This window comes from Faecalibacillus faecis (assembly GCF_003024675.1).
GTDB classification, from domain to species: domain Bacteria; phylum Bacillota_I; class Bacilli_A; order Erysipelotrichales; family Coprobacillaceae; genus Faecalibacillus; species Faecalibacillus faecis.
On record NZ_PYLP01000012.1, the window covers coordinates 1 to 57,671 of the forward strand.

Annotated in this window: 57 protein-coding genes and 2 riboswitches (1 of these 59 running past the window's edge); of the genes, 40 read left to right on the plus strand and 17 right to left on the minus strand. The window is 30.6% G+C overall.

The genetic code is table 11. From position 1 onward, the window contains the following. The 8 genes from C7U55_RS09085 to C7U55_RS09120 all read left to right on the plus strand — a co-directional run. Nucleotides 1-492 (plus strand): family 4 glycosyl hydrolase (locus C7U55_RS09085; protein ID WP_455550091.1); only part of this gene is annotated, 492 nt, incomplete at its 5' end. Between the two features lie 515 nt (nucleotides 493-1,007). Then, nucleotides 1,008-1,304, plus strand: a complete 297-nt coding sequence (locus C7U55_RS09090; protein WP_106988297.1) for a hypothetical protein — start codon at nucleotides 1,008-1,010, stop codon at nucleotides 1,302-1,304. Nucleotides 1,305-1,306: 2 nt separating this feature from the next. Then, a complete protein-coding gene (locus C7U55_RS09095) occupies nucleotides 1,307-1,789 on the plus strand; it encodes a peptidylprolyl isomerase (RefSeq protein WP_106988298.1) in 483 nt (160 codons plus the stop codon). A 4-nt stretch (nucleotides 1,790-1,793) separates the two neighbouring features. Next, nucleotides 1,794-2,336, plus strand: a complete 543-nt coding sequence (yfcE, locus tag C7U55_RS09100; protein WP_106988299.1) for a phosphodiesterase — start codon at nucleotides 1,794-1,796, stop codon at nucleotides 2,334-2,336. Nucleotides 2,337-2,527: 191 nt separating this feature from the next. Beyond that, nucleotides 2,528-3,241 (plus strand): GntR family transcriptional regulator, encoded by a 714-nt coding sequence (locus C7U55_RS09105; protein WP_048924970.1) that lies wholly within the window; start codon nucleotides 2,528-2,530, stop codon nucleotides 3,239-3,241. Nucleotides 3,242-3,481: 240 nt separating this feature from the next. Continuing rightward, the gene (locus tag C7U55_RS09110) at nucleotides 3,482-4,786 is read left to right on the plus strand and encodes a PTS sugar transporter subunit IIC (protein ID WP_106988300.1); all 1,305 of its coding nucleotides are present in this window, start codon (nucleotides 3,482-3,484) and stop codon (nucleotides 4,784-4,786) included. Between the two features lie 147 nt (nucleotides 4,787-4,933). Beyond that, complete coding sequence (locus C7U55_RS09115; RefSeq protein ID WP_106988301.1) at nucleotides 4,934-5,470, plus strand: hypothetical protein; 537 nt, start codon at nucleotides 4,934-4,936, stop codon at nucleotides 5,468-5,470. A gap of 146 nt (nucleotides 5,471-5,616) precedes the next feature. Next, nucleotides 5,617-7,695: a glutamine synthetase III family protein gene (locus C7U55_RS09120; protein WP_106988302.1), complete on the plus strand. Its 2,079-nt coding sequence runs from the start codon at nucleotides 5,617-5,619 to the stop codon at nucleotides 7,693-7,695. An 18-nt stretch (nucleotides 7,696-7,713) separates the two neighbouring features. Here C7U55_RS09120 and C7U55_RS09125 read toward each other — a convergent pair whose 3' ends face one another. Continuing rightward, complete coding sequence (locus C7U55_RS09125) at nucleotides 7,714-8,133, minus strand: VanZ family protein (protein WP_106988303.1); 420 nt, start codon at nucleotides 8,131-8,133, stop codon at nucleotides 7,714-7,716. 80 nt (nucleotides 8,134-8,213) lie between these two features. Beyond that, a riboswitch (glycine riboswitch) is annotated at nucleotides 8,214-8,288 on the plus strand. Beyond that, nucleotides 8,289-8,375: riboswitch (glycine riboswitch) on the plus strand. Between the two features lie 48 nt (nucleotides 8,376-8,423). Between C7U55_RS09125 and C7U55_RS09130 the strand changes: the two genes are divergently transcribed. Both C7U55_RS09130 and C7U55_RS09135 read left to right on the plus strand, forming a co-directional pair. Continuing rightward, entirely contained in the window at nucleotides 8,424-9,788 is a 1,365-nt protein-coding gene (locus tag C7U55_RS09130; RefSeq protein ID WP_106988304.1) for an alanine/glycine:cation symporter family protein, read from the plus strand. Nucleotides 9,789-9,940: 152 nt separating this feature from the next. Further along, entirely contained in the window at nucleotides 9,941-10,732 is a 792-nt protein-coding gene (locus tag C7U55_RS09135) for a MurR/RpiR family transcriptional regulator (RefSeq protein ID WP_106988305.1), read from the plus strand. Nucleotides 10,733-10,755: 23 nt separating this feature from the next. Here the strand turns inward: C7U55_RS09135 and C7U55_RS09140 are convergent, their stop codons facing one another. The 3 genes from C7U55_RS09140 to C7U55_RS09150 all read right to left on the minus strand — a co-directional run bounded on the left by C7U55_RS09140 (nucleotide 10,756) and on the right by C7U55_RS09150 (nucleotide 13,898). Continuing rightward, nucleotides 10,756-11,538: a Nif3-like dinuclear metal center hexameric protein gene (locus C7U55_RS09140; protein ID WP_106988306.1), complete on the minus strand. Its 783-nt coding sequence runs from the start codon at nucleotides 11,536-11,538 to the stop codon at nucleotides 10,756-10,758. A 37-nt stretch (nucleotides 11,539-11,575) separates the two neighbouring features. Beyond that, the gene (locus C7U55_RS09145) at nucleotides 11,576-12,904 is read right to left on the minus strand and encodes a PTS sugar transporter subunit IIC (protein WP_106988307.1); all 1,329 of its coding nucleotides are present in this window, start codon (nucleotides 12,902-12,904) and stop codon (nucleotides 11,576-11,578) included. A gap of 226 nt (nucleotides 12,905-13,130) precedes the next feature. Next, complete coding sequence (locus tag C7U55_RS09150; protein WP_106988308.1) at nucleotides 13,131-13,898, minus strand: LysR family transcriptional regulator; 768 nt, start codon at nucleotides 13,896-13,898, stop codon at nucleotides 13,131-13,133. Nucleotides 13,899-13,963: 65 nt separating this feature from the next. Here C7U55_RS09150 and C7U55_RS09155 point away from each other — a divergent pair, with 65 nt between their 5' ends. Then, on the plus strand, nucleotides 13,964-14,557 hold the full coding sequence (locus tag C7U55_RS09155) for a YczE/YyaS/YitT family protein (protein ID WP_106988309.1): 594 nt from the start codon (nucleotides 13,964-13,966) through the stop codon (nucleotides 14,555-14,557). Between the two features lie 30 nt (nucleotides 14,558-14,587). Here C7U55_RS09155 and C7U55_RS09160 read toward each other — a convergent pair whose 3' ends face one another. The 3 genes from C7U55_RS09160 to C7U55_RS09170 form a co-directional block, all read right to left on the minus strand. Beyond that, complete coding sequence (locus tag C7U55_RS09160) at nucleotides 14,588-16,006, minus strand: glycoside hydrolase family 1 protein (RefSeq protein WP_106988310.1); 1,419 nt, start codon at nucleotides 16,004-16,006, stop codon at nucleotides 14,588-14,590. Between the two features lie 90 nt (nucleotides 16,007-16,096). Further along, nucleotides 16,097-17,947, minus strand: coding sequence for a ribosomal protection-like ABC-F family protein (gene abc-f, locus C7U55_RS09165; RefSeq protein ID WP_106988311.1), 1,851 nt, complete (start codon nucleotides 17,945-17,947; stop codon nucleotides 16,097-16,099). Nucleotides 17,948-17,987: 40 nt separating this feature from the next. After that, nucleotides 17,988-18,575, minus strand: coding sequence for a TetR/AcrR family transcriptional regulator (locus tag C7U55_RS09170; protein WP_032089609.1), 588 nt, complete (start codon nucleotides 18,573-18,575; stop codon nucleotides 17,988-17,990). 157 nt (nucleotides 18,576-18,732) lie between these two features. On the opposite strand from C7U55_RS09170, the gene C7U55_RS09175 reads away from it, so the two are divergent. Further along, nucleotides 18,733-20,649: an NAD(P)/FAD-dependent oxidoreductase gene (locus tag C7U55_RS09175; protein ID WP_106988312.1), complete on the plus strand. Its 1,917-nt coding sequence runs from the start codon at nucleotides 18,733-18,735 to the stop codon at nucleotides 20,647-20,649. A gap of 12 nt (nucleotides 20,650-20,661) precedes the next feature. Then, a complete protein-coding gene (locus C7U55_RS09180; protein WP_106988313.1) occupies nucleotides 20,662-21,423 on the plus strand; it encodes an SDR family NAD(P)-dependent oxidoreductase in 762 nt (253 codons plus the stop codon). Nucleotides 21,424-21,478: 55 nt separating this feature from the next. On the opposite strand, the gene C7U55_RS09185 is transcribed toward C7U55_RS09180, so the two are convergent. From C7U55_RS09185 to C7U55_RS09195, 3 genes are read right to left on the minus strand one after another with little or no spacing between them, the layout of a single operon-like run. Next, nucleotides 21,479-22,288, minus strand: a complete 810-nt coding sequence (locus C7U55_RS09185; RefSeq protein WP_106988314.1) for an SDR family oxidoreductase — start codon at nucleotides 22,286-22,288, stop codon at nucleotides 21,479-21,481. Nucleotides 22,289-22,292: 4 nt separating this feature from the next. After that, nucleotides 22,293-22,595 (minus strand): hypothetical protein, encoded by a 303-nt coding sequence (locus C7U55_RS09190; protein WP_106988315.1) that lies wholly within the window; start codon nucleotides 22,593-22,595, stop codon nucleotides 22,293-22,295. Continuing rightward, complete coding sequence (locus C7U55_RS09195; RefSeq protein WP_106988316.1) at nucleotides 22,592-23,938, minus strand: MATE family efflux transporter; 1,347 nt, start codon at nucleotides 23,936-23,938, stop codon at nucleotides 22,592-22,594. The genes C7U55_RS09190 and C7U55_RS09195 overlap by 4 nt, the downstream gene beginning before the upstream one ends. Nucleotides 23,939-24,068: 130 nt before the next feature. Here C7U55_RS09195 and C7U55_RS09200 point away from each other — a divergent pair, with 130 nt between their 5' ends. From C7U55_RS09200 to C7U55_RS09260, 13 genes are all read left to right on the plus strand, one after another. Further along, nucleotides 24,069-24,707 (plus strand): TetR/AcrR family transcriptional regulator, encoded by a 639-nt coding sequence (locus C7U55_RS09200; RefSeq protein WP_162297436.1) that lies wholly within the window; start codon nucleotides 24,069-24,071, stop codon nucleotides 24,705-24,707. Between the two features lie 213 nt (nucleotides 24,708-24,920). Beyond that, complete coding sequence (locus tag C7U55_RS09205; protein ID WP_106988318.1) at nucleotides 24,921-26,516, plus strand: ABC transporter substrate-binding protein; 1,596 nt, start codon at nucleotides 24,921-24,923, stop codon at nucleotides 26,514-26,516. Between the two features lie 84 nt (nucleotides 26,517-26,600). Continuing rightward, complete coding sequence (locus C7U55_RS09210; RefSeq protein WP_106988319.1) at nucleotides 26,601-27,533, plus strand: ABC transporter permease; 933 nt, start codon at nucleotides 26,601-26,603, stop codon at nucleotides 27,531-27,533. 1 nt (nucleotide 27,534) lies between these two features. Beyond that, a complete protein-coding gene (locus tag C7U55_RS09215; RefSeq protein ID WP_106988320.1) occupies nucleotides 27,535-28,404 on the plus strand; it encodes an ABC transporter permease in 870 nt (289 codons plus the stop codon). Nucleotides 28,405-28,418: 14 nt separating this feature from the next. Further along, nucleotides 28,419-29,432: an ABC transporter ATP-binding protein gene (locus tag C7U55_RS09220; protein WP_032089614.1), complete on the plus strand. Its 1,014-nt coding sequence runs from the start codon at nucleotides 28,419-28,421 to the stop codon at nucleotides 29,430-29,432. Continuing rightward, on the plus strand, nucleotides 29,422-30,408 hold the full coding sequence (locus C7U55_RS09225) for an ABC transporter ATP-binding protein (protein ID WP_022001687.1): 987 nt from the start codon (nucleotides 29,422-29,424) through the stop codon (nucleotides 30,406-30,408). Before C7U55_RS09220 ends, C7U55_RS09225 begins: the two co-directional genes overlap by 11 nt. A gap of 15 nt (nucleotides 30,409-30,423) precedes the next feature. After that, a complete protein-coding gene (locus C7U55_RS09230; RefSeq protein ID WP_106988321.1) occupies nucleotides 30,424-31,464 on the plus strand; it encodes a M42 family metallopeptidase in 1,041 nt (346 codons plus the stop codon). A gap of 166 nt (nucleotides 31,465-31,630) precedes the next feature. Beyond that, entirely contained in the window at nucleotides 31,631-33,550 is a 1,920-nt protein-coding gene (locus C7U55_RS09235) for an aconitate hydratase (protein WP_106988322.1), read from the plus strand. Further along, nucleotides 33,550-34,542: an isocitrate/isopropylmalate dehydrogenase family protein gene (locus tag C7U55_RS09240; RefSeq protein ID WP_106988323.1), complete on the plus strand. Its 993-nt coding sequence runs from the start codon at nucleotides 33,550-33,552 to the stop codon at nucleotides 34,540-34,542. The genes C7U55_RS09235 and C7U55_RS09240 overlap by 1 nt, the downstream gene beginning before the upstream one ends. Nucleotide 34,543: 1 nt before the next feature. Further along, entirely contained in the window at nucleotides 34,544-35,230 is a 687-nt protein-coding gene (locus C7U55_RS09245) for a GntR family transcriptional regulator (protein WP_106988324.1), read from the plus strand. A gap of 314 nt (nucleotides 35,231-35,544) precedes the next feature. After that, nucleotides 35,545-36,099 carry a hypothetical protein gene (locus C7U55_RS09250; RefSeq protein WP_106988325.1) on the plus strand — a complete coding sequence of 185 codons (555 nt, stop codon included), beginning with the start codon at nucleotides 35,545-35,547 and terminating at the stop codon, nucleotides 36,097-36,099. A gap of 75 nt (nucleotides 36,100-36,174) precedes the next feature. Beyond that, entirely contained in the window at nucleotides 36,175-37,740 is a 1,566-nt protein-coding gene (locus C7U55_RS09255; RefSeq protein ID WP_106988326.1) for a ClC family H(+)/Cl(-) exchange transporter, read from the plus strand. Nucleotides 37,741-37,748: 8 nt separating this feature from the next. Next, nucleotides 37,749-38,246, plus strand: a complete 498-nt coding sequence (locus C7U55_RS09260) for a pyridoxamine 5'-phosphate oxidase family protein (RefSeq protein ID WP_106988327.1) — start codon at nucleotides 37,749-37,751, stop codon at nucleotides 38,244-38,246. Here C7U55_RS09260 and C7U55_RS09265 read toward each other — a convergent pair. The 4 genes from C7U55_RS09265 to C7U55_RS09280 all read right to left on the minus strand — a co-directional run bounded on the left by C7U55_RS09265 (nucleotide 38,243) and on the right by C7U55_RS09280 (nucleotide 41,546). Beyond that, nucleotides 38,243-39,046: a histidinol-phosphatase gene (locus tag C7U55_RS09265; protein WP_106988328.1), complete on the minus strand. Its 804-nt coding sequence runs from the start codon at nucleotides 39,044-39,046 to the stop codon at nucleotides 38,243-38,245. The two genes, C7U55_RS09260 and C7U55_RS09265, sit on opposite strands and share 4 nt — an antisense overlap. 70 nt (nucleotides 39,047-39,116) lie before the next feature. Beyond that, the gene (locus C7U55_RS09270; RefSeq protein WP_106988329.1) at nucleotides 39,117-39,794 is read right to left on the minus strand and encodes a PspA/IM30 family protein; all 678 of its coding nucleotides are present in this window, start codon (nucleotides 39,792-39,794) and stop codon (nucleotides 39,117-39,119) included. Between the two features lie 2 nt (nucleotides 39,795-39,796). Beyond that, on the minus strand, nucleotides 39,797-40,756 hold the full coding sequence (locus tag C7U55_RS09275) for a hypothetical protein (protein ID WP_106988330.1): 960 nt from the start codon (nucleotides 40,754-40,756) through the stop codon (nucleotides 39,797-39,799). A gap of 424 nt (nucleotides 40,757-41,180) precedes the next feature. Next, complete coding sequence (locus C7U55_RS09280; protein ID WP_106988331.1) at nucleotides 41,181-41,546, minus strand: metal-dependent transcriptional regulator; 366 nt, start codon at nucleotides 41,544-41,546, stop codon at nucleotides 41,181-41,183. Between the two features lie 227 nt (nucleotides 41,547-41,773). On the opposite strand from C7U55_RS09280, the gene C7U55_RS09285 reads away from it, so the two are divergent. From C7U55_RS09285 to C7U55_RS09310, 6 genes are all read left to right on the plus strand, one after another. Next, entirely contained in the window at nucleotides 41,774-41,983 is a 210-nt protein-coding gene (locus C7U55_RS09285) for a FeoA family protein (RefSeq protein WP_106988332.1), read from the plus strand. Nucleotides 41,984-41,999: 16 nt separating this feature from the next. Then, a complete protein-coding gene (locus C7U55_RS09290; RefSeq protein WP_022000741.1) occupies nucleotides 42,000-42,218 on the plus strand; it encodes a FeoA family protein in 219 nt (72 codons plus the stop codon). Nucleotides 42,219-42,236: 18 nt separating this feature from the next. Next, on the plus strand, nucleotides 42,237-44,411 hold the full coding sequence (feoB, locus tag C7U55_RS09295) for a ferrous iron transport protein B (RefSeq protein WP_106988333.1): 2,175 nt from the start codon (nucleotides 42,237-42,239) through the stop codon (nucleotides 44,409-44,411). Between the two features lie 49 nt (nucleotides 44,412-44,460). Next, complete coding sequence (locus tag C7U55_RS09300; RefSeq protein ID WP_204638423.1) at nucleotides 44,461-44,649, plus strand: FeoB-associated Cys-rich membrane protein; 189 nt, start codon at nucleotides 44,461-44,463, stop codon at nucleotides 44,647-44,649. 118 nt (nucleotides 44,650-44,767) lie between these two features. Beyond that, nucleotides 44,768-45,121 carry a heavy-metal-associated domain-containing protein gene (locus tag C7U55_RS09305; RefSeq protein WP_106988335.1) on the plus strand — a complete coding sequence of 118 codons (354 nt, stop codon included), beginning with the start codon at nucleotides 44,768-44,770 and terminating at the stop codon, nucleotides 45,119-45,121. Nucleotides 45,122-45,153: 32 nt separating this feature from the next. After that, a complete protein-coding gene (locus C7U55_RS09310) occupies nucleotides 45,154-46,371 on the plus strand; it encodes a collagen-binding domain-containing protein (RefSeq protein ID WP_162297437.1) in 1,218 nt (405 codons plus the stop codon). A gap of 27 nt (nucleotides 46,372-46,398) precedes the next feature. Here C7U55_RS09310 and C7U55_RS09315 read toward each other — a convergent pair whose 3' ends face one another. Then, nucleotides 46,399-46,830 carry a DUF4240 domain-containing protein gene (locus tag C7U55_RS09315; RefSeq protein WP_106988337.1) on the minus strand — a complete coding sequence of 144 codons (432 nt, stop codon included), beginning with the start codon at nucleotides 46,828-46,830 and terminating at the stop codon, nucleotides 46,399-46,401. Between the two features lie 43 nt (nucleotides 46,831-46,873). Beyond that, complete coding sequence (locus tag C7U55_RS09320) at nucleotides 46,874-48,748, minus strand: transglycosylase domain-containing protein (protein WP_106988338.1); 1,875 nt, start codon at nucleotides 48,746-48,748, stop codon at nucleotides 46,874-46,876. Between the two features lie 54 nt (nucleotides 48,749-48,802). On the opposite strand from C7U55_RS09320, the gene C7U55_RS09325 reads away from it, so the two are divergent. From C7U55_RS09325 to C7U55_RS14130, 7 genes are all read left to right on the plus strand, one after another. Next, on the plus strand, nucleotides 48,803-49,201 hold the full coding sequence (locus C7U55_RS09325; RefSeq protein ID WP_227279689.1) for a DUF1934 domain-containing protein: 399 nt from the start codon (nucleotides 48,803-48,805) through the stop codon (nucleotides 49,199-49,201). Further along, nucleotides 49,188-50,693, plus strand: a complete 1,506-nt coding sequence (gene cls / locus C7U55_RS09330) for a cardiolipin synthase (protein WP_106988340.1) — start codon at nucleotides 49,188-49,190, stop codon at nucleotides 50,691-50,693. The genes C7U55_RS09325 and cls overlap by 14 nt, the downstream gene beginning before the upstream one ends. A gap of 75 nt (nucleotides 50,694-50,768) precedes the next feature. Continuing rightward, on the plus strand, nucleotides 50,769-52,430 hold the full coding sequence (argS, locus tag C7U55_RS09335; RefSeq protein ID WP_106988341.1) for an arginine--tRNA ligase: 1,662 nt from the start codon (nucleotides 50,769-50,771) through the stop codon (nucleotides 52,428-52,430). 12 nt (nucleotides 52,431-52,442) lie between these two features. Next, nucleotides 52,443-52,775: a DNA-directed RNA polymerase subunit delta gene (gene rpoE, locus C7U55_RS09340; protein WP_032089633.1), complete on the plus strand. Its 333-nt coding sequence runs from the start codon at nucleotides 52,443-52,445 to the stop codon at nucleotides 52,773-52,775. Between the two features lie 77 nt (nucleotides 52,776-52,852). Beyond that, nucleotides 52,853-53,599: a DeoR/GlpR family DNA-binding transcription regulator gene (locus C7U55_RS09345; protein ID WP_106988342.1), complete on the plus strand. Its 747-nt coding sequence runs from the start codon at nucleotides 52,853-52,855 to the stop codon at nucleotides 53,597-53,599. Nucleotides 53,600-53,699: 100 nt separating this feature from the next. Next, the gene (locus tag C7U55_RS09350; protein ID WP_106988343.1) at nucleotides 53,700-54,362 is read left to right on the plus strand and encodes a DUF5680 domain-containing protein; all 663 of its coding nucleotides are present in this window, start codon (nucleotides 53,700-53,702) and stop codon (nucleotides 54,360-54,362) included. Between the two features lie 103 nt (nucleotides 54,363-54,465). Continuing rightward, the gene (locus C7U55_RS14130) at nucleotides 54,466-54,600 is read left to right on the plus strand and encodes a hypothetical protein (protein WP_256276300.1); all 135 of its coding nucleotides are present in this window, start codon (nucleotides 54,466-54,468) and stop codon (nucleotides 54,598-54,600) included. A gap of 36 nt (nucleotides 54,601-54,636) precedes the next feature. Here C7U55_RS14130 and C7U55_RS09355 read toward each other — a convergent pair whose 3' ends face one another. Next, entirely contained in the window at nucleotides 54,637-55,533 is an 897-nt protein-coding gene (locus C7U55_RS09355) for a glycyl-radical enzyme activating protein (protein WP_106988344.1), read from the minus strand. 163 nt (nucleotides 55,534-55,696) lie between these two features. Between C7U55_RS09355 and C7U55_RS09360 the strand changes: the two genes are divergently transcribed. Beyond that, nucleotides 55,697-57,671, plus strand: partial view of a glycyl radical protein gene (locus C7U55_RS09360; RefSeq protein ID WP_106988345.1) — the 5' portion only. 437 nt of this gene lie beyond the right edge of the window; the window shows 1,975 of its 2,412 coding nt (coding positions 1-1,975); the start codon lies at nucleotides 55,697-55,699; its stop codon lies off the right edge, out of view.

Sequence of the window (57,671 nt, forward strand, 5' to 3'; positions counted from 1 at the left end):
GATCATAAACCAGAACAATTAGCAAAACGTGGAGGAGCACATTATTCAGATGCGGCTTGTGAAACAATTGCTTCTATTTATGGAAATAAATTATCACATATCGTAGTAACAACTAAAAATAATGGATCTGTACCAGATTTACCAGCTGACTGTGCGGTAGAAGTTTCATCTTATATTGGTTCAACAGGGGCAAGAGCAATTGCTTTTGGCTCATTACAACCAGCTCAAAGAGGATGGTTACAATGCATGAAAAACATGGAGTTATGTGTTGAAGAAGCAGCTGTAACTGGTGATTATGGATTATTAATGCAAGCATTCATTTTAAATCCACAAACAGTATCAGGACAAAAAATGGTGAATGTTTTAAATGAATTATTGATTGCTCACGAAAAATACTTACCACAATTTGCAGACAAGATTGCCGAGTTAAAAGCAGCAGGTGTTACAATCAAAGATGATGTGGCACGTGAATTAACTGAAAAAGGTTTATAGGATTTTATGACATATAATATTAAAATAACAGTTTTAAAATATGTTGTGGACGAAAAACTGAAATTAGATAGATAAGATTTTATTGAATTGTTTATAAAATTTAATTATAATAAATATGAAAAAAGAACAACCGATAAACGGTTCGTCTTGGATTTTATGAGTAAAATAACTGCCTCAATGTTCGCCAAAACTTTGTAAGGTAGTTATTTTTTTGCATTATTTTCTATAATATATAGAAGTAATTTAATAACGATACTTATTATTGACATGATTAATGTAAGTATACCTAACATAATCATGATAGCTTCATAAGCTGTCATTTCCATCACCTTCGTTTTTCATATTTCCCTAAGGATATCTATGTAAACGAAGAATACGCCCTTCAATCTAAGCGACCAAGTGGCACCTAACGAATAAATAACTAATAATATACTTTTGGACTAAGTGTTCCATGTTAAATAATATATAACAAAAATGATTCTATTATGATAGAATGATACAAGGAGGTACATAGTATGGAAGTTATGCTTATTGTTGGGTTATTTGCTTCATCTGCACTTTCCTTGAATTTTATTGTTAATCAAAAATATAAATTAGCGGGATCAATGAATATTATTAATTTATGTTTAGTGGTAGCGACAGCTTATCAATTTGATCAAGTAAAGAATATTGTTTGGTTATTTGGAATTGCGGCAGGAGTTGTACTTGTTTATTTTTTGGTAAGATTTCTTTTGAAGAAACAGAAAAAAGAGAAACAGCAATCTATTGAAAATAAGGTTGTTGATGTAGAAGTAGTAGATAAGGAGAAATAAGAATGGAAAAAGTGTTAATTGAAATTGAAATGGAAAATGGAGATGTAATGAAAGGAGAACTTTATCCTGAAGTTGCACCAATTACAGTAGAAAACTTTTTAAAATTAATAGATGAAGATTTCTTTGCAGGGTTAATTTTCCATAGAGTTATCCCTGGATTCATGATTCAAGGTGGAGGATATACAAAAGATTTTAAAGAAAAACATTGTGATTCTATTAAAGGTGAATTTAAAAGTAATGGTGTTAATAATGAATTAAAACATACAGAGGGTGTTTTATCTATGGCTAGAACAATGATCAAAGATTCTGCCTCTTCACAATTCTTTATTATGCATAAACCAGCACCACATTTAGATGGTGAATATGCTGCTTTTGGAAAAATTACTGAAGGTTTAGATATTGTAGATCAAATTGCCAATGTCCCTACAAATTTCCAAGATTGTCCAACAACACCTGTTGTAATTAAAACAATTAGAAGAGTGTAATTTTATGAAAGTAATGTTTATATCAGATATTCATGGTTCTTATTATTGGGCAAATAAGGCTATTGAAAAATATCATGAAGAAAAAGCAGACAAACTCGTTATTTTAGGGGATATTTTATATCATGGGCCACGTAATGATTTACCTAAGGATTATAATTGTAAGAAGGTTATTGCTTTGTTAAATCCTTTAAAAAAGGATATTATTGCGGTAAGAGGGAATTGTGATAGTGAAGTGGATCAAATGGTTTTAGATTTTCCTATGCGTAGTGATTATGCTTTAATGGATGTGGATCAACATCATTTCTTTATGACACATGGACATTTGTTTAATGAAGATCAACTTCCTTTATTAAATGAAAATGATATTTTGATTTATGGACATTTTCATAAACCACTCGCAAAAAAAGAAAACGGTATTTATATCTTAAATCCGTCTTCGATTTCTTTACCTAAAGAAGGTACAAATAGTTATGGTATTTATGAAAATGATTGTTTTACAATTAAAACATTTGATGATGAGATTGTAAAACAAATACAATTAGATTAGTGAATGAATCGTTTGGTGGTAACATCGAACGATTTTTAGTTGTTTAGGATAACAAATAAAAATGATTTATTATAGTTTTAACAATCTTAGGATTGTTTTTTTCTTTTGCATAAAAATAGCTTTCTCATTAAAAAGTCCGTGCAAATTTATGAAAAGTATGGTATTTTTAGATATGGTAGGAGGGATCGTCTATGGTTAAATATATAGATATTGCTGATGATATTAGAAGTAAGATCTTTGATAAAAAGTATACATATGGACAAAAGCTCCCTTATGAATATGTATTATGTGTTGCTTATCATTGTAATAAAGAAACAATGAAAAAAGCCTTAGATATATTAGTAAAAGAAGGATTGATTGTAAGAAGACGAGGGGCAGGAACTTTTGTCAAAGATTATGACGCTTCAACGGAAGATGCCAATCATCTTAAGCAATCTGGTCTTGGTTTAACAAGAAAACTTGAAGGGAAGAGTAATTTAAAAAGTGAAATCATTGAATTTTCAGTTATTCCAAGTGATGAACATATATCGAAAAGATTACAAATAGAGGAAGGGTCGTTTGTCTACCACATTATTAGAAAAAGAATTGTGGATGATAAACCGTACTGTTTGGAAATTACATATATGCCAATCTCTATCATCCCTAATCTAAAATTAGAGCACCTGAAAGGCTCGATATACCAGTATATTGAAAAAGAATTAAAATTAAAGATACAAAGTACGCATAAAACTATACGTGCTCATCTATCGAGTCCGTTAGAACAAGAAAATTTGGGATTGAAGGAATATGAACCATATATTGAAGTTGAACAAACGGCATATTTAAGTAGTGGGATTATCTTTGAATACTCGTTTACAAGGTATCATTATAATAATTTTGAACTTCAAACAGTAACTGTTCAATAGGGTAAAAACACACCAAAAACGCCATCTAAATGATAGCGTTTTCTTTTTTTATAAAAAAAATAAAAAAAATAAACCGCTTTCAAAAATGGTGAAAAACCCTTATTTTATGCGGTTTTTTTTAAATATTATATCTTTTAAAATTAAAAGTATGGTACTTTTAAAACAAAAAAGCATTGACTTTTATTTGCATAATGGATTATACTATTAGTGTCAAAAAAATATTTAAGGGAGGAAAAATTTATGGACAAAATGGCGGATGTCTTAGGTCGCGCTGGTGCATGGTGCGGTCAAAACAAATATTTATCTGCAATTAAAAATGCGTTCCAAAACTTCATGCCTTTAACAATCGCTGGGGCAATTGGGGTTTTATGGTGTAACGTATTAGTTAACGAAGCTACTGGGTTAGGTATGTTCTTCAAACCAATCATGGCTTTAGATTTCTTAAACCCAGCATTCCAAGCTGTTAACTTCTGTACTATCAGCTGTATCACAGTTGGTATCACTCTTGGTATCGCCCAAGAAATCGGTATTTGGAACATGGGAGCTGAAAAAGCTGGTTATATTCCAGGTTTAGTAGGTTTAGCTGCATGGTTATCAGTTACAAACACTTCACACATGGTAGAAGGAGCTAAAGATGCTTTCACTGGTATCGCTGGTAATGAATTAGGAGCTACTGGTTTATTCACTGGTATGATCATTGGTGTATTATCTGTAGAATTATTCTGCTTCTTCGAAAAACAAGATGCATTAAAAATTAAAATGCCAGAACAAGTTCCACCAGGAGTTGCTCGTGCATTCGAAGTTTTAGTACCAGCTACTTTAACTTTAATCATCACTGCTTGTATTGGATCAGCATGTTATAACTTAACAGGTTTATACTTAAATGATGTTATCAAAAGTGGTATCCAAGGTCCTTTAGGGGCTGTAGGTGCTACAATTCCAGGTGTTATGATTATCTATTTAGTAATCATGTTATTCTGGTTAGTAGGTATCCATGGTAACAACATGTTATCTGCAGTAAAAGAAGCATTATTTACACCATTAGCACTTGAAAACGTTGAAGCATTCAACAAAGGTGAAACTCCAAAAAATATCATCAACATGTATGCATTACAAATGTGGGGTGAATTTGGTGGTTCAGGTGTTACTATCGGTTTAGTAATCGCAATCATGATCTTTGGTAAACGTGAAGATAATAAAGCAATCGCTACATTATCATTAGTTCCAGGTTTATTCAACATCAATGAAACAGTTACATTCGGTATTCCAATGGTATTAAACCCAATCTTAGGTATTCCATTCGTAGTTGCTCCATTAGTCACAATCATTATTGGTTATGTATTAACAGTTATCGGATTCTGTCCAGTTGCATGTTTAACAGTACCTTGGACAACTCCACCAATCGTATTTGGTTTCTTAGCATGTGGTGCTAGCATAATGGGTGCAGTAACTCAAGCAATCTTAATTGTTGTATCAACAGTTATCTACACACCATTCTTAATCTCTTACGAAAAATATCAAAACAAACAAGCTGCAGAAGCTTAATATTGATAAATTAAATAAGATAATGAATAAGGGCGGGATTCCCCGTCCCTTATTTTTTAAAAAATATTTAATGAATATGAGTTGACTTTATTAAAGAAAATTGATATTTATTAAATATTGAAAGTATAGAATTAAAGAGGGGTTTTTATGGAATCAAAGAAAGTCGAATCAAATGCGGAATTAACACCATTTGAAAAAGAATTTAAAGTTCAATTAAATTTACCAGCTGTATACTTTAGTGTATTTTATGCAATCTATGTAGTGTATATGATCGTTTCAAGAAACTTTAGTGATTTACCTGCAGTTGTTGCATTAGGTGTCGTTGCTATTGGATATTTATTTGGATATAGACCTTATAAATATGTTGTAAAAAGAAGAACTTTAGAAATTCATAGAAGAATTGGAAAAACAAAAGAAATAAACTTAATGAACTGTGAAACAATTACTGATCCAATCGCTAAAATGACAAAGATCATTACAAATGCACATTCATATGAAATCTATATGGACGATGGAACTCGTCAAACAGTTGCTCCAAAAGATCAAATGGGATTTGTGGATGCTGTTGTTCATTCAAATAAGAGAATTCATTGTCAAGTTGAAGAATATAACCAAACTCATCGAAAATGGGAAAAGAAAAGAAGAAAAGAAGAAAAGAAAGCTAAAAGAACTGCTACTCATTAATAAGCAGCTCTTTTTTTTGTATAAAATAAATAAAAAATTATTAAAATGATAAAAACTTTGTAATAATTGTTGACAACCCTTCTTTTCGTTTGTATAATGACATCATATAAATAATAATTTATATACTAAATAAGGGGGATACAAAGATGGAATTTAACAAGTTAGTTGAAGATTATGGATGCCTAGCTTTTACTGATGATGTTATGAAGGAAAGAATTCCTAAATCAACATATAAAGCATTCCATGAATCGCTTGATAAAGGTGAAGAGTTATCAAAAGAATGTGCAACTGTTATTGCGAATGCAATGAAAATTTGGGCAGTTGAACATGGAGCTACACATTTTACTCACTGGTTTACACCAATGACAGGATTAACTGCAGAAAAGCATGATGCTTTCTTAGAACCAGATGGGTCAAAAGCTGTTTTAGAATTTAGTGGGAAAACATTAAGAAAAGGAGAACCTGATGCTTCTTCATTTCCATCAGGTGGTTTAAGAGCTACTTTCGAAGCAAGAGGATATACAGCATGGGATTGTACATCACCTGCATTCGTTAAAGATGGAACATTATATATTCCAACGTTATTCTGTTCATATACAGGGGAAGCATTAGATAAGAAAACACCCTTACTTAGATCATGTGATGCTTTAAGTAAAGCAGCTTGTCGTTTGTTACCTTTAATCGGGGTTGAAGGGGTAACTAAAGTTTCTGCTTCAGTAGGGGCTGAACAAGAATATTTCTTAGTTGATGATAAATATTATCAAGAACGTATGGATTTAAAATTAACTGGTAGAACTTTATTTGGAGCTATGGCACCAAAAGGACAAGAATTAGAAGATCATTACTTCGGTTCTTTAAAACGTAAAGTTGCAGCTTTCATGAAAGATTTAGATGCTGAATTATGGAAATATGGAATTCCATCTAAAACAAAACATAATGAAGTTGCACCAGCACAACATGAAGTTGCTTGTGTTTATGCTAAAGTAAATATTACGACAGATAACAACCATTTATTAATGCAAATTGCTCAAGATATCGCTAAAAAGCATGGTTTACGTTGTTTATTACATGAAAAACCATTTGCTGGCGTTAACGGTTCTGGTAAACATGATAACTGGTCAGTAATCACAAATACAGGAATCAACTTATTTAATCCAGGAAAAAATCCTGAAGAAAATAAACCATTCTTAGCTGCATTAGCTTGTACAATTAAAGCGGTTGATGAATATGCAGAAATCTTACGTATGTCAATTGCTTCTGCTGGAAACGATCATCGTTTAGGAGCTAACGAAGCACCACCAGCAATCATTTCTATGTTCTTAGGTGAAGAATTAGATAAAGTTGTAGAAGATATTTGTACTGGTAAAAAATCTGATCATGAAGAAATTGGACGTTTTGATACAGGGGTTTCTGTTGTTCCAACATTCTCTAAAGACAATACGGATCGTAACAGAACTTCACCATTTGCCTTTACAGGTAATAAATTTGAATTCCGTGCTGTAGGTTCTGCACAATCTGTAGCTGGTCCAAATACAATCTTAAATGCAATGTTAGCTGAAGAAATGACTCAAATGGCTGAAGCTATTGAAGGTGGAAAATCATTTGAAGAAGTTGTTAAAGAATTTATCTCTGAACATAAGAGAATTATCTTTAATGGCGATGGATATTCAGCTGAATGGGAAGAAGAAGCAAAAAGACGTGGACTTCCTAACCACAAAAATACTGTTGACGCATTAAAATGCTTAAAAGATCCAAAATATATTGATATGTTAGATCGTCAAGGTGTTTATACAAAAGTAGAAATCGCTTCACGTTATGAAATCTTATTAGATAACTATATTAAAACAATTCAAGTTGAAGCTTTAACTGCAGTTAAAATGGTTAAAACACAAATTTATCCAGCTGCTTGTGATTATTTGGCTAAAGTATCTTCAGAAGTTGTTGCTGCAAAAGAAGCAGGTATTCCAGCGGCATTCTTAACTGATGATGCAACAAAACTTGCAAACTTATTACAAGAAGTAAAAGATAAATTAACAACATTAGAAAATAATATTGCTAAAGCGCAAGCAAGTGATGCTGAAATCTTTGAAACTGCAACTATGTGGAAAGATGAAGTATTCGGTATGATGCAATCATTAAGAGAAACAGTGGATACAATTGAAGAATTAGTTGATGATTCTTATTGGCCAATTCCAACTTATGTAGACTTATTATTTGGTATTTAGTATATATAAAAATCGGTTCTATGAACCGATTTTCTTTTCCTTTCTTTTAAGTATAAAATAAATGATTAAAATCATAATAAGGGCACCTGTTGAATCAATACATACATCTCTTATTTGTCCGGCTCTACCGGGAATAAAAAGTTGATGAAATTCATCACTACAGGCATATAGAACAGTGAAAAGGAATGATTTTATTAATGGATTTTGTTTATGTACAAAAGTTTTATAAAGTAAGAATGTAAGAATGGCATATTCTGTCATATGAGCACATTTTCTTACAATAAAGGAAAGTGTATCTCTTGTAATTGGCAGAATGTGAATAATGATATCCACAATAAAATTACTTTGTTTAGAAGAATCGTTTCCTGGAGTTTGTGACATCACAAAGATAAAAAGCATCCAAAGTATTGTAAGTATTAAATATTTATTTTTTTTCATATGTGCATTATAACAAATAATATTTATAAAATAAATGTTTACAATTGTATACAATTTGATATAATGAAAACGTATATCGGATGATAATGGCGAAAGAGATTCTACAAGAACACCGAAGAATTAAAGATTTCAGGTAAAAGGATCGCTATTGGACGAACCATTGGAGAGATTCATTGAATTGAACACCGAAGGAGCAAACCCATTAGGGTGAAACTCTCAGGTAAAAGGACAGTGGCTAAATAGTTTTTTTCATTATTAATTCCGACTAATTTATTAGGAGGAGTTTTTTTATGCAATTACTAACACAAATATTAAAACAAATTAATGACTATGTATGGGGATTACCACTTATTTGTCTATTATTAGGGACAGGTATTTACTTTACCTTCAAATTAAGATTGATCCAGCTTACAAAATTAAAATTAGCTTTTAAATGTATCTTTAAAAAGCATGAAGGAGAAGGGGATGTCAGCAGCTTTCAAGCTTTATGTACTGCACTTTCTTCAACGATAGGGACAGGAAACATTGTCGGTGTTGCTACTGCAATTGCGGCAGGAGGACCCGGTGCTTTATTTTGGATGTGGATTTCAGCCTTTTTTGGGATGGCAACTAAATATGCCGAAGGGTTACTTGCAATTCGTTATCGTCAAAAAGATGAAAATGGTGAGATTGCAGGAGGACCAATGTATTATTTAGAAAAAGGTCTACGTAGTCCTTTGCTTGCGAAGATTTTTGCTTTCTTTGGGGTATCAGTAGCATTACTAGGGATTGGTACATTTACGCAAGTAAAATCAATTTCGGATGCGCTTACTATGTCACTTAGTGTTCCACGTTATGTAACAGCAATTCTTTTAACAATAGCTGTTGCCTTTATTACCATTGGAGGAATCAAAAGAATTGCTTCGGTTGCAGAAAAAGTTATTCCATTTATGTGCGTTTTATACATTGGCGGGGTTATTTTAATACTTGTGTCACATATAACAGTATTACCAAGTACTATTGCTTTAATTATTAAGTCAGCATTTACCCCACAAGCAGTATTTGGTGGAGGAACAGGAATTACTATGGTTATTGCCATGCAAAAAGGAATTAGTCGTGGTATTTTCTCAAATGAGAGTGGTCTTGGAAGCGCACCAATTGCGGCTGCTGCTGCTAAAACAGATTCTTGTGTTGAACAAGGACTTGTTTCAATGACAGGAACATTTATTGATACAGTTGTGATTTGTACAATGACAGGTCTTGCTATCGTGTTGACACAATCTTATACAACAGGATTAGATGGTGCAGCGATGACAACACATGCATTTTCAGTGGGATTATTTATTCCATTAATTGGTAAATATATTGTCAATATTGGTCTTGTATTCTTTGCTTTTACAACAATTATTGGATGGAATTATTATGGGGAAAGATGTATGTATTATCTTAAAGGTTTGAAAGCAGTAAAGATTTATAAAATTGTTTATATTATATTTATTGCAATTGGACCATTTATGTCTTTAGAATTTATCTTTGTCTTAGCGGATATTGTCAATGGGTGTATGGCAATTCCTAACTTAATTGGTTTAATTGGTTTAAGAAAAGAAATTGTTGCAGAAACAGAAAAATATTTTGAGTATGAACAACCTGTAGAATTGGTTACAAATATAGAGTAAATGAAGAGTAGCGTATAGATATTTTATAATTTATATATGCTACTTTTTTTGTTTGATTATCTTGATATATTGAATTATTTTATATATTGATATGTATAATTATTTTATAAATATGATACAATAATTTTAAAAGAAATTAGAGGTAAATAAAAATGAATTTTAAAGAGAAAATATCGATTTTTTATACAGATTTAACAACTACTGAAAAGCGAATATGTGCAAATATATTGAAAAATCCTAAAATTATAACAGAACATTCTATTGTTGAAGCTGGTAATTTGTGTAATACTTCTAAATCGGCAATGTTAAGATTTGCAAAAAAACTAGAATATAGCGGATATAGTGAATTTAAATATGCTATAAATGAATATTATTCTTCACAAAAGGATTATCCAAAAAAAATTAATGATAATACACTTGCTTCACAAATTATACTTAATTTTAAGAAAACAGTGGATCAATTAGCAAATTTAAATTTAGATGATAAATTAAAAGAACTATCAGAATTAATAGATACATATCAGTATGTTAAAGCTTTGGGTATAGGAAATTCATCATTTTGTGCTAATCAGTTAGTTTATTCATTATATTCATATGACAAATTTTTTGATGCAGTTACAGATGATGTCCAATTTTCTTATTTGAAAAATTGCTTAAACGAAAATTATCTTTTAATAATTTTTAGTGTTTCTGGTTCACCAACGACTTATTTGGAATTATTAAAAGAAGCTAAGAAAAAAAATGCATATGTAGTTTTGATTACAATGAATAATGAAACTCAGCTAGCAAAATATTCAAATATGACATTTTATTTACCTTCAACTATATCGTATTTACAGGATAAAAAGATTTTAAAGCAGTTTGATAATAGAACAACGCTACATTTTTTTAGTGAAGTAATTTCTTATTATTATGGATTTTATATAGAAAATAAAAAAGCTTAGCCACAATTTGTGACAGAGCTTTTTTAACTAATATGATAAATACCATAATCATTATTGATATACTCAAATTGAATATCGGTAAAATGTTTTGATAAATAGTTACTTAATTCTTTAATTCCAGGAGCTTCACTTGTAAGATGGTTTATAACAAGTAAAGGAAGATTATGGTCCATTGCCCATTGTACATTTACCCAGTTATTAATACCATCATCACTTACGATACAAGCGTCTACATTATTTTCATACATTTCAAAAATATCAGTACAAGCGCCTGTACCTATTCCTACTTTTTTAATTACTTTATCCTTATTGCCAATGAGTTCTATTCCAAATTGATAATAAGGCTTTATACATTTAATTACATGGTGAGCTAATTGTTCTGTTGTTAAATTGATATTATCTGCATAACATAGAAATTTATTTGATTTTTTCAAATCAAAATCAAATCCTAAAGTTTTAGCCCATTGATCTCTAACGCCATATTTTGGATATAAATCCCATAGATCATGACATCTATAAATTGTTATGTTATTGTCGTTAAGTAATTTCATTTTTTCTTTTTGTGCATGTAAAACGACGGTTGGTAGAGAGGTTGATGCCATATAAAATGGATTTTCATGGCTTATTATAAGATGACAATCATTCTTAACAGCTTTGTTGATTACATCTAAAGTTGCAACCCAACAAACAATTACACTTTTTATTTCTGTTTCGTCAGTTCCTATAAGGATATGATCACGGGTAAAATGTCTATTTACCCAATCACCTTGACTTTCTAAAAATTCAATAATATTTTTTATTTTCATTTTTTCCTCCTAAACTACACAAAGAATAGGAGAAATCCTATTCTGCTTGTGTGATATTTTGTTCTTCTAAATCCATTTGTTTATCATAACTTTTCATGAATGGAACAAAAATAATGACATTAATAATAAATAATATTACCCACACGATAATTGCTTTATAATCCATTGTAGAAATAAAAGCATATAGTGGAGCAGGCAATGTCCATGGAACACTCATGCAAGTTTTTGCCATAAATCCTACTGATGTTGCAAGATAAGCTCCAGTTAGGTCGATTGCAACACAAATTAAACTAGGAATGAATGTTAAAATATTTAGTACAGTAGGTACACCAAATACTAAAGGCTCATTGATGTTAAATAATGATGAAGGAATTGCAAGTTTTCCAAGAGATCTTAATCTTTTGTTTTTACAAACAAAATTTAAATTAAATAGTATTGCTAGATAAACAATAGCTAATCCGAAAATAAAAGTAAAGTTTCCAGCGATAATATTTGGAATTTCTTTTCCTGCATTATAAGCATCCAAATTTGCTACTAAATTTCCAGTAAAAATAGGTGTTGTAATAGCGCTAACCATATTGTCGCCATGGATTCCAAAAAACCAAAATACAACTGTTAACAATACAATAATTAACATAGATGGTAAAGAAGCGGTAGCTGAAATTAAAGGAGAAAAAATTGTAAATACCAAATTAGTTAAACCATTGTTTGTTAAGACAATACATAATTGATTTAATCCAATAAAAACTAGAATATTAACAACCATTGGTAGTAATACTTCAAATGGACCAGCAACCATTGGTGGTACACCAGCAGGCATTTTAATTTTAATATTTTTTTCAATCATAAAATGATTTATTTCAATAGACAATAATGCAATTATAATTGCTGTAAACATAGCACCTGCACCTAAGTTTGAAACATCTATGTAGTTTCCTTGTTTTAAAGCAACTGGAACACCAGCAACACATAAGAATGTAAATAATGAAGTAATCGAATTAGGAAATGCTTCCATTTCATAAGATTGAGATAATCGATAACTTACACCTAAAACAACATAGATAGAAATAATTCCAATTGTTAAATTAAAAGGAATTGTTAAGATATCGGCATAGCAATTTGCCCATTGTTTCCACATGATTAAAAATTGGAAAAATACATTGGTTGGTTTCATTGTTTCCAAATCCACTGGTGGATTGGCAAGCATCAAAGAAATACCCCCAATTACAGTTAATGGAATTAAAATAGTTAATCCATCTCTTAAAGCAGATAAATGCCTTTGTGATGCAATTTTACTTGCAACTGGAACAACCTTGTCTTCCATTGTTTTTTGAAAACGTTCAAAAAATTCTTTTAAATTGTTCATATATTCCTCTTCCCTTTCTTTGTAATCTTTATGTTTGTAAGTGATTACATTTATGATTATAGACTTATTGGGAATAAGTGTCAATATAAATAATAATAACGAGAAATTTCCCCGTACAGTTTATAAAAAAATATGTCCTCTATAATGAACATATTTAAGAGGATAGAATTAGTCAAAATAAAATTGATGAATTCTACATAACTCACATAAATTTCTAACGATATTTTTATTTAATAAGTTGAAGAATATTTTTTAAAATCTTATTGGTAGAATCTTCATGATAGTATAAAGATATTGGAGAGAGAATATCTAAATCTTGATATTGAAGATATTTAGAATATTGATTAGATTCGATAAAATCATGTAAAATGGCATATCCTTCTTTTAAACATACTTTTAAAAGTGTTTGTTCTATTTCGTACTGTTCCATAGCTTCTTGACGAACATCATAAATAAGTTTTAAAGAATCAAGTGAACAAGCTTGATGATAATACTTTCTTAAATGAGATATTTGTAACAAAAGATGTGAATAATCTTTAACCTCTGGGTATTCAAAAGTAATAATGGCATCTAATTGTCTTTCTTTAAATAATGTTAAAAGTTCTTTTCTTGAATACGCTTTATAATGAAGATCAATGTGTGGGAAATGGTCTTTTATTTTTTGTAATAACTTTAAAAGAAGTTCGTCATCTAAAGATTTAATAAAACCAATAAAAATACTTCCTTGATTACCTTTTTGATATTCTTCGATAATTTGATAACTTAAAGCAACATTATCTAAGATTTTTCTGGCATAAGGCAAATAAAGATTGCCTTCGTTTGTTAGTTCTACAGACTTCTTACTTCTTATAAATAAAGGAATTTCTAAATCTTTTTCTAAACATTGGATTTGTTTAGTAATAGCTGTTTGACTAATATAGAAATTTTGCGCAGTTTTAGTGAAATTCAATGTTTGACTTAAATCAACAAAATATTCAAGTTGTTTAATATTCATAGTATCACCTCATAACTTATAGTTATTAACAAATTCAATAAAATAGCTTTGAAAAGAGGAATGCTATGAAAAGATATGTTTATTATTTATTAGGAATGAATATTTTAGTATTGGGAATTACATGTAATACGTTATCAAATTTAGGAGTTGGTGCTTTTAGTACCCTTCCTTTTGCGTTAAGTTCTTTAAGTGCTTTGACCTTTGGACAGGCAAATATTATTTTCTACTTGCTCTTTGTATTTCTTCAAATCATTATTGAAAGAAAAATAAGTGTAAAATTTGTTTTAGAAATACCATTTTCTTTTATCTTTGGTTTTCTGGTTGATTTCTATCAATATTTAATACCATCTATGGATCTAAATATTTATACACAAATTATTGTTTTACTATTTGGAAATACTTGTTGTGCAATAGGCGTTTATTTCATGCTTAAAGGAGATTTAATCATGACACCAGTCGATGGACTTGTTTTAAGTATTTCAGAAGTATCCCATAAACCTTATTCTATCTGTAAGAATTGTTTTGATATTTCAATGATTTTATCAACTGTTGTTGTTTGTCTTGTTTGTCGTAGTCCAATTTATGGTATCGGGGTAGGAACTGTTTTTTCAGCGTTTTATATTGGACGTGTGATTCGTTTTTGTATTAAATACATATAAAAAAATCGAGTCTTGATGACTCGATTTTCATTAATCAGTTAAATCTTCACCGTTAGATGAGATAACTTTTTTATACCAATAGAATGAATCTTTTCTATAACGATCTAATGTTTTTAAATCAAATTCATCTCTATCAACATAAATAAATCCATAACGTTTAACCATACCTTCATGAGTAGAAATTAAGTCAATTGCTGACCATGGACAATATCCCATCATTTCTGCACCATCAGTAATCGCTAATTGAATTTGTTCGATATGTTTTCTTAGATATTCAATTCTGTATTGATCATGAACTTTTCCATCTTCAGTCAAAGTATCATAAGCACCTAAACCATTTTCAGTAACAATCATTGGTAAACGATATCTTGAATACATTTCACGAATTGTTGCTCTAAATCCCATAGGATCGATTTCCCAACCGAATTCAGTAGTTGGTAAGTTAGGATTTTTATATCCTCTATAAACACCAGCTTCACCACGAGCAGTTTGTTGATCTGCACCTGAATCTAATTTTTCAGTTCCATCACTAGCTTCTACAGTAGCAGTATTATAATAGTTGAAACCGATGAAATCAGGATGACCGTTCTTTAATGCTTCTGCGTCACCTTCACCAAATTCAGGACATGCATCATTTTCTTCTAAATAAGCCCATACTAAGTTGTTATAAACACCATAAACAGCCATATCTAAATATAACCAGTTTCTAATAGCGTTATAGTTTTGTGCAGCTAAAACATCTTCTGGTTTACAGCTTGCTGGGTAAACTAATGAGATATTTGGAGCTGGTCCAATTTTAGCACCTGGTAACATTTCATGACATAAAGCCATAGCTTTTGCTTGTGCTACTAACATATGGTGGTTTTGTTGGTAAGTTTCTTTTAAAACATTTGTACATCCTTCAGGAATCATTAATGTTCCAATAACTGGTCCAACTAAAGTTAACATGTTTTGTTCATTGATTGTTAACCAATATTTAATACGATCACCAAAGTTTTCAAACATAACTTTTGCGAAGTTTAAGAACCAATCGATTGAGTCTCTGTTTCCCCATGATCCACGTTCATCTAATGCTGCAGGCATATCGAAATGGAACATTGTTACTAATGGTTCGATTCCATATTTTAAACATTCATCGATCACATTGTTATAGTATTCAATCCCTTTAGGGTTGATAGCTCCTGTTCCTTCAGGAATAATTCTTGACCAAGAAATTGAGAAACGATAAGTTTTGAATCCCATTTCTGCCATTAAAGCGATATCTTCTTTATATCTGTGATATTGATCTGCACAGACTTTTAAATCAGAAGTCCCTTCTGGTACAACTTTAACATCTTGACATGATGGACCTTTTCCATCTTCTAAACTTGCACCTTCTACTTGATAAGCACTTGTACTTGCTCCCCAAAGGAAATCTTTAGGGAATGGTTTTAAACTTTTGTGTAACATATTTTAAATATCCTCCTTAAATTCAAGGCTATTATACATAAATAATATTAAATTATTGATTTTTTTTATATTATGAAAAAAAAGGAACAGTTAAGCTTGTAACTGTTCCCATTTTTCCATGATTTCCATTAATTCCATTTCTTTTTCTTCAATAGAATCCGTAATTTCATTATATTTTTTATAATTATTCATGACTTCTTCACTTGTAAGTTCTTCTTTTAAAGAATTGATTTCTTTTTCTAAAGAATCAATGGTTCTTTCAAGTTTTTTAATTTCATTCTTTGTTTTTTTATCAATGATCTGTCTTTGTTTAGCTTCGGTAACCACTTTTTGTGTTGTTTCAACAACAGGTGTTTTTTGATTTAAATAATCATCATAATTACCATTATAAGAAAGACATTGATCTTTTTGTACTTCAATTACACGAGTCGCAATTTTATTAATAAAATAACGATCATGACTAATAAATAAAATTGTTCCTTCAAAACTTCTTAAAGCTTCTTCTAAAACTTCTTTGGAAGAAATATCTAAGTGGTTGGTTGGTTCATCTAGAATTAAGAAGTTGGCTTGTTTTAATAAAACTTCGGTTAAAACAACACGTCCTCTTTCTCCGCCTGAAAGCATTGCAATATCTTTAAAGACATCATCGCCTCTAAAGTTAAACATAGCAAGAGTACTTCTAATTTCTTGATTGGTCATACGTGGATAACAATCACTGATTTCATCAAAAATCGTTTTATTATAATTTAAAGATTCATGTTCTTGATCGTAGTAGGCCATTTCTACGTGACTACCAAAACGAATTTTACCGTGTTCAATTGGTAATTGACCTACAAGAGCTTTAAATAAAGTAGTCTTACCAACACCATTTTCACCAACAATCGCAACGCGTTCTCCTTTTTTGATATCAAGATTACAGTGTTCAAAAACAATTTGATCATAACGCATTGATAAATCATTGACTTTTAAAACATCATAACCTGATTCAATAGCTGGTGTAAATTGAACAGTGATGGCACTTGGCAAATTTTCTGGTCGATCAATACGTTCAATCTTTGCAAGTTGTTTTTCTTTAGATTCTGCACGTTTAATACTTTTTTCACGATTGAATGATTTTAATGTATCAATGCTTTCTTGTATTTTTTTAATTTCTTTTTGTTGATTGATATAGTGTTTTAAATCAATAGCACGTTGTGTTCTTTTTTGGATAGAATATTCTTCATAGCGACAATTATAACTATGACTTTTTCCATTTTCTATTTCAATGATTTTATTAGAAACAACATCAATAAAATAACGGTCATGACTAACGACAATTAAAGCATTTTTATATCCTTTTAAATAGTTTTCTAAAAAGGAAATTGCTTGACTATCTAAATGGTTGGTTGGTTCATCTAAAACCAAAAGTTTAGGTTCTTCTAATAAAAGCTTGGCAAGACAAAGTCTAGTTTTTTGACCTCCAGATAATTCATGGACATATTTTTGAAAGTCCTCTTCCACAAAACCCATACCTTTTAAAACACCCACAATACGACTAGGATAACTAAAACCATCTTTTTCATTAAATTTTTGAGTCAATGAATCATATTCATTCATGACTTGCTCACTATGATCATAAGACATCATACTTTCTAATTCACGCATACGATTTTCTATTTGAATAAGCGACGCAAAGACTTCTAAAGCACATTCATAAATGGTTTTATTCATATCTAAATCATGATGTTGTTTTAAATAGCCGATATTTAAATCACGGCTTTTAAATAAATCACCGCTATCATAACTTTCTTCACCAATTAAGATATTTAAAATAGTTGTTTTACCAGCTCCATTGACACCAATAATCGCAATTTTATCATGATCATCTACTTTAAAACTAATATCTTTTAATAAATCAATTCCTTGAAATGATTTCTTTATATTTGAACATTCTATAAGCATTTTTCATCACCTCGACTATTCTATCAATAAAATAAGTTGTTTACAAATATTCTTTGTATAAATCTTGATAAGTAGAATCTACTTCTAATAAAGCATTCATGCTTAGATAAAAAGCTTCATCAAAACAAGGTGAATCTTTTTTAATACACCATAAAGCTTCATGTCCTGTAAAGGCATGCGCTAGAGCTTGATATAAAATCTCTGGATTCGATAAATTATGAATTTCTTTTTGTTCTTGGGCTTTTTTTATAATGATGATACAAAGTTTTGTAAGATTATCACGCATATCAAAGCTATGACGATTTTCTTTTAAATTCGCAATAAACATTTGACTAAATAAATCATAACCATATTTTTTAGTATCTTTAATTAGTGTAGAAAAGACAATAAGTAATTGTTGATAGTGACTATCACTATCAACTAGCTTATACGTGTCTTTTACAAGATGATCGATGGTTGAATCATAAAGATCTAAAATAAGCTCTTCTTTATTATTGACGTATTTATATAAAGTTGGTTTGGTGATATGTAATTCGTTACAAATATCTTGAATTGTGACATTGTTATATCCTTTATCTAAAAAAAGCTGAACAGCTGTTTGTGATATTTCTTCTTTTGTTATTTTCATAAAATTCTCCTTAGAAATAATATACCATAGATTTAATGGAAAGAGACTTGTTAAAAAATTCACTTTTATTTTATGAAAGCGTTGACATTTATTTTTACAGTTATATAATTTACTTGAGTTAAATAAACATTTACTATGGTAGAGGAGGAAAAAGAAAATGGCTAAGAGTTTATTTGATAAGACATACATAGGTAAAATGAAATTAAAAAACAGAATTTTCATGTCACCTATGGGAACAACAGGAGAAGCTGATGGAGCTTATTGTAATGAAGGTATTGATTATTTTGAAGAAAGAGCAAAAGGTGGCGCTGGTTTAATTATTACAGGTGCTAACGTTGTTTCGACAAAATATGAACCAAGACCATGTACAGAACTTTCTGATTTCCATCATGTAGAAAGATTAAATATGTTAATTGAAAGATGTCATGCTTATGGAGCAAAAGTCTGTGTACAATTATCACCAGGTTTAGGACGTCAACAATTTACCGATCCTTTTACACCACCTTATAGTGCGGGTAGTGTAGGTGCATTCTGGTTCCCAAATTTAATTTGTAAACCTTTTTCAAAAGAAGATATTCATTATTTAGTAGAAAAAGTAGGGTACAGTGCTTCACTTGCTGTAAATGCTGGTGCAGACTGCGTTGAATTACATGCGTATGGAGGATATTTATTAGATCAATTCCATTCTGTTCAATGGAATAATAGAACAGATGAATATGGTGGATCACTTGAAAATCGTATGCGTTTTACATTGGAATGTATTGAGGCAATTAAAAAGAACGTTCCAGATACAATGCCTGTACTTGTTAAATTTACACCACATCAAAGAGTAGAAGGCTTTAGAACCATTGATGAAGGTATTGAAATGGCTAAAATCTTAGAAAAAGCAGGGGTTGATGCTTTACATGTTGATACAGGATGTTATGAAGAATGGTTCCAAGCGATTACAACTGTTTATAGTAAAGAAGGATATAAACTTGATATACAAAAAGCAATTAAAGATATTGTAAGTGTTCCAGTATTAGGTGATGGTAATTTAAAAGATCCTGAAGTGGCTAAAAAAGCTGTTGAAGATGGTATTTTAGATTATGTAGGACTTGCTCATCAAATGTTAGCTGATCCATATTGGCCTAAAAAAGTCAAAGCACATCATGAAGAAGATATCGCTCCATGTGTTGGATGTAATGAATGTTTACTTGCTGGATTTAGTGGAAAACACTACTATTGTGCAGTGAACCCATTATGTTATGCAGAAAAAGCCTATGCTTTACCACTTCCAAATGGTCAAAAACGTAATGTATTAGTTATTGGGGGAGGCCCAGCTGGTATGATGGCTGCCATTACTGCAAAACGTCGTGGTTTTGATGTTGATTTATATGAAAAAGAGAATAAATTAGGTGGAACTTTATGGCCTGCAGGTGGTCCTGATTTTAAAGCGGATGTTTTAAAATTAATTAAATACTTAGAAACACAATGTCAAAAATTAGGAGTTAATATTCATTTAAATACAGCAATTACAAAAGATAATCTTGAAGGAGATTATGACAAAGTTATTTTAGCTGCTGGTTCAACTCCTGCTATGCCACCAATTCCAGGTATTGATACAACAGTTCTTGCGAGTGATTATTTAACACATCAAGCAACAGTTGGTAAAAAAGTTGTTGTTATTGGTGCTGGTCTTGCTGGAACAGAAGCTGCTTGTGATATTGCTGGAAAAGATGGAGATGTGACATTAGTAGAAATGTGTCCAGACATCTTATTTACAGCGAACCATTGTTTAAATAATGATCAACATTTAAGAAAAATGGTTAAAGATCGTGGTGTTAAAGTTGAAGCAAACGCTAAAGTGACAAATATTACACCAACAAGTGTTACATTTGAAAGAGATGGACAAACAATGACGCTTGAATGTGATACTGTTTTAAATGCTGTTGGATTTAGACCTAATAATCAATTAGAAGATTTATTAGATGAAAAATATGATGAAGTTGCTGTTATTGGAGATGCTGTTGCACCAAGAAAAATTTTAACTGCAATTCATGAGGGATATCATGCAATCCGTGTGATGGAATAGGAGATATTAAAGATGATTAGTTTTGATTTAACAGGGAAAGTAGCGGTTGTTACAGGAGCTTCAAGTGGACTTGGACAACAATTTGCAAGAGCTTTGAGTGAACAAGGATGCGATGTCGCTATCCTTGCACGTAGAAAAGAAAGATTAGAAGAATTTTCTAAAGAATTGAAACAAAATGGACAAGATTGTTTACCTGTTTCATGTGATGTTACAGATGAAGAAAGTATTAAAAATGCGATTAAAGCTGTCGTAGATCATTTTGGAAAAATTGATATTCTTGTCAATAATGCAGGTGTTGTTGAATACTCAAGTGGTCTTCATGATCATACAACGGCACAATGGGATAAAGTTTTAGATACGGATTTAAAAGGTGTTTTCCTCATGGCAAGAGAAGTTTCAACTATTATGATGAAACAAAAATATGGAAGAATTATTAATATTTCATCGGTTGGTGGTATTCAAGCTGGACCTGCTCAAGTAAGTTATTTTGCGGCTAAAGGTGGGGTTGTCAATCTTACAAAAGCTATGGCTGGAGATTTAGCTCCTTATGGTATTCTTGTTAATGCGATTGCACCAGGTGTCTATGATACAGAAATGACACATGATGCTTTAGATGCACCAGGTTCTCTTGTTTTAAAAAACAGAGTAGCTCTTAAGAGATTTGGTCGAGAAGGTGAAATGAACGGAGCACTTATTTACTTTGCAAGTGACGCTTGTACTTATACAACAGGACAATTACTTGTTATTGATGGTGGAATGACAAGTATGCTTTAAGATAAAGTAAAGATAATAGAAAAAAGAGATTTCTGATTGTGAAATCTCTTTTTTACTACTTCATATAATTTTTACATGTTGTTTCATACCATTCATCATCGCTCATTGATTGACGGTGTTTAATAAATTCATCACAGGCAACAGTATAACGCCAATGATGTTTTCCATCTGTTGCAGCTTCATAAATGACTTTAGCAACATCTTCAGGTTTTGAACGGTTTGGTGAAACAGGTTGAGTCATTCTCTCTAAATAAGCTTTTGCTTCTTTTTCATAAACACTATTTTCAATACCTTCACTCATTTGATAAGAACGATTCCAAAAATCAGTTTGAATACCACCAGGTTCAATTATTTTACAATCAATATTGAATGGGGAAAGTTCATAACTTAAAGCTTCCATAAGTCCTTCTACAGCATATTTGGCAGCATGATAAGTTGGTGTTAAAGGAAGTGTTAAAACACCACCGACAGATGAAACAGAGATAATAGTTCCTTGTTTATTTTCTCTTAATAAAGGAATAAATTTTCTTGTTACAAGAGTTAAACCAACAAGTAAGGTGTTGTAAGTATCAATGATTTGTTTTTCACTTGAAAGTTCAAGAGGGCCAAATAAACAATAACCAGCATTGTTTAATAAAACATCTATTTTATGATATTTGTCTTGAATACTTTGATAAGCAAGATCAATACTTTTAGAATCAGTAACATCTAAAGTGATAAGATCAACATTTTCTAAAAGATTAAGTTCCTTTTCTTTTTCGACATTTCTCATTGTCGCAATAACTTGCCATCCTTTTGAGGCAAAGTATTTAGTAGTAGCTTTACCAATACCAGATGATGCTCCCGTAATCACAATTGTTTTCATAAACTTACTCTCCTTTATAATAATTATATTTTGATTTTTTTGTGTTTTCAGACATGTAAGGAAGATAATCGATTTTTCCGTTTTTTACAGGATAGATTTGGAAAAAGAGTTCCCATGTACTTTTATCTTCATACATTTTTATTTTAACTTGTCTGATTGTTTCTAATTTTGATAAATGCATATCGACTTCAAAATAAACATGGGGTGGTTTTATTTGAAGGTTTTTTAATTTCAATGCTTCTTGAATTTCTTTAAGACGGTTTCCGAGTCTTTTATATTGACCGGAAATGAGTACATATTGATTCATGATATTTCCTCTATCACTTTCTTTTTAATTTTTTTATACATCATATATCCAATTGGTAAGCAACATACTTCCGCTAAAATATAAGCAAACCAAATAAGATTAATTTGATTAAATGATTTAAAGAGTGTTAAAAAGATAAATAATAAAATAACTTGTCTTGATAATGTTAAAATCATTGCTTGTAATCCCTTAGAGAATCCCTGAAAAGTAGAAGATAAAGCAAGAGATACAATGCTTATTAAATAAGCAAATCCTAAAATACGCATAGCAGGAACACCCATTTGTAACATATGCTTTGAAGCATCAAACAAATAGAGGATCTTGCTAGGAAATAATTCTAACAGAATAAGTAAAATAATAAAAATACCATATTCATAAATTAACGACCATTTTAAACTATCAAAACTTCTTTTTAACTGATGTGATCCATAATTATAAGCTACTAAAGGAACAAGTCCATTATTTAAGCCCCAAATAGGAACAAGAATTAATGATTGAATCTTTACTAACACACCATTGACAGCAACGGCTGTTGAAGAAAAATCAATAAGGATGCTATTAACATAAATACCCATCATAGAAAGCATAGCTTGAGCAATTCCTGAAGGCACACCAACACTTAAGATATTTTTTACACATTTAAAATTAGGAATTAAAGAAAAATGAATGGGAATTTCTTTGTTGTATTTTTTATTAATGATAATTCCCATAGTAGCCCCGACAAATTGTCCGATAATTGTCGCAATGGCTGCTCCTGCAATTCCCATTTGTGGTAAACCAAAGTAACCAAAAATAAAGATAGGATCTAAAATAATATTCACAATAGCTCCTGAAGATAAAGTAATTAAAAATAAATGTGTCTTTCCACTAGAAATAGTAAAACGATCAAAGACCCATTGTCCCATCACCCCTAAAGAAGAAAGCATACAAATTCTTAAATAAGAAATACCATAATTGGTAATTTCTAAATTATGATTTGATTGAGATAAAAAATAAGGTTTTAAAATAAATAAAGAAAGTGTTACTAGAATAAGCCAAAAAATAAAAGCAAGCCAAATAGCACTGGTTGCCGTTTGTTCAACTTCTTTTTGATCCTTTTTTCCTAAGGCTTTAGAAATAGCTGCATTTAAACCCACCGCATTTGCCATTCCTAAAGCTGACATTAATACTTGAATAGGATTAGCAAGTGAAAGGGCAGTTAAAGCTTTTTCAGAAATATGTGCAACAAAGATACTATCAACAAAGTTATATAGATTGCTGATTAGTAAAGAAATCATTAAAGGAATTCCTGTTGTTAGCACAAGTTTTTTAATAGGCGCCGATGCCATTTTGTTTTCTTCCATAAAGGTCCTCCTTTTTAATACAAATTAATCATAGCTCATAATTTACACTGTGTCAATTAATAAATAACACAACGTAAATTATATTGAAAATATAAAAAAATAAGCTATAATGATATCAAGGAGAAAGATAATGGATTTTCAAAGAGCAAGAACAAAAGAACAAGTAGAAACAAGAGTTGAAGAAATTGTACAAGCATGTAAAAGTATTTACGAAGAACAAGGCTATGATGCAGTGAATATTAAAACTGTTTCAGAAAAAATTTCTTGTACCAGACCAGCAATTTATAAATACTTTAAAACAAAAGAAGAAATTATGATGGAACTTTTAAAAAGAGAATATCTTTCATGGAAAGAAGAATTAGAAATGTTATTTTCTAAAAAAGAAAGATTATCGAAAGAAGAATATTGTTTATATCTTACAAAATCAATGTCACATCGTTTGTTATTGATGGATTTAATGTCGAATCATTTGGATTCTATTGAAAACGGGACGCGTTTAGAAAGGTTGATTGAATTTAAAAAGAATGTAGCCCTCTTTTTTGAAATGTTTAGACAGTATTTAGAATTGTTTTTCCCAAATACTTCTTTAGAAAAAAGAAAAATCTTTGAAAAAAGCTTTATTGTCTTTTTACATGGGCTTTACCCTTCAATTAAACATTCCCCTAAACAAATAGAAGCGATGCTTCAAGCGGGAATGAACTACCAAGAACCAGATTTTATGAAAATATGTCAAAATGGATTATTTTTATTGGCAAGTGATTTAAAATAAATTGTTTTATTGTCTATACACCTACAATAAAACAATTTTTTTCTACGAAAAAACATAAAAAAATATGATAATAAGGTATGAAATTAGATAATTGTTCTTAATTGTATACAAAAATGCAACATTCTGTTGAAATCAAGAAAGCCCTTTGATATAATACAAAGGTGCTTTAAGAAAGTTTAAGTAGGGAATTATTAAAACTAGGAGGAAAGGGAAATGAACTTATTAAAGAAATCTTTATCTGTTCTTGCTGTTGCTGCAATGGCTGTATCCTTAGCTGGATGTGGTGGTTCAAGTAGCTCAAGCAAAAGTACAGAAAGTGGCGAAAAAATATTTCGCTTTGGTCAATCTAATCCAAAAGTTGGTTTAGATATGCAAACTAACACTAACTCAGGGGCTTCTTCTGTTGCTGACAACGTATTAGAAGGATTATATTGTTGGAATGATGACAATAAAGAAGAATGTGTTCTTGCTAAAGACATGCCAGAAGTATCTGATGATGGATTAACTTATACAATTACACTTAAAAAAGGTGTTAAATTCTCAGATGGTTCTGATTTAACTACTGAAGATGTTAAATATACATTCGAAAGAATGTTTACACCAGCAACAGGATGTACAAATACATATATGTACAACATGATTACTGGTGCTCAAGATATGTTAGATGGTAAAGCTACTGAATTAAGTGGTTTTGAAACAGTTGATGATTACACTTTTAAATTACATATTGATTACAAATTTGCGCCATTTGTTGCTAACTTAGGTATGGACTATGCTTCAATTTATCCTTCTGATGCATGTGCTGCTGCTGGTGAAAACTGGGGTAAAGGAACTAACTTAATTGGTACTGGTCCTTATGTAATTAAAGAAAATGATGAACAAACTAAAGTTGTAATGGTTCCAAATAAAAAATATCATGGTAAAAAACCTAACTTAGATCGTTTAGAAATTGTTTATATTGATGACTACAGTACAAAAATGATGGAATATGAACAAGGTAACATTGATATGTGTGACTTAGATACTTCATTATTAGATCAATATAAAGATAGTGATTTAAAAGATGAAATTACTCAAGTAACTCCATTAGGTACATATTTCTTATCAATTAAAGATAATGATCCAGTATTAAGTAATAAAGCAGTTAGAGAAGCAATCTCATTAGCTATTAACCGTAAAGAATTATGTAGTACCGTATTAAATGGTGCTGCTGAACCAGCTTCATCATTCTTAAACCCAGGTGTTCCAGGACATGATGACAAATTAAAAACTTATGAACATAACGTTAAAAAAGCTAAACAAGTTTTAGCTGATGCAGGTATTTCAAACCCTACATTTACTTGCAAAGTTAGACAAAAAGAAGAAAAAATCGCTACTGCATTACAAGCTTACTTAAAAGAAGCAGGAATTACTATGAATGTAGAAACAATTGATGCAGGTATTTGGTCTTCAGCTAGAGCTGCTGGTGAATTACAAGCTACAGTTCTTGGTTGGTTCCCATTATATGCAGATGCTGATAACCAAATGTATACTTATTACTATTCAGAAAACGCTGTAGGAAAAGGTGTATTCTACAATAATCCTGAATTCGATTCATTAATGAAAGAAGCTCGAGAATCAAATGATTCTGATAAACGTGTTGAATTATACAAAAAAGCAGATTATATCTTATCTCGTGAAGATTATGGAACAATTCCATTATATTATGGTAAGTTACAATTTGTTGCTAAACCATATGTAAAAAATGCTAAATTAGGAAACTTAATTTATCATTTATATAACATTGATATTGATTTATCTAAAAAATAGTAAATGAAATTAAATAAGTGTTAATCATATATGGAATGCAGCAATGCATTCCATATATTTATTGTAGGAAAAAGGAGGAAAAATATGACGAAGTATTTACTAAAACGTGTATTACAAGCTATTGGTGTCGTTTTTTGTATTTCGTTAATCACATTCTTTGTGTTAAACATTGTGCCTGGTAATCCAGTTGAAATCATGTTGGGTGAGTTCGCTGATCAAGCAACGATTGCACGTGTTACACATGAAATGGGATTAGATCAACCAATTTATATTCAGTATTTCAGCTGGTTAGGAAATATGCTTCAAGGGAACTTTGGAACATCATATTTCCAAAATAAACCAGTAATTGATATTTTAACAAGTTCATTTTTAGTAACAGCTAAGCTTGCTGGTATTGCTTATATATTAGCTGTTGTTTTAGGGGTAGTAGTAGGTGTTGTGGCTGCCGTTAATCATGGTAAATGGGTTGATTCGGTTTTAATGACAATTTCTGTATTTGGTATTTCAGCTCCCGCATTCTGGATTGCTATCATCTTACAAATTGTTATCTGTTTGAAATTTAATTTATTGCCTTTATCAGGTATTGAAAGTTTTAAATCATTTATCTTACCAGGTATTGCCTTAGGTACAAGATATGCAGCAAGTATTGCACGTATTACAAGAACAAGTATGTTAGATGTTTTATCACAAGATTACATTCGTACAGCTGAAGCTAAAGGTTTAAAAGGTTGGGTTGTTACAATTAAACATGCTTTACGTAATGCGTTAATTCCAATTATTACAATTGCAGGATCTGATTTAGGAAACATCTTAACAGGATCTGTCTTAGTAGAATCTGTATTTTCAATTCCTGGAATTGGAAAAATGTTAGTAGATAGTATTAATACGCGTGATTTACCAATCGTTCAAGGTGGCGTTATGTATATTGCGGTTATTTGTGTCATTATGTATTTAGTAGTTGATTTACTTTATACAGTAGTTGACCCAAGAATTCGTTTAGGAAAGGAGTCATCATAAAATGTTTAAAAAGAAAAAAGATCAAACATATCAAAGTTATTGGTCAATCAGTTGGAACATTTTCAAGAAAAATAAAGTAGCAATGGTATGTTTATTCATCGTTATTCTTTTATGCCTAATTGCTTTATTTGCACCATTGATTGCTCCTTATGATCCAAACAAACAAGTTCTTACAGATCGTTTAATGAAACCTTGCGGACAACATTGGTTTGGTACAGATGATTTAGGAAGAGATATTTTCTCAAGAATTATTTATGGATGCCGTGTTTCTTTAAGTGTTGGTATCATTTCACAAATTATCGCAACAGTTATTGGGTATACAATGGGTGTTTGTGCCGGATATTTTGGTGGAAAAGTAGATTCTGTTATTTCATTTTTAATTCAAGTATTTTCATCTTTTCCATTCTTATTATTTGCGATGGCAATCATGTTCGTTTTAGGACCAGGTTTAATTAACCTTTACTTAGCGCTCGGTCTTTTAGGTTGGGCTTCAACAGCCAGACTTATCCGTGGGGATGTTATGCGTCTTAAAAAGATGGAATACATCGATGCATGTAAAGTCAGCGGTGGAAATAGTTTTAGAATTATCATGAAACATTTATTACCTAACTGTTTATCAACATTAATCGTTACTGTAACATTAGGTGTTCCAAATGCAATTATGTCAGAAGCATCATTAAGCTTCTTAGGTTTAGGTGTTAAAGCACCAATGGCAAGCTGGGGTTCAATGATTAGTTTTTCACAACCATATATTCGTAGTGCAACATACTATTCAGTAATTCCAGGTTTAGCTATTATTATTACAGTATTAGCGTTCAATATGTTAGGTGATGGATTAAGAGATGCGCTTGATCCAAAATTAAGATCGTAAAAAGGGGAAAAGATATGAGTGAAAATAAAGAATTATTAGAAGTCAAAGATCTTGGTATTACCTTCTTTACAGATCGTGGAGCGCTTCCTGCTGTACAAGAGGTAAGTTTTAGTATCAAACCAGGAGAAACTTTAGGAGTTGTTGGAGAATCTGGTTGTGGTAAGAGTATGACAGCTTTATCATTAATGCAATTAATTCCATCTCCTCCAGGTAAAATTACTGCTGGTGAAATTATGTATAAAGGAGAAGATTTATTAAAGAAATCTCCTAAAGAAATGAGAGATATTCGTGGTAAAGAAATCTCAATGATTTTCCAAGAGCCAATGACATCCTTAAATCCAGTTATTACTGTTGGAAAACAAATTATGGAAGCTGTTTTAACTCATGAAAAAATGAGTAAACAAGAAGCTAAAGAACGTGCTTTAGAAATGATTAAACTTGTAGGTATTCCAATGCCTGAAAAAGTATTTGCTTCTTGTCCTCATCAATTATCTGGTGGGATGAGACAAAGAATCATGATTGCGATGGCACTTTCATGTAATCCATCATTATTGATTTGTGATGAACCGACAACAGCGCTAGACGTTACAATTCAAGCACAAATCTTAAAATTAATTAATAAAATGAAAAAAGAATTAAATACAGCCGTATTATTAATTACACATGATATGGGTGTTATTTCAGAAATGGCAGATAACGTGATTGTCATGTATGCAGGTAAGATCGTAGAATATACAAATGTAGAAGATTTATTTAAAAATCCTTTACACCCTTATACTATTGGTCTAAGAAGATCAATCCCTGATATCGATAGCGATGATCAAGAAGAATTGGAAGTTATTCCTGGTTCTGTACCAATGCTTTATGAACTTCCAAAAGGATGTTTCTTCGCACCACGTTGTAAACATGCTAAAGAAATCTGTCATCAAGAATGTCCAGCAATGATGGAACATGGTGAAAACCATTTAGTTCGTTGTTGGAAATATCATGAAAGATGGAATAAGGAGGATGTAGAAAATGGAAAATAATCAAGACGTTTTATTAAAAGTAGAACATTTAAAGAAATATTATTCTATTAAATCATCTTCTTTAAGAGGTAAAAAAAGCGTTGTTAAAGCGGTAGATGATATTAGCTTTGATGTTAAAATAGGAGAAACTTTTGGGATTGTTGGTGAATCTGGATGTGGTAAATCAACAATGGGTAAAAGTGTAATCCGTCTAATTGAACCAACTGAAGGAAAGGTTATCTTAGATGGTCAAGATTTTACAAGCTTAAAAGGTAAAGAATTACAAGAAGCACGTGATAAAATCAAATTGATTTTCCAAGATCCTTATGCTTCTTTAAATCCACGTATGACAGTTAAAGATATTATTGCTGAACCAATTGATATCGCTAAATGTTATAAAACAAAAGAAGAACGTGATGCACGTGTTGTGGAAGTTATGAAACAAGTTGGTTTAAATTTAGATTACATGTATCGTTATCCTCATGAATTTTCAGGAGGACAAAGACAACGTATTGGGATTGCCCGTGCAATTGCTTTACAACCAAAATTGATTATTTGTGATGAACCTGTTTCAGCGTTAGATGTTTCAATTCAAGCAAAAATCATTAACTTATTAAATGAATTACAAGAAAAAATGGGTATTGCTTATATCTTCATTTCCCATGACTTAAGTGTTGTAAAACATATTGCTGATAGAGTAGGGGTTATGTATTTAGGTAATATGATGGAAATGGCTGATACAGAATCACTTTATGCCAAACCATTACATCCTTATACTCAAGCACTTTTCTCAGCAATTCCAAGAATCGGAAAAGAAAGAATTGAAGATAAACAAATCTTAGGTGGCGATGTGCCAAGTCCAGCCAACCCACCAAAAGGATGTCGTTTCTGTACAAGATGTCCGAAAGTAATGGATATTTGTAAAACAGATAGACCCGATTTTAAAGAAGTAGAACCAGGTCATTTCTGTGCATGTCATTTATATGATAAAAAGTAAAAGAGGTATTATAAAATGGAAATGAATATTGACAAAAAAGAATTAGTTGAATTATGTGAAGAATTTATTAATGTACCAAGTCCAGTAAGCTATTATGAAGAAGTTGGTGCTTTATTAGAAAAAAAAGCAGCTGAATTTGGTTATGAAGTGACTTATGATCGTAAAAGAACAGCTTACATTACTTTAGAAGGAGAAGATAATTCTAAAACAGTATGTATGGGTGCTCACTTAGATACAATTGGTTTAGTTGTTCGTCATATTGACGATAACGGTCATTTAATTGTAAGACAATTAGGTGGTGTTAACTACCACAGTATGGAAGGTGAAGGTGTTACTCTTATTACAAGAGATGGACGCAAATATAGAGGTATGGTTATTTGTAAATCACACTCAGTTCATGTATTTGAAGATGCAAGAACAATGCCAAGAGATGAAGACCATATGGAAGTTATCTTACATGAAGATGTTCATTCTAAAGAAGATGTTATGGCTTTAGGTATTGATCATGGTGATGTGATCTCTGTAGATCCTCATTTTGAATATACACCATCAGGATATGTTGTTTCACGTTATATTGATGATAAAGCTGCTGTTGCTGCATTAATTGAAATGATAGCTTACTTCAAAAGAAATAACTTAAAACCAAAATATCGTACATTATTAGCTTTCCCAATTTATGAAGAAATCGGACATGGTGGAGCTTATGTACCAGAAGAAGTAGAAGAATATGTTGCTTTAGATATCGGATTAATTGGGCCTGATTATCATGCTGATGAAAAAACAGTAAGTATCTGTGCTAAAGATAACTATTCTCCATATGATAGAGAACTTACTACAAGAATTATCAACCAAGCTAAAAAAACAAACTTAAATTATTGTGTTGATGTTTTCTTCCATTATGGAACAGATGCTAATGCAGCAATTCGTGCAGGTAATAATGTTTATGCTGCTGCATTTGGTATGGCTGTGATCAATTCACATGGTAAAGAACGTTGTCATATTGATTCAATCGTAGATACAACAAAACTTGCAATTGCATATGCCTTGGATTTATAAAAAAGTGGAGCTTTTGCTCCTTTTTTAAATGTATAAGTTGTGTATACAATATACAATTTTATAAGAAAAAGACTATAAAATTCCCTTTATTTGCTTAGAATGTATTTACAATAATACATATTGAATGTATAATTGTATACAATCGTAATAAGGGGGACGTAGAATAATGAATTTAGCGTATAAAATTTTAAGTTCTAAACTTAAAAGTGGTGAGTTAGTTGCTGGTCAACAAATAGGTATTCAAATTGACCAAACATTAACTCAAGATTCAACAGGAACAATGGCTTACTTACAATTAGAAGCAATGGGAATTGAACATGTTGCTGTTGAAAAGGCAGTTGCTTATATTGATCACAATATGTTACAAACAGGTTTTGAAAATATGGATGATCATGAATTTATCCGTAGTGTTGCAAAGAAACATGGAATTACTTTTTCTAAACCAGGTAATGGTGTTTGTCACCAATTACAATTAGAAAACTTTGCGAAACCAGGAAAAACATTAGTAGGTTCTGATTCACATACACCAACATGTGGTGCGATGGGAATGATTGCTATTGGGGCAGGGGGATTAGATGTCGCTGTAGCAATGGCAACAGGTACATATTATTTACAATGTCCAAGTGTTGTTAGAGTGAATTTAGTAGGTAAAAAAGCAAAATGGGCTTCGGCTAAAGATGTTATTTTATATATTTTACAACAATTATCTGTCAAAGGTGGAGTCAATAAGATTATTGAATACACTGGAGAAGGTTTAAAAGAATTATCATTAACAGATCGTGCAACTATTTGTAATATGGGGGCTGAATTAGGGGCAACGACTTCTGTCTTTCCAACAGATGAAATTACGAAAGAATATTTAATTCAACAAGGAAGAGAAGAAGATTATGTTGAATTAAAAGCAGATGAAGATGCTACATATGATGAAGAAATTACTGTTGATTTATCAAAATTAGTACCATTAACTGCCAAACCACATAGTCCAGATGCTGTTGTACCAGTAAGTGAATTAAGAGGAATGAAAATCAATCAAGTAGTGATTGGTTCATGTACAAACTCATCACTTCCTGATATGTTAAAAGCTGCAAAAATCTTAAAAGGAAGAAGAGTCGCAACACATGTTTCACTTGTTATTGCACCAGGTTCTTCAAGTATTCTGGCAATGCTTTCTAAATGTGGCGCTTTAGCGGACATGGTTGCTGCTGGTGCTCGAATTCTTGAATGCGGTTGTGGTCCATGTATTGGTATGGGACAAGCACCACTTTCTAAAGGTGTTTCTTTAAGAACAATAAATCGTAACTTTAAAGGACGTTCAGGAACAAATGATGCCAGTGTTTATCTAGTATCACCTGAAGTGGCTGCTTTAAGTGCAATCAAAGGTTATTTAACAGATGAATTTGAAGATGATATGTATTTAGATGATATTGAAAATACACCATTTGTGAAGAATAAGAATTTCTTTATTGATGAATATGATCCTCAAAATGAAGTATATATGGGACCAAATATTAAACCTGTTCCTCGTGGAGATAAATTGCCTGACACCTTTACTGGTAAAGTATGTTTAAAAGTAGGAGATAATATTTCTACAGACCATATCGTACCATCAGATTCTAAATTACTTCCATATCGAAGTAATGTTCCACATCTAGCAAAATTCTCTTTCTGTAAAGTAGATGATCAATTCTATAATAGATGTATTGAAAATGGAGGAGGATTTATTGTTGGTGGAGATAACTATGGTCAAGGTTCTTCACGTGAACATGCAGCCCTTGTTCCTAATTATTTAAAAATTAAAGCAATCTTCGCTATTTCATTTGCGAGAATTCATCGTTCTAACTTAATTAATAATGGTATTTTACCACTTGTTATTGATCAAAAAGATTATGATTTCTTTAATGATCAAGATGAATATGAATTAATAAATTTATTAGATAGTGTTGAAAACAATAAAGCTATTACAGTAATCAATAAAACAAATAATCAAACAATTACGGTAAAATTAAAATTATCACCTAGAGAAAAAACAATGATTCAATATGGTGGTTTATTAAATGCAATTAAAGAATTAGGAGGTGACTTTTAATGAAAGCAGTTTTAATCCCAGGTGATGGAATTGGTAAAGAAATTTCACAAAGCGTGGTTGATATTACCAAAGCCATGAACTTAGATATTGAATGGGTCGAATACCAAGCAGGTGCAGAATATGCAGCTAAAACAAAAGAAGTCTTTGAACCAGGTTTAGTTGATGCCATCAAGGAGTACAAATGGGCATTAAAAGGTCCAACAGCAACTCCTATTGGGACTGGTTTTAGAAGTGTCAATGTTGCTTTAAGACAAAAATTTGCGACTTATGCTAATGTTAGACCAATTCGTTCTTTTAAAGGAATTGATTCTAAATATGAAAATATTGATCTTGTCATGATTCGTGAAAATACCGAAGATTTATATAAAGGTATTGAATACATGGTAGGTGAAGATGTCGCTCATGGTATCAAATTAATTACTAGAGAAGCTAGTGAAAAGATTTGTCGTTATGCTTTTGAATATGCTAAGGCAAATGGAAGAAAAAAAGTCACTGCCATTCATAAAGCAAATATTATGAAATTTACAGATGGATTATTCTTAGAATGTTTTAGAAATGTTGGTAAGGATTATCCAGAAATTGAAAAACAAGAAGTTATCATAGATAATATGTGCATGCAACTTGTTTTAAGACCAGAAACATTTGATGTATTGGTTGCACCAAACTTATATGGAGATATTGTTTCTGATTTATGTGCCGGTTTAGTCGGTGGTTTAGGTTTTGCACCTAGTGGAAATATTGGTGATGAATATCGTATTTATGAAGCAGTACATGGAAGTGCTCCTGATATTGCGGGTCAAGGTATTGCCAATCCAAGTGCTCTTCTTTTAGCATTTGCATTAATGTTAGAAGCTTTAGGACAAAATGATCAAGCCACTCGATTACGTGATGCACTATCAAAAGTCGTAGAAGAGGGGAAAATTGTAACGCGTGACATTGGTGGAAATGCTTCTACAAAAGAGTTTACGCAAGCAATTATAGATAGGTTATAGTATGAAAAAAAACATTTTAGAAAATGCAGGACATGGTTCCTTAGGACATCGTATCTTTTGTATTTTAAGAGATAAAATTTTAAATGAAGAATATGAAAAAGGACAAAAATTAAATGAAGTTGTTCTTTCTAAAGAATTAAATATTTCTAGAACACCTATTCGAGAAGCTTTAAAACAATTAGAATTAGAAGGACTTGTTAAAAGTATTCCTAATAAAGGCGTTTATGTTTTAGGTTTTTCATCAAGAGATATAGATGATATGTTAGAAATTCGTGTTGTTTTAGAAAGTTTATCTGTACAACTTGCCATTGATCGTATTACTCAAGAAGAATTAGATCGTATTAAAGAAATCTATGATTTATTAGAATTCTATGCTGAAAAAAATGATCAAGAACGTTTTACAGAAGTGAATATTGATTTCCATGAAGCTATCTATCGAGCAACGCATTCTCAATACTTTGAACAATTGTTATCAGATATTAACTATTATATTCATGTTACTTCAAAACATTCTATTAAACAACCAAATCGTCTTATTGAAGCAGCACGAGAACATAAAGAAATCTATGATGCTATTGTGAAAAAAGATAAAGCACTTGCCAAAGCAAATGTAGAAAAACATATTAGAAAAACACAATCTTTAGTAAGAAATTACTATGATGAAAAAGACGAAGCAACAGAAGAATAGTGCGAGAGAGGGCAACCTCTCTTTTTTATAAATTGTAATTCTTAAAAAATGTGTTATTTTAAGAAATTGAAAAAAAGAGATGATGTTTTGAATACGTTTAAAGAAAGAAGTAATTATCTAAAAGCAATCGCATTGATGTCAATCTTTACTTTTATTTTTCTAGGAATAGAGTATTTATTTGTTGACATGATTTCTCTTTTAGTTTCTGAAAATAGAGTTGTTTTATCACAAAATTATGTATTAGGAATGAGTTGTCTAGGATTTATTTTATATCCCTTATATAATCGTTATTTTAAAGGATTATCTCGTAAAATATGTATCGTAATCAGTATCACTATTATTGGACTGATTACCATTTTTTATTTACATCCAATCTGTCCTCTTACACTTATAACAGGACTTGTCTTATTTCTTTTTTAGGAGGGTTAGGTGGTATTACTTCTTCATCATATTGGAATAAACGCTATGGTAGCCAAAAAGGAAGCTGGGGGAATCTTATTGATTCCTTTAAAGAAAATACAAAATATGTCTATAGTATATATCTTAAATTAAATGATAAAGGATATAATGAAAATTACTATTTTGATAAAAATACAAAGCTAATCATTAACGGGAAAACAATTGATCTTCCTCTTGAATCAATAAATGTTGATGAATTAGAAGGAGATACTATTTGGTATTCTAATGTTTTAGAAATGACACCAGAATTACAAAACATTAAAATAAAAACATCACAAGAAACGAAAAAAGAAAATACAAATACAAAAGTAAAAACAGGCGATAATACCAAGTATATGGTCTATATGGGATTAATAGGGTTAAGCTTATTAGGTGCTTATTGTATTATTATGAAAAACTATATTCATTAACTGTACAGAAATCATTGTACAGTTTCTTTTTTTTTTGACAAAGTGTTATAATAAAAATCGAATTGGGGGAGAGTTATGGAAAGAAAAGAGTTTTCAATTGCACGTTTTTTAAGTTCAAAAAGTCGATTTGATAATATTGTATTATTAGAAGGCTTTATTGTTGGTATATTAGCAGGGGTTGTGGCAGTTATTTATAGATTGATGTTATCTTATGGTGAAAAGATTGCCTATTTTGTTGTCGATTATATTAAAAACAACACACTTCATTTATGTTTATGGATCATTTGTGTTTTACTTATTGGATTTATTATTTCAAGACTTTTAAAATATGAATCTTATATTTCAGGAAGTGGGATTCCACAAGTTGAAGCAGAAATGATCGATCAAATAGATGAAAAATGGTATCGCGTAATTCTAGCAAAGATGGTGGCTGGAACACTTGCCATTGTTGGAGGGTTATCTCTTGGTAGAGAAGGACCAAGTATTCAATTAGGGGCGATGATTGGTAAAGGACTAGCTTCTGTATTTAAAAGAATGAAATTGGAAGAAAAGTATCTTTTAACATGTGGGGCTGCTGCAGGACTTTCTGCTGCATTTAATGCTCCATTAGCTGGTGTCTTGTTTGCCTTAGAAGAAATACATAAAAACTTTTCTCCACTTGCATTAGTAACGGTTATGGTGGCTTCTTTAACTGGAGATTTTATTAGTAAAAATATTTTTGGGATGACACCATCTCTTTATTTCCCATTAGTAGAAAGTTTACCTTTAGGTCAATATGGATTTTTAATTATCTTAGGAATTATTGTAGGTTTATTAGGAGTCTTTTATAATAAGACAACAATGTTTACATTAAAACTTTATGATAAAATCACTTTTTTAAAGAATAATCAAAAGATTTATATTCCTTTAATTATTTCTATTGGCTTTATGATTTTCTATCCAGATGTTTTATGTGGAGGACATCATATTATTGATTTACTTCATGAAGGAAATTATGTTTTAAGTTCTGTTTTATTAGTATTAGTGATGAAGTTTATCTTTTCGATTATTTCCTTTGGTTCAGGAGCACCAGGAGGTATCTTCTTCCCTTTACTTGTCTTAGGAAGTTTGATTGGTTGTGGATATGCCATTGTTGTTACAACCTATTGTGGGGTACCCAATATGTACTTTAATAACTTTATCGTGGTTGCAATGGCTGGACTTTTCGCAAGTATTGTCCGTGCTCCTATTACAGGAATCGTTCTTATTGCAGAAATGTGTGGTAGTTTATCACAATTTTTACCAATTGCTGTATGTAGTTTTGTCGGCTATATTGTAGCAAATATGTTAAGATGTGAACCTATTTATCATAGTTTATTAAACCGTATGATCAAAAATGGCAATCATGAAATTTCACTTGAAGAAAAAGAAATTCTTCATTATTCAATTGAACTTGGTTCATGTTGTTTAGATCAACCAATTAAAGATTTAGGATTACCTAAAGAATGTGTCATTATTTCAATTAATCGAGGAATTGAAGAAATTGTTCCGCGAGGAGATACCGTTTTACATTTAGGAGATCATTTGACTATTTTAGTCAATAAAGAAAATAGAGAAGTTACTAAAGATATCTTACATAAATTTTTTACATTAGAAATATAGGTGATGATATGTTTAGAAAAATGAGAAGAAAAAAACAAGAGCTAACTGAAAAACAATGTTTAGATATATTAAGACGTGCCAAAACAGCCACGCTTGCTTTATCAGGAGATGATGGTTATCCTTATTCAGTACCGATGAATTTTGTTTATGAAGATGGAAAAATCTATTTTCATGGTGCTAAAGAAGGACATAAAATAGACGCTATTAAAAATAATCCTAAAGTATCAATGAGTATTATTGATCAAGAAGATGTTATTGAAGAAGAATTGACAACTTATTTTAGAAGTGTGATTCTTTTTGGTAAAGCAAGAATCTTACAAGAAGATGATGAAATTTATCATGCTATTGAAACACTTGGTTTAAAATATAATGAAGATGAAGTGACGGTAGAAAAAGAAATACGAAAAGAATGGAAAATTCTTTGTTGTGTTGAAATTACTATTGAACATATTTCAGGAAAACAAGCAATTGAACTTGTTAATAAAAACTATCAAGATCTTTTTTAGATTCTTGATAGTTTTTTTGTAAGGGCATTATCCTTATTTTTTAATGTCTTAATAGTATCAATCAGTTCAACATCTAAAGAAGAAAGATAATTGAAGGCTTGTTGATAGATATCGTCTTTTAAAAGGGCATCAGGGCTATGGGCATCAAAGCCGATGATGGCCTTGTTTTTATATTTACTTGCAATCTTCCAAAAAGATTCATTAGGATAATGTCTACCAGACATAAACCCTAAAAGATTAAATTCTAAAGGCATATCTTTTTCTTTAGCATAAGCACATAAACGTGACATTTCTTCTTGATAAAGTTTAGAATCCGGATCGTAGTAAACAAGATCAGGATGGGCAATATAGCTATAAAGTCCAGTATCGATTGCTTGAATACAATGATCGACGTAAGCTTTTAAATAGTATTCATTTACTGGACTTCCAAAGTATTGATGAAGTTCATCTGTTTGATAATAATGATTTCCTAAAATAATATAATCTATTTTTTTATCTTCTAACATTTTTTCAAGCCAAGGCATATATCTTTCAAAGTATTCACATTCTAAACCAATTAATATTGAGATTTGATCTTTATATTTTTCTTTAAGATAACGAATACTTTCGATATAATCATCTAATTGACATTCTGGCATACGCATCGATGCTTTAAAAGAAGAATCGTAATGCCAAGGAGTATGATCAGAAAAGCCAAGTTCTTTAATATTGGCTTGAATAGCTGCTTTTACATATTCTTCATCTTTACCAATGGCATGAAAGCACCTTGTTGTATGTGTATGATAGTTATTTTTATTCATGGTTTCACCTCGAAGACATTATAATACAAAAAAAGGAATATACAAATAAATGTATATTCCCTAAAGGTTATTATAATCCAAGTTTTGCTTTCATAGCAGCAAGTTCATCATCAACAGAAGCATCGTTACCGTTTGATGTATATTTATCAGCAAGATTAGAAGCAGCACTTGTATGTGCATTTAATTCAGCTTCAGCAGTAGCTGCATCAAGCATTTTTTCTGCTTTCTTTTCATAACGTTCAAATGATTCCATAGAAGATTTTGCTTTATCTCCACCAGAAACTATTTTATTAATATGTTCTTGTGCTTTAGCAGAAGCAACTGTTGCTTTAATAGCATCTCTTCTCGCTTCTAATGTTTCAATGTCATTCACTAATTTATCATGCATTTGACGCATTTTATCAGCGTTAGCATGAGTAAGTTCTTGTGTTTTTTTGTATGAAGCAAGATTGCTTTCATATTGTTGTTTTTTAGCAATCAATGTTCTTGCATCATCTTCATTACCTGCTTTTAAAGCGTTTTGTGCAGCAGTTGTATATTTAGCGATTTCTTCTTCACATTCTTTAACTTGACGATCTGCACTTTTTGCATCAGCAATAATGTTTGCAGTTTCTTTTTTGACTTCAGCAAGATCTTCTCTTAAATCTCTTAATGTTTGATCAATCATTTTTGCTGGATCTTCACATTTGTCTAATAAAGCATTAATGTTACTTTTCATGATGTCTGTAAATCTTGTTAAAATTCCCATAGTTATTCTTTCCCTTCTTCGTTTAAGTATTTGTCTCTTAATTCATCTGATTTATCAAGAGGTGTTTTTAAGATTTCAACTGTTTCTTTAGCTTTTTCTTTATCTCGTTTAAATTTCATACGCAAAATATAAATAATTCCACCAATTACAATGATAATGCCAACGACTATACAAATGATTTTAATAATATCATTAGAAGTTGTTGATTTTTCCATAATCGTATCTGCTGTTGAATTAAAGGTCTTTGTAAATACCTCTACTGTAGAAAGTGAATCATCTGTCCAATAACGATCTATGTAGTTCCAAAAAATATTAACAGCTTCACCATCCATTACCGAAGTTACCTGTTTCCCGTTAACATAAGCCATATAACCTATTTCATTAGGATCTTGATCTTCATAGTAAACAAATAAGAAAGTATCTTCATTATCAATGTTTTGTTCATACCAGCTTTGTGCATAATCATCTTTTTGACTATCACTTGTAAGTGTTTCATCATAGCTCTTTAAATAAATATAAGGTTGAATTCCTGTTTTGTTGTAAAAGTTTTTAAGATTCTTTGAAAGTTTCCCTTGATTTTCAATATATCCTAATTCATCTCTGATACAGTTATTGTCATAAGCAACAGGATTTTCAATCTTTTCCCTATTAATTGTTGATGCGACGTCACTATCATCACTAGCAATCATAAAAAAGCTAAAAATAACAACTGCGAAAACAATTAAACAAGCAATCAAAGTCCCTAAACCACTTGATGAACTTGTATAAACATTTCTTCGATAGCCATGGTAACCATGGTAGCCTCCTCTTGGTGGTGGGGGTTGACGATGATAACCTCCGCCTGAACTTCTACTTCTTGTTGGTCTGCTTGAACTACCTACATGATGTCCACCACCAACACGACTACTTGAATGTCCGCCAGATGAACGATGACCTCCTCCGCCAGTTCCTGGTCTTGGCATAGTTTCACCTCTCTTTCATCTATTGTATTATTAAAGAATATTATACATGAATTGTGCTGGAAAAGATATATTATAAGAATTTTTGTTTGATAAATAGTAGAAAAAATAAAATATAAAAAAGTAGTAATATTTATTGACACAATAGTTAGCCTATGCTAACATATAGTTGTGGTTAGCGAGGGGCAATTCGCAGAAAGGTCGAAGAGCTATGAAAAATAAATTCAAGCGCAGCTTGATGGCTCTGACTTTACAAATCGGTGTCATCGTTGCTGCAATACTATTCGTTTAATTGTCTTATGATTATTTAACTTAAATTAGCCAAATTCCTTTTTCCTATCATAAGATTATTAAGTGAAGCAAAAGTTTGGTAAGATTACTTACCTTTTTTTGTTTCTAGAGGTTAAAAAAACTCCATTTCATGGAGTTATTTTTGTTTCATATGTTCTTTGATTTTATTCATTGTTTCATCAGAGATTACATGTTCAATTCGACATGCATCATTAACAGCGGTATCGTGGCAAACACCAATGCTTTCAAAAAATGAAGAAAGTGTATCATGTCGATCATAAATAGTTGTTGCTACTTTTGTTCCTTTTTCAGTTAATTCGATATATCCTTTGCTATCAACAATTATATATTCATCTTTTTTTAATAAACCAATAGCACGTGAAACGCTAGGTTTGGAATAATTTAATTCTCTTGCAATATCAATAGAACGAACATCTTTGTTTTTCTTTGATAAAACAAGAATTGTTTCTAAATACATTTCTCCTGATTCTTGTAAGTTCATGTTCATCACCTCTTATTGTAGTATACCATATTTTAAAGGGAATAAGCAACGAATAAGCTCGTTGTAAATTGTTGAAAGAGGGTTGACATCTATTTTAAAATGAAGTATATTCTATGTGAAGTTAGATAAGTCTAACTATATTTTATGTCTTATAGTTAGCGAATACTAATCAAATTAGCGTAACCTAATGTGGTTAGCAAGGACGAATTCTTGAGGAGGTAAGTAAGATGCTGTTAACAATGTTAAACATAGGAGAAACCGGTAAAATCAAAAGAATTGGTGGGAACGAAGAAACGAGAAGATTTTTAAATAATCTTGGTTTTGTCGTTGGTACTGAAGTTTCTGTTGTTTCGGCAATCGGGGGAAATGTGATTGTTAATATCAAGGATTCTCGCGTTGCTATTAATGAAGATATGGCAAAACGTATCATGGTGTAGAAAAGGGGGAAGTGTTGTGAAACTTAATGAAGTAGAAGTTGGTAGCACTGTCACTGTTAAGAAAATTGAAGGTGATGGAGCTTACAAAAGACGTATTATGGATATGGGTATCACTAAAGGGGTAGAATTATATATTAGAAAAGTTGCTCCTCTTGGAGATCCTGTTGAAATTACTGTAAGAGGTTATGAATTATCAGTTAGAAAAAACGATGCACAATGTGTTGAAGTTGAATAACGGAGGGGAAAGTTAAAAATGAATATTAAATTTGCGCTTGCAGGTAACCCTAACTGTGGTAAAACAACAATGTTTAACGCATTAACAGGTGCTAATCAATATGTTGGTAACTGGCCAGGTGTTACTGTAGAAAAGAAAGAAGGAAAAGTAAAAGGAAACAAAGAAGATAATATTACTGTTGTTGACTTACCAGGTATTTATTCTTTATCTCCTTATACATTAGAAGAAGTTGTCAGCCGTGATTTTCTTTTAAATGAAGATCCAGATGTCATTATTGACTTAGTTGACGCCACTAATATTGAAAGAAACTTATATTTAACAACTCAATTAATTGAAACTGGGGTTCCAGTAGTTGTTGCTTTAAATATGGCAGACTTAATTGAAAAAAGAGGTTTAAAAATTGACACAAAACGTTTATCAATGGTATTAGGATGTCCTATTATTGAAACTTCTGCTTTAAAAGGAACAGGTTTAAAAGAATTAATTGCTGAAGCTGTTAAAGTTGCTAAACAAGGTGAACATCAATTACCAGGAGCTATTTTCAGTGAAAAACTTGAAGAAGCAATTGATACTGTTGTTCCTGCTTTATCTGAAACAATTGCTACTAACAAAAAAAGATGGTATGCTGTTAAAGTTTTAGAAAATGATGAAAAAGTAATGAATCATATTGTTTTAGATGCTCAAACTAAAACTACTATTGATGCATTAAGAAAAGATTTAGAAACTGAATTAGATGACGATATGGAAAGTATTGTTACTGATGGTCGTTATACTTATATTCAAAAAATAATTTCAACAACTGTTGAAAAACCAAAAGAAAAATTAACAATTTCTGACAAAATTGATAAAATTGTAACAAACAGATTCTTAGGAATTCCTATTTTCTTATTAATCATGTATATTGTTTACTATATTTCAGTTACAACTGTTGGGACATTCGTTACTGACTGGACAAATGATGTCTTTGTTGTAGCTATTCAAGATGCTGTATCTGGATTCTTAAGTTCAGTTGGAGCAAGTGGTTTATTATCTGCTGTTATCGTTGATGGTATCATCGGTGGTGTTGGTGCCGTTATCGGATTTGCACCTCAAATGGCAATCTTATTCTTATTCTTATCAATCTTAGAAGATTGTGGTTACATGGTTCGTATTGCATTCGTCATGGATAGAGTATTTAGATATTTCGGTTTATCTGGAAAAAGCTTTATTCCATTGTTAATTGGTTCTGGTTGTGGGGTTCCAGCTATTATGGCATCTAAAACAATCGAACAAGATAATGATAGACGTTTAACTATTATGACTGCTACATTTATTCCTTGTGGTGCAAAATTACCTGTTATCGCTTTATTAGGTGGAGTTATGGCTGGTAAAGTTGCTGGATGGGAAGCTGGAGGAATGATTGCTCCTGCAATGTATTTCTTAGGTATTGTTGCTGTATTAGTTTCTGCTATTATCTTAAAGAAAACAAAACCATTCTCTGGTAAACCTGCTCCATTCGTAATGGAATTACCAGAATATCATATTCCTAGTGTTAAAACTGTATTATTACACGTATGGGAAAGATTAAAAGCATTCTTAATTAAAGCTGGTACAATCTTAGTTGTTGCTTGTATCGTTATTTGGTTCTTATCTACATTCGGATTTGAAGGTGGATCATTTGGTATGGTAGAAGATACTGCTAATAGTTTAATCGCTGTTATTGGTAATGTTATTGCTCCAATCTTTGCTCCACTTGGATTTGGTAACTGGCAATCAGTTGCTTCATCATTAACTGGATTTTCAGCTAAAGAAGCAATCGTTTCTACAATGGGTGTATTAGCTAACGTTTCTGGTGATACAGAAGATGCTGTTAACGTTGCTGCTGGTGTAGCTCAATGGTTCCCAACTGCAATGGCTGCATTATCATTCTTGATCTTTAACCTATTAGATTCACCATGTTTAGCTGCTATTTCAACAATGGCTAACGAATTAAATGATAGAAAATGGTTCTGGTTTGCAATTATCTTCCAAAACGTATTTGCTTACGCTGTTTCATTAATGGTATATCAAATTGGTTCATTAGTATTATATGGAACATTTGGATTCTGGACAGTTGTTGCATTCGTTGTTCTTGCATTCATGTTATACATGTTGTTTAGACCTGATCCATATAAAGATCAAAAAGTTTATTCTACAAGATCAGTTGAAGCATAATAAAATCCGGAGTTACTCTGGATTTTTATAAATTAAAGGAGGTATTATTATGGCTAATGTGATTATTATTTTATTAATTGTTGCCTATTGTGCATGGGTTATCTATACACATTTCTTTAAAAAGAAAGATGGACATAAGTGTAGTGGTATTTGTGCAGGGTGTAGCCAATGTTCATCTCCTTTAGAAGAATATTATAAAGATCAAAAGAAAATGAAAGAGGGACATAATCATGGGTAATGTTAGTGGTTCAACTTTCTATATGTTTTTAGGAGTACTTGTTATTTATTTGATAGGTGTTTCTATTTACACACTTGTTCAAAAAATAAAAAAGAAAAGAAAATAACAGGAGGTAATCGTGGCTGATGTTATTATCGTTCTTGTATTAGTTGTGATTGTTTTAATTGCTTTAAAATCAACAAGAAAGCACATGAAAGGTGAAAGTTCTTGTTGTGGCGGTGGTGGAGAAATCTATCAAGCATTAGAAGATAAGAAATTAGACAATCCAATTATTAAAGAAAATGTATTTAAAATTAAAGGAATGACATGTCAACATTGTGTGGCTAATGTTACTAAAGCAATCAATGCAGTTGAAGGAGTCAGTGCTCAAGTAAACTTAAAAAAAGAAGAAGCACATGTCGTTTATGATCGTGAAGTGGATGATCAAAAAATTATAAGCGCTATACAACAAGCTGGATATGATGTCAAGTAGAGAAGAAGAAATTCTTCTCTTTTTTTCATATTTTGAATCATTTTAATCACTTTGTTAAAGAAGATGCAACAGCAGGGCATACGATAAGCGCTGTTGCTGTTGGTGGAAAAGCTAATTATATTGCGGGATGTGGTACGAATCAAGGCTATAACCAAACAACATCTAGTTATTTAAAAGGACCAATTATTAAAGTGGGAGCTGATGGGTATTTTAAAAGATTATATGTTGGGGAAACAGAACTAATAAATGCACAAAGATTTGAACATCAAAATGAACAAAATACATTTATTAGTAAAAATGATTGTTATATTGATTTTGATAAAGCATTTGATGAAATAACAGCTGAAGCTAAAACATATCAAGGAGAAATTCAAATTACTTATCATGATTTATTAAAAGCAAAAGCATTGAATCCATGGAATGGAAAAGTAAATTCTTTTGAAACAAATTATTGGGAAATGACAAATGAAGGTTCTACGATTGCTTTGAAATTAAAAAGTGGTTATTCTTATCAGTTTGAAAATGATGTATTAAAGAATATTGCTAGAATCGATTTAATGGATAGTGATTTTGAAAATAAAGACACACTATTTATTGCAGATGACCAAGGCGCAACAACAATTCCTTATATTTATTTAAATGGTGGTTTCAATGCAATGACAGGTGAATGGGGAGATGAAATGAGTGCTGTTTATGTTCTTTCTTACGCAACTGAAGTTACACCTTCTTTAAAGAGTCAAAAACATATTGGACATATTGTTGCACCAAAGGCTTACATTCATGATATGAACGGAGATGTAAATGGGTGCTTTATTGCAAAATCTTTGAATTTAACTGGAAGTGAATCTCATATGTTCCCATACCATGGTCAAAAGATAAAAAATAATAATACTACACCAGAACAATCAGGTGATAATACACAAGATGGAAACGAAAACCCAGGAGAAAACAATCCAGGGACAGGGACTGTAACAACAAATCCTAAACCAAGTAATGATACAAACAATTCATCAAAAAATAATGAAATTATTTTAAATAAAGAGGAATTAACTATTAACATTTCTCGTAAACAAAACACTCCAAAGATTTCTTCTAATAAGAATAGTAAAGTTATTGTTGAAGATAATAAACAAACAAATACTAAGCAAAATGATTCTGTAAAAACAGGAGATGATACACATCTATTCATGTATGTATTATTAGAATTACTTGCTTTCTCTGGTATTGTTTCTTTAAGAAAGAAGGCGTAAAAAAAGAGAACCGAGTTCTCTTTTTTTCTACCAATATTTGGTATTGCTTTTTGTTTTAATATTGTATTTTGGTGTATGTGGATATTTTTCAATAGGCTTCTTATTTTTTAATGACCATGCTTTGGCTGGAAGAGTTAAAAGTTTTGGACATTTTAATTCACCATCCATAGGTTTAATTAAAGAAATAATATCATGATAATACTTATTTCCATTTGTTAGAACATAAGCTCTTTGATTTAAGAAGTCTTCGTCACTTACTTGATTTTGGTGAATACTATGTTCTAGTATTTCTTTACGATCTAATTGATAAAGAAATTCAGACATTAAATCATGAAAATCAAAAATATATTTATCATTATGATCTATTAAAAATTGTAAAATAGGTTCAAAAACTTGATCCTCATTTTCGTTGTTCCAATCACCTTTTTTTAATATTCCCCAAAAAGAATTTTTAAACATTTTTCATCACCAGACTTTATTTTATAGGATAATGAAAAATATATCAAGGTGTCCCTTTCCTAAACCAATAAACAATACCATTTTCATCAAATTCACCAGATAAAGGATTAATAGAAATCGCATTTAATTTAGAAGTAGGATAATACCAGGATTCCTTTTTTATATGTTTGTTTAAAAAAGAAATGGTCACATCTTTCGTAATTACTTTCTCCTCACTTTGTTCCATTTTACGATTATCATCATAACCAACCCAACCAGTAATTAAGATATTAGGATTATAAGCTACAATTAAATTATCATAATCAGTACTCCCTGTTTTACAAGCTACTGTGTATTTTGTTTGATAATTAGACATAGTGGCACTTAAATAAGTAGAAAATTGTTTATTAAAGGTTCCGGTTAATAATTGACTCAAAATAAGACAACTTTCTTTATTTAATGTTTGTGTTCTTTTGTTTTTATGTTGATAAATAAGTTTTCCTTGATGGTCTGTTATTTTTTCAATTGTATAGATGGGTTGGTATTTTCCTGTAGAAGCAATATTACAATAGATGTTAGAAAGATTATAAATATTAGTATTAACAGTACCTAAAGCTAAAGATGCATTGTTTTTAGCTTTAATATGATAATTTCTTAAAAAGTTATAAAGATTTTCTGTACCTAAGAAAAGATGTGTTTTAACAGCAAAAATGTTATCACTTACCGCAATAGCTTGTGCTAAAGTGATATCTTTATAAGCATACTTTTTATGAAAGTTAGAGGGTGAATAAGTTGTTTGATTTTCTAATTTAAAGGTTGTTGGTTCACATAGAAAAGAAGTTGTGGGATTAAAACCATTTTCTAAAGCAAGATAATAAAGTAAAGGTTTCATAGTACTGCCAATTTGACGATTGGCATGTAGGGCACGATTGTATTGAGATTTAGAATAATCTTTTCCACCAAGTAAAGCTTGAAGTTGACTTGTTTTAGGGTTTACTACTGTAAAGGCACATTGGAGATCAGTTTGAATATCTTTTTCTTTAATCAATTGATTTAAAGTATCTTGGTATTTTTGATGAAAAGAAGTATAAATATTTAAACCTTTATTTAAGTATTGATTATTATAATACCCTAAATTTTCAAGTTCTTGTAAAACAGTATCCTTGTAATAATAAGTTGACATGTTTTCATTAAGAGAATGTTCTTTGGCGAGATTAAGCGTTTGTTTTTTGGTGGCTTCTAAAACACTTTTAGTAATCACATGATTTTCATACATTGCATTTAATACAAGTGCTTGCCGTTGTTTCGCTTTTCTTTCATGGAGTAAAGGAGAATAATATTGGGGACCATTAACGACACCTGCTAACATACTTGCTTCATTTAAAGTAAGTTCGCTAGCTTTTTTCTTATAAAAATATTGAGCAGCATTTTCGATACCATAAATACCATGACCAAAGTAAACATTATTGACATACCCCTCTAATATTTTGTCTTTTGATAAATGAGTTTCTAATTGTAAAGTAAAGAAAGCTTCTTTAACTTTACGAGACCAGGTTTTTTCATTAGTAAGGTAGAGAAGTCGGGCATATTGTTGGGTAATGGTACTTGCCCCTTGGGAATTTTTCCTTTTTATGACATTTGTTTTTATTGCCCGGGAAATTCCGACATAATCAAAACCATGATGTTGATAGAAACGTTTATCTTCAATAGAAACAATGGCCTTTAAAAAATAAGGATTAACGTTTTCTAAAGAAACATATTGTCCACTATAGTTATTAATACTTTGATAAAAGATTTCATTTTGATCATCATAAAGTTTTATGTAACGATCTTTATTTAATTCAGGTTCACCAACGCAAAAAGCAACAAGGTACATCAACAATAAAAAAGTTAATAAACCAACAAAACAATAAACAATTCTCTTTATAAAACGTATCATAGTATCACCGATTTTATTCTTTCCATTTTATGGTATAATATGCACGGTGATAGAATGAAAAAGAAAATAAAAGTAAATTATAAAAGTATTTTTAAATACGATGATCATCATGAAACAGTTCAATTTAAAAGTGATGGAACTTATGAAAAAGGTTTTGATAAAGAAAGATTTGTCTTTTATAACAATAATCAAAAAATAGAAATTGTTTTAAAAGGAAATGAAATGACATTAGTCAATGGTCCTTCGTTACTTAATCTTTCACATCATCGTAAAATTGGAAATCATTATCATACAGAATATGGAATGATTGAACTTTTTACAGAACTTATTACAATGGAACATGATCGTTATTTAAAAGTAAAGTATATTTTAAGTGATGGACATCAACAATTAAGTGAAGTTTACCTTATGATGAAATATGATTTTTATGGAGAAGAAAATGAAGCAATCTAAAAAGTTATTAATGAATAAAATCTTGTTTTCGGGGTTATTGATTTTAGCGCAATTAATTGTTGTATTTATTGCCTTTCTAACAATACATAGATCATCAAGATTTTTAGTTTATTTATTTAAGTTAATAAGTATTTTGGCAGCTCTATATATTATTAATAAAGATGATGCCAGTGCTTATAAGATTACTTGGCTTGTTTTAATTGCGGCTGTTCCTTTTGTTGGTGGTGTTCTTTATTTGTTTTTAGGAGATAAAAAACCAAGTCAAAGATTACAACTTGCTTTTTTAAAACAAATAAAAAATCAACGTATTATTGAAAATAATATCATTGAAAAAGTAGAAGATCCCTTTGTTAGAGGACAAATGAATTATTTGCATCAACAAAGATATCCAACTTATTATGGGCAAGGAGTAAAATATTTTTCGCTAGGGGATGAAGCTTATGAACCCTTATTAGAAGCTTTAAGAAATGCGAAGAAATTTATATTTATGCAATTCTTTATTGTTGATGAAGGAAAGATGTTAACGAGTGTTTTAGATATCTTAAAACAAAAAGTTCAAGAAGGTGTAGAAGTACGTTTTATGTATGATGATGTAGGTTCACTCACGATGCTACCTCGTCATTATTATCGTCAGCTGGAAAAGATGGGCATACAAAGTGTTGCTTTCAATCCTTTTGTCCCTTTTTTATCACTAGCGATGAATAATCGTGATCATAAAAAGATTGTTGTCGTTGATGGAAAAATTGGTTTTAGCGGAGGATTTAACTTAGCAGATGAATATATTAACCAAAGAGTTAAATACGGACATTGGAAAGATTCAGGGCTTATGATTCGTGGAGAAGCCGTCAATTCTTTAACGAGGATGTTTTTAGAATCGTGGAATGTCGCTAAAAATAGTGAAGAGGATTATGAAAAATATTATGTTCATGAAGAAAACAAGGAAAATGATGGATTTGTTGTTCCTTATGGAGATTCTCCTTTAGATGATGAAAGTGTTGGTGAAAATGTGTATTTAAATATGATTAATCAATCCCATGACTATTTATATATTACAACCCCTTATCTTATTTTAGATGATAACTTACAAACAGCATTAATCAATGCTTCTAAAAGAGGGGTTGATGTACGAATTATTACACCAGGTATTCCTGATAAAAAACTTGTTTTTAGGGTTACACGTTCTTATTATCAAACATTGATGAAACATGGGATTCGTATTTATGAATATACACCTGGATTTATTCACGCTAAAAATTTTTTAGTCGATGATAAATGTGCAACAGTAGGTACAATAAACTTAGATTATCGTAGTTTATATCTTCATTTTGAAAATGGAATCTATATTTATAAAAGTAAAATATTAAAAGATATTAAAGAAGATTTTTTAAAGACGGAAGAAGTTTGTCATGAGGTGACTTTAGAAGAAGTCATCACTGGTAAATTTATGGGATGGTTTGAAGCAATTTTACGTGTAATTGCGCCATTACTTTAGTTAAAAAACATTGACTTTATACACTCTTAATGGTAACGTATAAACGATTAAATATCTTTTTTAAGGAGGTAAAAAATGGCTGTAAATAAAATTGAAATTGCATTAAAAGAAGCGTTGAAAAAAGCGATGATCAAATGTAATTTCGTAGAAGATTATGAAATAGATCAAATCACAATAGAAATACCAAAAGAAAAGAGTCATGGTGATTATTCAACAAATATCGCTATGCAACTTACAAGATTACTTAGAAAGAATCCAAGAATGATTGCTGAAGAATTAATTGAAGCAATTGATAAAAAAGAAGCAAATATTGATTCTATTGAAATTGCGGGTCCTGGATTTATTAACATGTTTATGAAGAAAGATGCTTTAACTTCTATTATTAAAGAAGTATTAGAAGAAAAAGATGATTATGGAAAAAGTGATGCTGGTAAAGGAATTAAATATAATGTTGAATTCGTTTCTGCCAATCCAACAGGAGATCTTCATTTAGGACATGCTAAAGGGGCAGCAGTAGGAGATAGTATTTGTCGTATTATGTCTGCTGCGGGATATGATGTTACAAGAGAATATTATATTAATGATGCAGGAAATCAAATTTATAACTTAGCTTTATCTTTATATGCAAGATATAGAGAAGCTTTTGGTTTAGATTTTGAATTACCTGAAGATGGTTATCATGGTCAAGATATTAAAGATATCGCTGTTAAAATTAAAGAAGAAATTGGCGATAAATATTTAAATGCTGATCATGATGAAATGATTGCGTTCTTTAGAAAAGAAGGAACTAAATTTGAATTACAAAAAATTAAAGATATTTTAGCTGAATTTAGAGTTAAGTTTGACGTTTGGTTCTCTGAAACTTCTTTATATGAAGAAAATAAAGTAGTTCCTACAATTGAAAAATTAAAAGAAAAAGGATTTACTTATGAACAAGATGGTGCTTTATGGTTCAAATCAACTGAATTTGGTGATGATAAAGACCGTGTTTTAATTAAATCTGATGGAAGCTATACGTATTTAACACCAGATATTGCTTATCATTTAAATAAATTAGATAGAGGTTATGAGTATTTAGTAGATTTATTAGGAGCAGATCATCATGGTTATATCAACCGTATGAAAGCCGCAATTCAAGCTTTAGGTTATAATAGTGATCAATTAAATATTGATATTCTACAAATGGTAAGAATGATGGAAAATGGTGAAGTTGTTAAAATGTCTAAGCGTACAGGAAATGCCATAACAATCAAAGATTTAATTGATGATATTGGTGTTGATGCAACACGTTACTTCTTTGCCGCAAAAGCAGCCAATACACCTTATGATTTTGATCTGACACTTGCTAAATCAAAATCAAATGATAACCCTGTTTATTATGCACAATATGCTCATGCAAGAATGTGTTCTATTTTAAGACAAGCAAAAGAAAATGATATTACAATTGCAGATCATTTTGAATTACTTGTAAATGATAAAGAAATGGCTTTATTAAAACACATTAATGAATTTAGAAATGAAATTGCGGATAGTGCAAAATCAAGAAGTCCACATAAAATCGCAAATTACATTCAAAGACTTGCACAATTATTCCATAGTTTCTATAATGATTGTTATGTAATAGATAAAGAAAATGTTGAATTATCAATGCAACGTTTAGCTTTAGTAGAAGCAACACGTATTACTTTAAAAAATGCTTTAAACTTAATTGGTGTTGAAGCACCTGAAAAAATGTAAGGAGAGATTAAGATGGATAAAAATAGATCAATGGTTGATGTCGCTTATGAATTAATGTCTAAAAAGAAAAAAGCTGTAAACTTCTATAAATTATGGCAAGAAGTAAGTGAAGTTAAAGGTTTTGATGAAGAAGAAAAAAATGAAAAAGAATCTTTATTCTATACAAACATCACTTTAGACGGACGTTTTATTACAGTTGGTGAAAATAACTGGGATTTACGTTCTCGTCATAAATTTGATGAAGTACACATTGACATGAATGATATCTATACTGATGAAGATGAAGAATCTGAAGAAGTAGAAGATGATGTTGATAGTACAATCGAAGATGATTATAATAACTAAGAGGCAATGCCTCTTTTTTAATAAAATAGTTACTTTCAAATAAAAGTATATTTTATTATAAATGAAAGGAGTATTTTATGAATAAAAGACAAACACAAATATTAGAATTACTGACACAAAATAAAAAAATAGAAGTTACAAAATTATCTGAGCTTTTAGGTGTTTCCCAAGTAACCATTCGTAAAGACTTAGATGCTCTTGCCGAAAGTGGAATGTTAGTAAGAGAACATGGTTATGCCACTCTTAATAAAAGTGATGATATGAATATTCGTCTTGCTTATCATTATGAACAAAAACAAGAAGTAGCTAAAAAAGCAGTAGAATCTATTCAACACGGAGAAACGATTATGATTGAATCAGGTTCATGTTGTGCACTTGTTGCTTTAGAAATTGCGAAAACAAAAAAAGATGTTACCCTCATTACCAATTCTGCTTTTATTGCGGATTATATTCGTAAACATACAGCTATTAAAATTATTTTATTAGGTGGTGAATATCAACATGAATCCCAAGTAATGGTAGGACCAATGATGAGAAAATGTGCAGAATCATTTTTTGTAGATAAACTTTTTATTGGGACAGATGGTTTTAGTGTTGAAACAGGTTTTACGGGGAATGATTATATGCGTTGTGAAGCAGTTAAAGATATGGCAAGGCAAGCAAGTAAGGTCATGATTGTTACTGAATCGGACAAGTTTCATCAAAAAGGTATATCAAGTCTTATTGATTTAAAACAAGTGACATGTATTTATACTGATCAAGGAATTCCTCAAGAGATAGAGGAGTACTTTAAAGAAAAACATATTCAAGTTGAAAAAGTTTGATCCTAAGGTTTACTTAGGATTTTTTTGTAGCAAAAATGTAAAGTAAAGTTGCTGGTGATAAGAAGTAAGAATGTTATAATTTTTCTAGGAGGTGATAACAATGCTTAATGAAAAGATAATATATTATCGAAAGAAAAACATGCTTACTCAAGAAGAACTAGCCTATCAATTAAATGTTTCAAGACAAACAATTACAAAATGGGAAGCAGGGATTATTTATCCAAATGTTGAATATTTAATAAAACTTTCAAATCTTTTTGATGTTTCAATAGACTCTTTAGTTAAAGAAGATGATTGTTTAACATTAGAAACTCATAAAATTGAAATAAGTGAACTTGCACACTTTCTTGTAAAAGCCAAAAAGGCAACGTATGCAAATAAAACAAATAAAATTAACTCTTCAAGAAAAGAATCCCATGATTATTCATATCAAGAAAATAATTATACTTATTTTGATTCTTTCTTTGGTGCGGAAAATTTTAGTGGACAAGAAATTGTTTATAAAGATGAAAAACCATGTTGGTCTATGAATTACTATGGAAGGGTTATAGGGAAAAACTTTAATGGTGATTTTTTAAAAGAGGTTTTATTACAAGTTGATGAAAAATCGCCTTATAGAGGACCTTTATTTTATCAAAAAGGAGAGTATCTTTATTTGTTGCGTGTACAAGGAAAAATTGATTTCTTTCGTGGTGTTGAAGAAATATATTATCAAACATATAAAGTTTATGAAGGATTTATACAAGGTGGAATTGTGAAATAAATAATGACAAATATTTTAAATAAATTTTAATATACTCTTAATGAAGAATGATTATTTCTAAATAATGAATATGATACCATTAAATAGAAAAGAGAGTGTATAGATGAAAAATTTAGAAAGTAAAAGTATTTTAAATGGAGAAAAGAATAATAAAAAACAAAGTGTTTTTGATAATTCTGAAGTAGTATTAAATATTTTGTATAGTACGTATAAAAAGAATCAACTTCATAAAAAATAAAAAGCTATCTTGTAAGAAAAAGATAGCTTTTTATATCTAAAAGAAACAATCAATTCCTTTATCTAAAAAGATTTGTTGGTAATCTTTTAAATCTTCTTCATGATAAGCTTGATAAGTTTTTAAATTATATTCTTTATTTAATAAAGAATATTTTTTTTCACCAAATTGATGAAAAGGAAGAAGTTGTACTTTTTGAATATTTGATGCTTTTAATAATTCACTTATCCCTTTGGCATCCTCTAAAGAATCATTAAAATCAGGAATAACAGGAATACGAGGTAAAACATTAAGTTGATGTTGAATAGCCCATTGAAGATTTTCCACAATTAAATCATTATAAACGCCTGTACCTCCAAAATGTTGAAGTCGATCATAATGTTTTACATCAAAAAGTAAAAGATCAAATAAAGGCGCCAATTTTTGAAATATTTCTTTTTGAATATATCCCGTTGTTTCAATGGCAACATGTAAGTTCTTTTCTTTAAGAGCTAAAACAAGTTTTTCTAGAAATTCTGGTTGTGCCATTCCTTCACCACCAGAGATAGTCACTCCACCATTTGATTCTTCATAAAAATCAATATCTTGCATGCAGATATCCACAATTTCTTGAATCTCTTTATAATCCCCTTCATGGCTTAAAGCCTTAGCTGGACAGTTGTTGACACATTGTAGACAGCCAATACATTTTTCATGATTGAAAATCATGTGGTTATCTTTTTCTTGAATTGCTTGTTTTGGACAATCAAGTAAACATTTCTTACAATGAACACATTTTTCAAAGTCATAAAGTATTTGTAGTTTATGTAATTGGGATTCAGGATTAGAACACCATTTACATTTTAAAGGACAGCCTTTAAAGAAAACGGTCGTTCGAATACCAGGACCATCATGAATACTAAACTTTTGTATATTAAATATTAATCCTTTTTCCATAGTCTTTCTCCTCGCTTTTATCCTAACATATCTTTTTATAAGTTTCAAATGAAACTAAAATGTATTATTTATGAAATTGTTATTGATTTATTTTTTACTTGTTATATAATTTAGTTGCAAAAGAAAGAATAAAAACTTACGAATGAAAGTTGAGGAAAGAAAAATGAAGAACAGTGAACACTTTGGTGAACTTACACCAAGAATGAATCATTTTAGAGAAGAAGTCTTAGATAAAAAGCCTTATATCTGTGCTAAAAGAGCGCTACTTGCGACAGAAGCTTATAAAGAACATTTAAATGAACCACCAATTATGAAAAGAGCATATATGTTAAAAAACATCTTAGAAAAGATGCCTATTTATATTGAAGAAGATACTTTGATTGTTGGGAATCAAGCTTCTTCAAATAGAGATGCTCCCATCTTTCCAGAGTATACGATGGAATTTGTGATGAATGAACTTGATTTATTTGAAAAAAGAGATGGGGATGTTTTCTATATTACAGAAGAAACAAAAGAAGAATTAAGATCCATTGCTCCATTTTGGGAAAATAATAATTTAAGAAGTAAAGGAGGCGCTTTACTTCCAGATGAAGTGAGTGTTTATATGGAAACTGGTTTCTTTGGAATGGAAGGAAAACTTAATTCTGGAGATGCTCATTTAGCGGTTGATTATCAACAACTTTTACAAAAAGGTTTAAAAGGATATGAAGAGCGTGTTAAAGATTTAAAAGAAAGTCTTGATTTATGTATTCCTGAAAATATTGATAAATATCAATTTTATAAAGCTGTTTTAATTGTTATTGAAGCGGTTAAAACATTCGCGAATCGTTATAGTGAACTTGCTTTAGAACTTGCTAGAGGTGCTGAAGGAAAACGAAAGGAAGAATTAGAAGAAATTGCACGTGTTTGTAAGAAAGTTCCTTATGAAAAAGCAGAAACTTTCTATGAAGCGATTCAATCAACATGGTTTATTCAATTGATCCTACAAATTGAATCAAATGGACATTCTTTATCTTATGGACGTTTTGATCAATACATTTATCCTTATTATAAACATGATAAAGATCTTAATAATATAACAGAAGAACAAGCTGTTGAATTATTAGATAACTTATGGATCAAAACACTTACAATTAATAAAGTACGTTCACAAGCTCATACTTTTTCAAGTGCCGGAAGTCCAATGTATCAAAATGTAACTATTGGTGGACAAACACCTGATAAAAAAGATGCGGCAAATGAACTTTCTTATCTTGTTTTAAGATCAGTAGCGCAAACACGTTTACCTCAACCAAACTTAACGGTGCGTTATCACAAAAATATGCCAAAAGCATTTTTAGATGAAGCCATTGAAGTTATGAAACTTGGAACAGGAATGCCAGCTTTCAATAATGATGAAATCATTATTCCATCCTTTATTGAAAAAGGCGTTAAAGAAGAAGATGCGTATAATTATTCAGCTATTGGTTGTGTTGAAACAGCGGTTCCTGGTAAATGGGGCTATCGTTGTACTGGAATGTCTTATATGAACTTCCCACGTATTTTATTAATGGCAATGAATGATGGGGTAGATATGACGTCGGGGAAACGTTTCTTTGAAGGTAGTGGATACTTTAAAGATATGACATCTTATGATGAACTTTTTAAAGCCATTGAAAAAGGGATGCGCTATTTAACACGTATGTCGGTCATTGTGGAAAATGCCATTGACTTAGCCCTTGAAAGAGATGTACCAGATGTTTTATGTTCTGCCTTAACAGAAGATTGCATTGGTCGAGGAAAAACGATTAAAGAAGGTGGCGCTGTTTATGACTTTATTTCTGGATTACAAGTAGGAATTGCGAATATGGCAGATAGTCTTGTGGCTATTAAAAAACTTGTCTTTGAAGAAAAGAAAATAACGCCTGAAGAATTATGGAATGCGATTTTAGATGATTATGCAAGTGAAGAAAGTCAAAGAATTCAAGAAATGTTGATTAATGATGTGCCAAAATATGGTAATGATATTGATGAAGTCGATCAATTAGTGGTTGATGTTTATAATGTTTATATTGATGAAATGAAAAAATATCCAAATACACGTTATGGAAGAGGGCCAATTGGTGGGATTCGTTATGCTGGAACTTCAAGTATTTCGG

Bases quoted from the DNA above. Each gene is read 5' to 3' on its own strand.
- C7U55_RS09245 (WP_106988324.1), top strand. From the start codon at position 34,544: ATGAAAAAAAACATTTTAGAAAATGCAGGACATGGTTCCTTAGGACAT.
- rpoE (WP_032089633.1), top strand. From the start codon at position 52,443: ATGGATAAAAATAGATCAATGGTTGATGTCGCTTATGAATTAATGTCT.
- C7U55_RS09270 (WP_106988329.1), bottom strand. From the start codon at position 39,794: ATGGGAATTTTAACAAGATTTACAGACATCATGAAAAGTAACATTAAT.
- C7U55_RS09130 (WP_106988304.1), top strand. From the start codon at position 8,424: ATGCAATTACTAACACAAATATTAAAACAAATTAATGACTATGTATGG.
- C7U55_RS09240 (WP_106988323.1), top strand. From the start codon at position 33,550: ATGAAAGCAGTTTTAATCCCAGGTGATGGAATTGGTAAAGAAATTTCA.
- C7U55_RS09260 (WP_106988327.1), top strand. From the start codon at position 37,749: ATGTTTAGAAAAATGAGAAGAAAAAAACAAGAGCTAACTGAAAAACAA.
- C7U55_RS09265 (WP_106988328.1), bottom strand. From the start codon at position 39,046: ATGAATAAAAATAACTATCATACACATACAACAAGGTGCTTTCATGCC.
- C7U55_RS09325 (WP_227279689.1), top strand. From the start codon at position 48,803: ATGAAAAAGAAAATAAAAGTAAATTATAAAAGTATTTTTAAATACGAT.
- C7U55_RS09250 (WP_106988325.1), top strand. From the start codon at position 35,545: ATGTATCGTAATCAGTATCACTATTATTGGACTGATTACCATTTTTTA.
- abc-f (WP_106988311.1), bottom strand. From the start codon at position 17,947: ATGCTTATAGAATGTTCAAATATAAAGAAATCATTTCAAGGAATTGAT.
- C7U55_RS09320 (WP_106988338.1), bottom strand. From the start codon at position 48,748: ATGATACGTTTTATAAAGAGAATTGTTTATTGTTTTGTTGGTTTATTA.
- C7U55_RS09170 (WP_032089609.1), bottom strand. From the start codon at position 18,575: ATGAAAATAACAAAAGAAGAAATATCACAAACAGCTGTTCAGCTTTTT.
- C7U55_RS09235 (WP_106988322.1), top strand. From the start codon at position 31,631: ATGAATTTAGCGTATAAAATTTTAAGTTCTAAACTTAAAAGTGGTGAG.
- C7U55_RS09135 (WP_106988305.1), top strand. From the start codon at position 9,941: ATGAATTTTAAAGAGAAAATATCGATTTTTTATACAGATTTAACAACT.
- C7U55_RS09155 (WP_106988309.1), top strand. From the start codon at position 13,964: ATGAAAAGATATGTTTATTATTTATTAGGAATGAATATTTTAGTATTG.
- C7U55_RS09210 (WP_106988319.1), top strand. From the start codon at position 26,601: ATGACGAAGTATTTACTAAAACGTGTATTACAAGCTATTGGTGTCGTT.
- C7U55_RS09145 (WP_106988307.1), bottom strand. From the start codon at position 12,904: ATGAACAATTTAAAAGAATTTTTTGAACGTTTTCAAAAAACAATGGAA.
- C7U55_RS09175 (WP_106988312.1), top strand. From the start codon at position 18,733: ATGGCTAAGAGTTTATTTGATAAGACATACATAGGTAAAATGAAATTA.
- C7U55_RS09185 (WP_106988314.1), bottom strand. From the start codon at position 22,288: ATGAAAACAATTGTGATTACGGGAGCATCATCTGGTATTGGTAAAGCT.
- C7U55_RS09315 (WP_106988337.1), bottom strand. From the start codon at position 46,830: ATGTTTAAAAATTCTTTTTGGGGAATATTAAAAAAAGGTGATTGGAAC.
- C7U55_RS09150 (WP_106988308.1), bottom strand. From the start codon at position 13,898: ATGAATATTAAACAACTTGAATATTTTGTTGATTTAAGTCAAACATTG.
- C7U55_RS09280 (WP_106988331.1), bottom strand. From the start codon at position 41,546: ATGAACTTACAAGAATCAGGAGAAATGTATTTAGAAACAATTCTTGTT.
- C7U55_RS09275 (WP_106988330.1), bottom strand. From the start codon at position 40,756: ATGCCAAGACCAGGAACTGGCGGAGGAGGTCATCGTTCATCTGGCGGA.
- C7U55_RS09300 (WP_204638423.1), top strand. From the start codon at position 44,461: ATGGCTAATGTGATTATTATTTTATTAATTGTTGCCTATTGTGCATGG.
- C7U55_RS09140 (WP_106988306.1), bottom strand. From the start codon at position 11,538: ATGAAAATAAAAAATATTATTGAATTTTTAGAAAGTCAAGGTGATTGG.
- C7U55_RS09190 (WP_106988315.1), bottom strand. From the start codon at position 22,595: ATGAATCAATATGTACTCATTTCCGGTCAATATAAAAGACTCGGAAAC.
- C7U55_RS09180 (WP_106988313.1), top strand. From the start codon at position 20,662: ATGATTAGTTTTGATTTAACAGGGAAAGTAGCGGTTGTTACAGGAGCT.
- C7U55_RS09350 (WP_106988343.1), top strand. From the start codon at position 53,700: ATGCTTAATGAAAAGATAATATATTATCGAAAGAAAAACATGCTTACT.
- cls (WP_106988340.1), top strand. From the start codon at position 49,188: ATGAAGCAATCTAAAAAGTTATTAATGAATAAAATCTTGTTTTCGGGG.
- C7U55_RS09200 (WP_162297436.1), top strand. From the start codon at position 24,069: ATGGATTTTCAAAGAGCAAGAACAAAAGAACAAGTAGAAACAAGAGTT.
- C7U55_RS09205 (WP_106988318.1), top strand. From the start codon at position 24,921: ATGAACTTATTAAAGAAATCTTTATCTGTTCTTGCTGTTGCTGCAATG.
- argS (WP_106988341.1), top strand. From the start codon at position 50,769: ATGGCTGTAAATAAAATTGAAATTGCATTAAAAGAAGCGTTGAAAAAA.
- C7U55_RS09095 (WP_106988298.1), top strand. From the start codon at position 1,307: ATGGAAAAAGTGTTAATTGAAATTGAAATGGAAAATGGAGATGTAATG.
- yfcE (WP_106988299.1), top strand. From the start codon at position 1,794: ATGAAAGTAATGTTTATATCAGATATTCATGGTTCTTATTATTGGGCA.
- C7U55_RS14130 (WP_256276300.1), top strand. From the start codon at position 54,466: ATGAAAAATTTAGAAAGTAAAAGTATTTTAAATGGAGAAAAGAATAAT.
- C7U55_RS09255 (WP_106988326.1), top strand. From the start codon at position 36,175: ATGGAAAGAAAAGAGTTTTCAATTGCACGTTTTTTAAGTTCAAAAAGT.
- C7U55_RS09105 (WP_048924970.1), top strand. From the start codon at position 2,528: ATGGTTAAATATATAGATATTGCTGATGATATTAGAAGTAAGATCTTT.
- C7U55_RS09160 (WP_106988310.1), bottom strand. From the start codon at position 16,006: ATGTTACACAAAAGTTTAAAACCATTCCCTAAAGATTTCCTTTGGGGA.
- C7U55_RS09215 (WP_106988320.1), top strand. From the start codon at position 27,535: ATGTTTAAAAAGAAAAAAGATCAAACATATCAAAGTTATTGGTCAATC.
- C7U55_RS09110 (WP_106988300.1), top strand. From the start codon at position 3,482: ATGGACAAAATGGCGGATGTCTTAGGTCGCGCTGGTGCATGGTGCGGT.
- C7U55_RS09225 (WP_022001687.1), top strand. From the start codon at position 29,422: ATGGAAAATAATCAAGACGTTTTATTAAAAGTAGAACATTTAAAGAAA.
- C7U55_RS09125 (WP_106988303.1), bottom strand. From the start codon at position 8,133: ATGAAAAAAAATAAATATTTAATACTTACAATACTTTGGATGCTTTTT.
- C7U55_RS09220 (WP_032089614.1), top strand. From the start codon at position 28,419: ATGAGTGAAAATAAAGAATTATTAGAAGTCAAAGATCTTGGTATTACC.
- C7U55_RS09345 (WP_106988342.1), top strand. From the start codon at position 52,853: ATGAATAAAAGACAAACACAAATATTAGAATTACTGACACAAAATAAA.
- C7U55_RS09285 (WP_106988332.1), top strand. From the start codon at position 41,774: ATGCTGTTAACAATGTTAAACATAGGAGAAACCGGTAAAATCAAAAGA.
- C7U55_RS09115 (WP_106988301.1), top strand. From the start codon at position 4,934: ATGGAATCAAAGAAAGTCGAATCAAATGCGGAATTAACACCATTTGAA.
- C7U55_RS09120 (WP_106988302.1), top strand. From the start codon at position 5,617: ATGGAATTTAACAAGTTAGTTGAAGATTATGGATGCCTAGCTTTTACT.
- C7U55_RS09090 (WP_106988297.1), top strand. From the start codon at position 1,008: ATGGAAGTTATGCTTATTGTTGGGTTATTTGCTTCATCTGCACTTTCC.
- feoB (WP_106988333.1), top strand. From the start codon at position 42,237: ATGAATATTAAATTTGCGCTTGCAGGTAACCCTAACTGTGGTAAAACA.
- C7U55_RS09195 (WP_106988316.1), bottom strand. From the start codon at position 23,938: ATGGAAGAAAACAAAATGGCATCGGCGCCTATTAAAAAACTTGTGCTA.
- C7U55_RS09230 (WP_106988321.1), top strand. From the start codon at position 30,424: ATGGAAATGAATATTGACAAAAAAGAATTAGTTGAATTATGTGAAGAA.
- C7U55_RS09355 (WP_106988344.1), bottom strand. From the start codon at position 55,533: ATGGAAAAAGGATTAATATTTAATATACAAAAGTTTAGTATTCATGAT.